The organism is Lentzea roselyniae (assembly GCF_039537795.1).
In the GTDB taxonomy this organism is placed as follows: Bacteria; Actinomycetota; Actinomycetes; order Mycobacteriales; family Pseudonocardiaceae; genus Lentzea; species Lentzea atacamensis.
Genome location: NZ_BAABBE010000012.1, coordinates 167103 through 222177 on the forward strand (window position 1 = coordinate 167103; position 55075 = coordinate 222177).

Here is a 55075-nt window from a genome sequence, read left to right on the forward strand (position 1 = left end):
CTCCTCAGGTCAACCCGCTCGAACGCCCTGCTCGCGACGATCCCGGGGTCGCCGCAGCCGGGACATTGCGGTCGCGCCCGGACGTCGTGGTGCGCGACCCGCATGGTCAGGCTGTCGTAGCTCCAGATCGCCCGCTGCGTGTTGTGCCGGAGACCGGCGAGCCACTTGGCCGCCTCGACCGACGCGATCTCCAGCGCGGTCGCGGTGAGCGACGGCAGCCCGATCGCGGCCCGAGGTGCCGGGCCGCGCTGTCCGCAACGCGCACGGACGTGGGCTTCCGCCGACCGGTTCGCCGACAGCCGGGTGGCGAGGCACCGCCAGCAAGGCCCGTCGCCCGGCGTGAAGAAGGGACCCACGCACACCTGTGCCCCGATCGGCTTGACCAGCAGCCACGGGGTGCCGGTCGAGCGGTGTGCGGCGTCGATGTCGCGGAGCTCGGGCGCCAGGTAGTCCGCACACGCCACGATCGTGAGGTCACCACTCCCCGAGGTGACCGTCAGTCCGTTGCGCCGCAAGGCTTCCGCGAGTGGGTCGCGATCGGTGCCGCCGATCGCGACGATGGAGACGGGCGACGCCGTTGTCGCCGCCACCGCTTCCGCTGGGTCGAGACCCGCCGCGTCCCAGTACGCGAGTGAGGCCTCGGTGCCGGCCGAACCGTCCTCCCCACCCCGCCTGCCGATCAGTCCCGCGGCGGTGAGCCGTGCCAGCATGCGGCCGACCTCGTCCGCGGTCAGCCCGGCGGGGGCGTCGCGCAGCAGCCCGGCGAGGTCGCGGGTGCCGTCGAGCAGCAACGCCAGCGATTCGACGTGGCTGCCCTGGATCGCCGTGACACCGGCTTCCGCGAAGAGGTAGACGGCCTCGCCCTGCACGACCTGCGGCCGGAGGTGACGTTTGAACCCGATGCGTTGCTCGCCAGGTTCAGCCAGCTCGCTTCTCATGCCGCGAGAACCTCGTCGAACGCCACGAACGGCCTGCCCGGCGCGGTGTGCGTCCAGGCGATGAAGAGGTCCATCGAGGCCTCACGGTCGAATTCGTAGATCTTCATGTCGTCAAAGGCGCCGTCGGCGTTGCTCATGGCGGTGACGGAAGCCAGGTGATCCAGAGGGAAGGTGGGGTGCATGGTTGCGACTCCGATGCATGGGACCAATGTGGTGCGTCAATCGTGCCTACCGGCCGTAATGGGCCGGTAGTTACGCGCTAATGCGCCCCGGTATGAAGTTTTCACACCCGCGCACAGGGAGAACTCATCCGAGATCGAGGACCGGTGCACTAACGCGACGCCGTTGGGCCGAGCAGACTAATCAGGTGCTCGGAGAAGGAGGAGGGGCGCGATGCAGATCCAGGTCCTGGGGCCGGTCGAGGCCAAGGTGAACGGTCGCTCGGTGACGCCCACGGCGGCCAAGCCGCGTCAGATACTGGCGCTGCTTGCACTGCACTCCGGATCGGTGGTGTCCGTACCGACGCTGATCGAGGAGCTGTGGGGCGACCGCCCGCCCCGGAGCGCGCGCACCACGTTGCAGACCTACATCTTGCAGCTGCGCAAACTGATCGGGGACGCGCTGGCGGTGTCCGGCGAGAGCGGCGCGAAGGAAGTGCTCGTCACCCGCTACGGCGGCTATTTGCTCGACGTGCCACCGGAGTCCGTCGACGTGCACGAGTTCGACCGGCTCGCCCGCGCAGGTCATCAGGCCCATGACGTCGAGGACCACGCGTCGGCCGCGCGGTTGCTGCGGCAGGCGCTGGAGATGTGGCGCGGTCCCGCCGTCGTCGACGTGCGGCCGGGAATGCCGCTGGGCATCGAGGTCGTGCGGCTGGAGGAGGCACGGCTCGGCGCGCTCGAAGCCCGCATCGACGCGGAGCTGCGGATGGGCAGGCACAAGGCGCTGCTCAGCGAGCTCTCCGTGCTGACGGTGCAGAACCCGTTGAACGAGAACCTGTGTGCACAGTACATGATCGCGCTGTTCCGCGCCGGCAGGCAGTGGCAGGCGCTGGACGCCTTCAAGGCGTTGCGCAACACACTGGTCGAGGAGCTCGGCGTGGAGCCGTCGGCGAGGTTGCAGGCGCTGCAGCACGCGATCCTCACCTCCGATCCGCGCCTCGACAGCGCCGAAACCCGGCAGCTGCAGAGGCTGCTCGCCTGAGTCCGGCTCCAGCGGCCCCCGTCACACTGTGGCGGGGGCCGTTTTCGTTGTCCTGCAACGCTTTCTTCCAGGACGTCTCCAGTGGCACCCCACCGCGCGCTGGCAACCTCACTGAAGGGCGCGCGGAAATCGCCCGGTGGAGGAAAGGAAAATAGCCGTGAGCGCACTGACCATCGAGGGCCTCAAGGAGATCCTCAACGAGGCCGCGGGCGAGGACGACTCGTTCAAGCCGGGCCAGGACATTCTCGACGTGCCGTTCCTCGAGCTGGGCTTCGACTCGCTCGCCCTGCTGGAGACGGTCGCGCTGATCAAGCGGAAGCACGGGGTCGCCATCGCCGACGACGAGATGGCGTACCTGGAGACGCCGCGTCAGTTGCTGGACAAGGTCAACGGACAGATCGCGGCCTGACGCCGGCGAATCGGAACGGAGACGAACATGACGCACACCACCACGCACACGGTCATGATCGGTGCTCCCGCCAAGGTGGTCTACGACCTGGTCGCGGACGTGACGACCTGGCCGTACACCTTCGGACCCACGGTGCACGCCGAGGTGTTCGAACGGGACGGATCCACCGAACGGCTGCGGCTGCACGCGTTCGCCAACGGTGACGTGCGCACGTGGACGTCCCGTCGCGAGCTCGATCCGGCGAACCTGCACGTCAAGTTCGAGCAGGAGCGTTCGGCCGCGCCCGTCAAGACGATGGGTGGGGAGTGGCGGATCGTCCCGATCGCCGACTCGGCGACTCGGGTCGATCTGCTGCACCACTTCACCGCCGCCCAGCCGGAGGCGGTCGACCTCATCCTCAACGCGGTCAACAACAACAGTGACGCCGAGCTCGCGGCGCTCAAGCGCGCCGCCGAGTACGGCGACGACTACGACAAGCTGGTGCTGTCGTTCTCCGACAGCATCACGATCCACGCGGGTCGCAAGGACGTCTTCGACTTCCTGTACCGGTCGGACCTGTGGCCGCAGCGGCTGCCGCACGTCGCCCGGCTGGACCTGAAGGAAGCTGTCACCGGCGTGCAGTCCATGGAGATGGACACGCGCAGCCCGGACGGGTCGATCCACACCACGCACTCGGTGCGGGTCTGCTTCCCGTACGACAGCATCGTCTACAAGCAGACGGCCACGCCGCCGATCATGGCGGCGCACGTCGGCCGGTGGACGCTCAGGGACATCGGCGACGGTATCGAGGCCGGCATCGAGGCGACCTCGCACCACACGGTCGTCATCCGGCCGGAGGTCGTGACCGAGGTGCTCGGGCCGGACGGCACGCTCGAGCGCGCTCGCGAGCTCATCCGTCACGCGCTGGGAACCAACAGCCTCACGACGCTCCGGCACGCGAAGGAATTCGCCGAGAACGGATGAGGTGACGCGCGATGGGGTTGGGTGGCGCGGAACTGCTCACCGCCGCGGCGCGTGCCGCGAGCCGCAACGGGCTCTACGTCGTGTCGATGTACCTGGAGAAGGCGGCGATCGAACATCAGCGCAAGGGATGTCCGTCCGAAGTGGCGCCCTGTGCTTACGAGATCGAGGCTTCCCGCGTACTGCTGTCGGGGTTCTAGATGGAGCACTACGACATCTCGCTGCGTCGCACCGGACTGTCCATCTCGGACAGACTGGTCGCGGCGCGGCGCCTCGACACGCCGGGACTCACGTTCGTCGACGGAGGCCGGCCGGGGCGGTTCTACCGCCGTGCCGCGGTCGAGCTCCGGTTGCGGGCCACCACCCTCGTCGTGTCCGGTGGTGCGGAAGACCTCACCGCACTGCTCGCCGCGGAAACCGCCGCGGTGGCAATGGTTGTGCAAGGGCACGGCTTCTTCCCGGATTCGGTTTCCGGGTTACGAGAGGCCGTGCGTCAACTCGTGCGCGCCCAACGGCGAGTGATCGTCGAGGCGCGGGACTTCTTCGACGGCTGGCTGGCCGATCCCGAGCACGCGCTCGAGGTCGTGCTGACGGCCGCGGAGGCTGGGGCGGAAACCGTGTTGCTGCACGACACAGCGGGCAGGCTGTGGCCGGACCAGATCGGCGAGATCGTCGAGACGGTCGCGGAAACCGGTGTGCCCCTAGGTTTTGGTTGCCACGGCGGCGACTTCGTGGCGAAGCAGCTGTTCGCCGCGGAGGCGGGGGCGGGCCTCTTGCAGCGGTCCTACGCCGTTGTTCGAGGTGGCCTCGATCGGGCCGTTTCACCATCGGTTCATTCGGCAGAAACAGGTATCGCTCCTGTGCCCTGTCCGAGATTGGAGCAGACCGTGTCCGCACAGAAGGCGATTGGAGGTGTCCGATGAGTCGTCGCGCCGTCATCACCGGGGTGGGCGTGGTAGCACCTGGTGGCATCGGAACGAAGGCGTATTGGAAACTGCTGTCCGAAGGGCGTACGGCGACTCGCATCATCACGCACTTCGACGCGTCTCCGTACCGCTCCCGCATGGCGGGTGAAGCAGATTTCGACCCCGTGCGCGAAGGCCTGTCGCCGCAGGAGATCCGCAGGCTCGACCGCGCCGCGCAGTTCGCGGTCGTCGCGGGCCGCGAGGCGATGGCCGACTCGGGCATCGAGTTCGACCAGCTCGACCCCGGCCGCATCGGTGTCTCGCTCGGCACCGCGGTCGGCTGCACGACCTCGCTGGAGCGCGAGTTCATCGTCGGCTCCGACCGGGGCAAGTACTGGGAGGTCGACCAGTCCTACGCCGTGCCGCACCTCTACGACTACTTCACGCCGTCCTCGATGGCGACGGAGCTGGCGTGGACGGTCGGCGCGGAGGGACCGGTCTCCGTGGTCTCCACGGGCTGCACGTCCGGTCTGGACTCGGTCGGCTACGCGGCTGAGCTGATCATGGAGGGCTCCGCGGACGTCGTCGTCACCGGCGGCACCGAGGCTCCGCTCTCCCCGATCACCGTGGTGTGCTTCGACGTCATCCGCGCGTCGAGCACCCGCAACGACGATCCCACCACGGCGTGCCGCCCGTTCGACAAGACACGTGACGGCCTGGTGCTGGGCGAGGGTTCCGCGATCATCGTGCTCGAGGAGCTGGAGCACGCCCGCGCTCGCGGTGCCCACATCTACGGAGAGGTCGCCGGGTTCGCCTCGCGGTGCAACGCCTACCACATGACGGGCCTGCACCCCGAGGGCATCGAGATGTCCGACGCCATCAACATCGCGTTGAAGCAGGCGCGTTCGGACGCCACCGACGTCGGCTACATCAACGCGCACGGCTCGGGCACCAAGCAGAACGACCTGCACGAGACGGCGGCGTTCAAGCGTTCGTTGGGCGCGCATGCGTACAAGACGCCGGTGTCGGGCTTCAAGTCGATGATCGGGCACTCGCTGGGCGCGATCGGTTCGCTGGAGATCGTCGGCTCGCTGCTGGCGTTCGAGGAGAACCTCATCCCGCCGACGGCGAACCTGCACGAGCCGGACCCCGAGTGCGACCTGGACTACGTGCCGCTGGTCGCGCGCGAGGCGAAGGTCAACACGGTCCTGACCGTGGGCAGTGGTTTCGGTGGATTCCAGAGCGCCATGGTGCTCAAGAAGGTGGAAGGGGCAGGCCGGTGACTCGGGCGGTGGTGACAGGAATCGGCATCGCGTCGCCGAACGGGCTGGGGCCGACCGCGTACTGGCGGGCGACCCTGCACGGGGAGGCGGCGATCAAGCCGATCACCCGGTTCGACAGTGCCAACTACTGGGCGAAGATCGCCGGCGAGGTGCCGGGCTTCGAGGCAGGCCGGCACCTGCAGGGCCGGTTGCTGCCGCAGACGGACCACATGACGCGGTTGACGCTGGTGGGCACTGACTGGGCGTTGCGCGGCGCGGGCGTGCAGCCCAACGACATCCCTGACACCGACATCGCGGTGATCACCGCGGCGACGGCGGGCGGGTACGAGTTCGGTCAGCGGGAGCTGCAGAAGCTGTGGCACCAGGGCCCGGAGTACGTCTCGGCGTACCAGTCGTTCGCGTGGTTCTACGCGGTCAACACGGGCCAGATCTCCATCCGCCACGGCACACGCGGTCCCGGCGCGGTGGTGGTGTCCGAGCAGGCCGGTGGCATCGACTCCATCGGGCACGCCCGTCGCCAGCTGCGCAAGGGAGTGAAGCTGGCGCTCACGGGTGGCATGGACTCGTCCCTGTGCCCGTGGGCGTGGGTGGCGCACCAGGCGTCGGGTTCCCTGTCGCGCAACAACAACCCTCGCCGCGCCTATCTGCCGTTCGACCGCGACGCCTCCGGGTACGTCGCCGGTGAGGGCGGCGCGATCATGGTGGTCGAGACGCCGGAGTCGGCGGCCGAGCGTCCCGGCACCCGGATCTACGGCGAGATCGTCGGGTATGCCGCGACGTTCGACTCGCGGATGCCGTCGCGGGAGCCGGGGCTGAAGCGGGCCGCCGAGCTGGCGTTGCGCGACGCCGGCATGGACGCCTCCGAGATCGACGTGGTGTTCGCCGACGCGGCGGGCATTCCCGAGCTCGACAAGGCCGAGGCCGAGGCGATCAAGGGGATCTTCGGGCCGTTCGGTGTGCCGGTGACGGCGCCGAAGACCATGACCGGCCGGCTGTTCGCCGGCGGCGGGTCGCTGGACGTGGCGTCGGCGATCCTCTCCATCTACTGGAGCGCGATCCCGCCGACCGTCAACGTCGAGAACCCCGTGCCGGAGTACGAGCTGGACCTCGTGATGAACGAGGCGCGGCACGGCAAGGTGAAGGCCGCGCTGGTGCTCGGTCGTGGCAAGGGCGGGTTCAACTCCGCCATGGTGGTTCGCGAGTACAGGTGATGTCACCCGTTGCTCAGGGGTCGCGAGATTTCCTTCGCGGCCCCTGAGCCGTTTCTGGAGGCTTTCGTGGATGTAGCACTGATGTTTCCCGGGCAGGGGTCGCAGTACCCGCGGATGGCGGCGTCCCTGTACGGCACGGATCCCGTGTTCACCTCGGTCATCGACGAGGTGTTCGAGCTCTTCGGCGAGGTTGGTGCGGTTGCTTGTGAGGACTGGCTTTCCGGTGCTGACATCGACCACGTGTCGCGTGCTCAGCCGTTGTTGTTCGCGGTCGACTACGCGTTGGGGCGCACCGTCTTGTCGTGGGGTGTTCAGCCTGTCGCGTTGATCGGGCACTCGGCGGGGGAGGTCGTCGCGGCGACTCTCGCCGGGGTCTTCTCGTTGGAGGAGGCCGTTTCCCTGGTGCGGGACCGGGTGTTGTCGGCCGTGCCGATTCCGTCCGGTGGCATGCTGGCCGTCGCGGGTTCCGAAGCCGACCTGGTGCCCTACCTGGAAGGCGATGTCGCGATCGCGGCGGTGAACTCGGCTCGGCAGACGATGCTGGCCGGGTCGGACGAGCCGCTCGCTCGGGTGCGGCTGCGGCTGGAGGCGGACGAGTACATCGTCGTGACGGTGCCGGCGTCGACACCGTTCCACAGCCCGGCCATGCAGCCCGCAGTGGATGAGGCCCTGGCTTCGTGGAGCGCGTCGCCCTCCGCGCCCTCCCTGCCGGTGTACTCCGGCTACACGGGCAAGCTGATGACCGCCGAGGACGCGTTGTCGGCGCGGTTCTGGACTCGGCAGCTGACCGATGCCGTCTACTTCGGACCAGCGTTGAACGAGCTGCTGGCGATGTACGACGTCCTGCTGGTGGAAGCCGGACCCGGCCAGACGCTGACGTCGTTCGCGCGCCGCACGAAAGCCGTGCGGACGGGTGTTTCCCAGGTGTTGCCGTTGCTGGACGCCTCGGATTCCGTCGAGGCTGCTCGTTCGCGTCTGGTGTGAGACGTATAAAAGGGCCGCCCTCTGCCGGAGGGCGGCCCTTTGGCTGGCAACTAGTCGATGCCGCGGATGATGTGGTCTTCGGTTTCAGGTGGCCGCATTTCGTTGTTCTCCATGCTTTTACGGTAATTGTGGTGATTCAGCTCTCACTCGAGAGATGGTCGTCGAGCAGTGCGACCGCACGCGTCCAGCCCGCGCCGGCGCCCTTGATCTTGACCGGGAACGCGACGACCGTGAACCCGAAGTCCGGCAACGCTTCCAGGTTCGAGAGGCGTTCGATCTGGCAGTACTCGCGGTCGCGGCCGGCGAAGTGCGCTGGCCACAGCACGCTCTCGTCCTTGGTCGCGAGGTAGCGCTTGACGATGTCCGGGAAAGGCGCGTCGAGACTGAACGCGTCGGTCGCGATCACCTTGACCCCCAGGTCCAGCAACAGGTTCGTGGCGGGACCGTCGAGCCCGGTGTAGTCGGTGAAGTAGGTCTGGGTGCCCGCGTGCTGGGCGGCGCCGGTGTCGAGGATGACGATGTCCATCGGCTTCGGCGTGTAGCCGATGCGGGCGAACTCCTTCTCCAGCACGTCTGGGCCGATGACGCCGGTGCCGTGGCCGCGGACGTCGAGCTTCACGCCGGGGTTGTGGAACCACTCCAGCGGCATCTCGTCGATGTGGCGGGGGATTCCGTTGCCGTACGTGGTCTTCGAGCCGTAGTGGGAGGGCGCGTCGACGTGCGTGCCGGTGTGGGAGGTGAGGCTGATCCGGTCCAGCGTCAGGAACTCCGAGTCCCGCAGCACGGACACGTCGAACTCGATGCCCAGCCGCGCCTTGAGCTGCTCGGCCATGTGCTGGGCACCCTGGGCGGCCGTGAGCACCTCGTGCGTCACCGGGTCCGCTTCGTACGCGGATGCGTCAATGTGGGAAGACAGATCGATGATGCGCATGCTCAGCAGCGTGGCGGGTGTTCCTTGAGCACGTCTCAAGACGCGGTGTGCATGGTTCTCCTGGAGCTGACACCGGTTTTGGGGAGAGTCATGATCACCTTCGTCAACCGTTTCACGCTGACCGGCGACCCCGAGGAGTTCGAGAAGGCCTTCGACGAGACGGCGGCGTTCCTGCGGGAGCAGCCGGGCCTGATCAAGTACACGCTGTCGCGCCAGCTGGACGACCCGGCGTCGTACGTGAACATCGCGTTGTGGGAGAGCGCTGACGCGCTGCGTGCCGCGCTGGGGCACCCGGACTTCGGCGGCCACGCCAAGGCGATGCGCGGCCTGGCCGAGTCGCAGGGGGCGATCTTCACCCCGCGCCTGTCCTTCGAAGCCTGATGGGACCTTTGCGGGGCTTGAAGGTCGTCGAGTTCGGCGGCATCGGTCCGGGCCCGCACGGCGCGATGCTGCTCGCGGACCTCGGCGCGGAGGTCGTGCGCGTCGAGCGTCCGTCCGGCGGCCTGTCCGTGGTGCCGGACGCCTCCCGCGACTTCCTGTTGCGCGGCAGGCGTTCGGTGTCCGCGGACCTGAAGTCCGCCGAGGGCCGTGCCTCGGTGCTGTCGCTGATCTCGGCCGCCGACGTGGTGATCGAGGGGTTCCGGCCCGGCGTGCTGGAACGGCTCGGGCTGGGCCCGTCCGACTGCCTGGCGGTCAATCCCGGTCTGGTCTACGCGCGGATGACCGGCTGGGGCCAGTCCGGCCCGCTGGCCGACCGGGCCGGCCACGACATCAACTACCTGTCGCTGACCGGTGTCCTGCACGCGATCGGCAAACCGCCGCTGAACCTCGTCGGTGACTTCGGCGGTGGGTCGCTGTACCTGGTGGTGGGCGTGCTGGCGGCGTTGTGGGAACGCCAGCGCACCGGCCGAGGCCAGGTCGTCGACGCGGCGATCGTCGACGGCGTGGCCTCGCTCGCCCAGATGATCTGGTCGATGAAGGCGCAGTCGGTGTGGGACGACGCGCCCGACTCGAACCTGCTGGACGGCGGCTGCCCGTTCTACGCGCTGTACGAGTGCGCTGACGGACGTTCCGTCGCCGTGGGTTCGCTGGAACCGCAGTTCTACGCGTTGCTGCTGACCGGCCTGGGCTTGTCCGCCGACGACCTTCCGCCGCAGCTGGACCGCGACGGCTGGCCGTTGCTGCGCAAGACGTTCGCCGAGGCGTTCCTGACCAGGACCCGAGACGAGTGGGCAGAGGTGTTCGGTGACACCGACGCCTGCGTGACCCCGGTGCTGACACTGGAAGAAGCCGCTGCGCACCCGCACCTGGTGGCGCGCGGAGTGTTCACTTCGGACGGTGCCGCCGCGCCCGCACCCAGGTTCGCCTGATCGTCGTCTCAACTGGCGTCGTGCGGGACATCGTTCGCACGACTGAGTTCTTTGTCGTGGAACTGCGCATCTTCACCGAGCCCCAGCAGGGGGCGAGCTACGACGACCTGCTCCGCGTGGCCAGGACGGCGGAGGACGCCGGCTACGGCGCCTTCTTCCGCTCCGACCACTACCTCAAGATGGGCTCGGTCGACGGGCTGCCGGGCCCGACGGACCCGTGGATCACCTTCGCTGGTCTGGCCCGCGACACCAGCACGATCCGCCTGGGCACTCTGATGACCGCCGCGACGTTCCGCTACCCCGGCCCGCTCGCCATCAGCGTCGCCCAGGTCGACCAGATGTCCGGCGGCCGCGTGGAGTTCGGCATCGGCGCCGGCTGGTACGAGGCGGAACACACCGCCTACGGCATCCCGTTCCCGACGCTCGGCGCCCGCTTCGAACGCTACGAGGAACAGCTCGCCATCATCACGGGCCTCTGGGAGACCCCGGTCGGCGGCACCTTCTCCTTCGAGGGCAAGCACTACAACCTCACCGACGCTCCGGCTCTCCCCAAGCCCGCGCAGGACCGCATCCCGGTCGTCATCGGCGGCATGGGCGCGCGCCGCACCCCGGCACTGGCCGCGAGCTACGCCACCGAGTTCAACCTCCCGTTCGTGGGCATCGACGCCGCCGTCGAGCAGTACGCCCGCGTCGACGCCGCGTGCGCCGAAATCGGCCGCGACCACCGCGAGATCATCCGCTCGGTGGCCCTCGTCGCCTGCGTCGGCCGCACCGATGCCGACGTGTCCCGCCGCGCCGCCGCGATCGGCCGCGAGGTGTCCGAGCTCAAGGAGAACGGTCTCTGCGGAACCCCGGCCGAGGTTGTCGACCGCATCGGCACGTGGCGCGAGCAGACCGGCATCCAGCGCGTCTACCTGCAGATGCTGGACCTGTCCGACCTCGACCACGTCACCGAGGTCGCTGCCGACGTGGCTCCGCAGTTGTCCTGATATCCCGTATATCAGCGAGGCTCATATCCCATATCCGATATATCGCACATCGGATATGGGATATCTCCCCGTGACCCTCGCTCAGGCGAGTGCGCGGCGAACCTCGTCCGGCATCGGCATGGCATACCGTCCGAACCGCCGCCGATATCCGATGTACCGCAGCTGCAGCGCGGGGTCGTCGAGATAGCGGCGTTCCAGCCCGTCCTTGCCTAGCACCAGCTTCAGCCCGCGACCGAGCATCGACGGCGAGTCCAGCCCGAAGCGGTCGCGCAGCACGTCGGCGGCAGCGTGGTCGCCGAACTCCAGCGCGGCCCGTCGCACGGACTCGACCGGCACCATCAGGTACGGCTCGTCGGCGCGAACGCCGTCGCGATGTGCGATGCCCAACGCACTGAGCGCCTTCTGATGCGCGCCGCCGTCGAGCCCGAGGTAGTACTGCTCCCAGTCGCCGACCTGGATCTCGCCGCTCCACGTGCGCGCCGGTGCGGCTACCGCCGCCGCACCGCCGAACGGGAGACCTGATGACGCGAGCGCCGTGACACCGGCAGCCGTGAACAACTGGCGTCGAGAAAGTCTCACGACGCACCCTCCTCCGGAAAACCCCCTGGGAAACCCGCGGTTCCCCGCCGCGGGGCTACGGAATGCTAGCGAAGGTGATCCCCGGCGCGACGGGGCCAGAGCGGGTCAAAGTGCGGTCCGTCAGGGGGAGGGTTCCGTCCAGTGCCGCGAGCACAGCGTCACGTGCCATCGGCAGCACCTCGGCCACGGTGACGTCCCGGTCCAGCTCGTGCGAGAGCGAAGCGACGCCCGCGTCCTTGATGCCGCACGGGATGATGTCGCCGAACGCGTCGAGGCTCGCGTTGCAGTTGATCTCGAAGCCGTGCATGGTCACGCCGCGCTGCACGCGGATGCCGATCGCGGCGACCTTGCGCTCCGGGCCGCGGTCGTCGGCCGGGATCCACACGCCGCTGCGGCCCTCGACCCGGCCGGTGTGCACGCCGAGCTGGTCGCACACGTCGATCAGGCCCTGCTCGATGCGCCGCACGTACTCCACGACGTCCATCGGTTCGATCAGCCTGACGATCGGATAGCCGACCAGCTGACCAGGACCGTGCCAGGTGATCTTGCCGCCACGGTCGACGTCGATGACCGGGGTGTCGCCGCCGCGCGGGCGCTCCTCGTCCAGAGTGCGTCGGCCGCACGTGTAGACGGGCGGGTGCTCGAGCAGGAGCAGCGTGTCCTCAGCGGTGCCGCCTGCGCGCTTCTCCGCGATCTCCTTCTGGAGGTCCCACGCCGCCATGTAGTCGATGAGGCCCAGCTCACGGACGACGACGGGGTCTGACGAGGTGCGGCACGAGTTCACGACCCGACGTTACCAACCCCAGAGCCAGCGCTGCCACGAGTCCAACACCCGTCACACCCAGCACCGCGCCGATGACATCGGTGACCCAGTGCATCTCCAGCACGACCCTGGCGAACCCGGCCACGAGCACCGCCAGAACGGCCCACAACACGCCACGGTGCAGCAGCACGATCATCGTGAACGCCACCGAGGCGACCGCCACGGTGTGCCCGCTCGGATAGCTCGGCAGGTGGTACTCCACAGGCCGCACCCGGTCGAACAGCCACCGCACCAACACCGTCGCGCAACACAGCCCGTGCAACGCCAACGCCTTCCACAACCGCAGATCACGCCGCCGCCACGCCAGCACGAACAACACCGCCGCGAACGACCACCCGATCGTCGGCCCGAGCACCAGGCTCACGACGTACGCCGTCGCCCGCAGCCAATCCGGGCGCGGCAGCGCGTCGTGCACCCACACGTCGAGCCCGGTGACCTCCGGCATGCCGAGCAGGATCCAGGAGATCACCAGGACGGCGGCGACCACACGAGTCATGCGACCGCCGCGTTCAAGGCGGACGGCAGCGCGGGATGCATGAAGCGGAACCCGCGGCTCTCCAGCACCTTCGGTGTGAGTCCCGGCCCGCTCAGCAGCAGTTCCTGCGCCATCTCCGCACCGAGCAACGTCTTCAACGCGAACGCCGGCACCACCCACGGCGTCGGCCGGTGCAACGCCGCCCCGACCGCCTTGGTGAACTCGGCGTTCGTCACCGGCGTCGGACCGGCGACGTTCACCGGCCCGCGAATCTCGTCGTGCTCGACGACGAACCGGTACGCGGACACCACGTCGTCCAGCGACACCCACGGGAAGAACTGCTCCCCGGTACCGAGCTTGCCGCCCAGGAAGAACTGGAACACAGGCTTCAGCCGGCCGAACACCCCGCCCGACGGCGAGATCACGACGGCGGTGCGCATCAGCACCACCCGCACGCCACCCTCCTGCGCCACGGACGTCGCCGCCTCCCAGTCCTGGGTCAGCCGCGACATGAACGTGTGCCCGCCCGGCGCGTTCTCGTCCGCCAGCCGCGAACCGGTGTCGCCGTAGAAGTGGGCGCCCGACGAGTTCACCAGCGCCGGCACCCCGTGCTCGACGACCGCGGCCGACAACACCTCGGCCGGCACGACGCGGCTGTCGTGCAACACCTGCTTGCGCGCGTCGTCCCACCGCTTGTCGCCGATGCCCGCACCGCACAGGTTCACGACGGCGTCGACGCCGTCGAACGTCCCTGAGTCGATGCGCCCGGCATACGGGTCCCACCCGCGTTCGTCAGGCGCGGCGGCCTTGCGGCGCACCAGCCGCAGCACCTCGTGCCCGGCGGCGCGCATCGACGCGACCAGACTCGTCCCGATCAAGCCCGACGATCCCGCGATGACAACTCGCATGAGTAGATCGTTCCGCACTGTGTCATTACCTGCACAGCAATACGTCGCATGCAGAAGCCCAGATGTGCCGAAGGCCACCCCTGGCAGAACCGGGGTGGCCTTCGACCAGTATCCGATATATCAGCGACTGATACCCAATATATTGGATATCAGCGCTGATCAGGCGCTCAGAGACCGAGGTCGGCCTCGAACGCGCCCTCCTCCAGACGGTTCTTGACCGTCGTGAGGAAGCGGCCCGCGTCGGCACCGTCGACCAGGCGGTGGTCGTAGGTGAGCGCGAGGTACATCATCGAGCGGATCGCGATGGTGTCGTCGCCGTTCTCGTCGGTGATGACGACCGGACGCTTCTTCACCACGCCGACGCCCAGGATGCCGACCTGCGGCTGCTGGATGATCGGGGTGTCGAAGAGCGCGCCGTTGCTGCCCAGGTTGGTCAGCGAGAACGTGCCACCGGTGAGCTCGTCCGGCGTGAGCTTGTTCGAACGGGCGCGCGCGGCCAGGTCACCGATCTTGTGGGCGATGCCCGACAGGTTCAGGTCACCGGCGTTGTGGATCACGGCGTTGAGCAGGCCGCGCTCCGTGTCGATCGCCAGACCGAGGTGCTCGGCACCGTGGTAGGTGACCTCCTTGCGCTCCTCGTCGATCGACGCGTTGAGCACCGGGTGGGCCTTGAGCGCCTCGATGGCGGCCTTCGCGAAGAACGGCAGGAACGTGAGCTTCGCGCCCTCACGCGCCTCGAACGCCTTCTTCGCCTGGTTGCGCAGGCGGGCGATCTTGGTGACGTCGACCTCGAACACCTGGGTGAGCTGGGCCGACATCTGCAGCGACTCGCGGGTGCGCTGCGCGACGATCTGACGCAGGCGCGGGAGCTTCTGCACGGTGCCGCGCTTGCCGGAGTTGTCGACCGCGACCGGAGCGGCGGTGCGAGTGGCGGGGGCAGCGGCCGGAGCAGCGGCGGCGGGTGCCGGAGCCGGGGCCTTCTTGGCCTCGACGGCGGCGAGCACGTCCTGCTTGCGGATGCGGCCACCGACACCGGTGCCCTTCAGCGAGCTCAGGTCGATGCCGTTCTCCGACGCGAGCTTGCGCACCAGCGGCGTGACGTACGGCGTGCCGTTCGCGTCGTCAGAAGAAGGCGCGGCGGGCGCGGCCTGCGGAGCCGGAGCGGCCGGAGCCGGGGCGGCCTGCGGGGCCGGAGCCGGAGCAGCGGCGGGAGCAGGAGCCGGAGCGGCCGGGGCGGGCGCGGGAGCCGGGGCGGGCGCGGCGGCCGGAGCCGGGCTGCCCGAACCGATGACGGCGAGCTTGCCGCCGACCTCGACGGTCTCGTCCTCACCCGCGGTGATCTCGAGCAGCGTGCCCGCGACCGGCGACGGGATCTCGGTGTCGACCTTGTCGGTCGAGACCTCGAGCAGCGGCTCGTCGACCTCGACGCTGTCGCCGACCTGCTTCAGCCAGCGGGTGACGGTGCCCTCGGTGACGGACTCGCCGAGCGCGGGCATCGTGACGTCGGTGCCCTGAGCCGAACCACCGGACTGGGCGGGCGCGGCCGGAGCCTCCTGCGCGGCCTCGGCGGGCTGCGCCGACGGCTGGGTCTGCTGCGGCTCGGGCTCGGGCGCGGACTCCTGGGCGGGAGCCGGTGCGGGAGCGGCGGAACCGCTGTCACCGTCACCGATGATCGCGAGCTCGCCGCCGACCTCGACGGTGTCGTCCTCCTGCGCGACGATCTTCTGCAGGACGCCGGCCGCCGGGGACGGGATCTCGGTGTCGACCTTGTCGGTGGACACCTCGAGCAACGGCTCGTCCACCTCCACCCGGTCGCCTTCCTGCTTCAACCACCGGGTGACCGTGCCCTCGGTGACGCTCTCACCGAGTGCGGGCATCTGGACGGAGAAGGCCATTGTTCGCTGACTCCTCGTGCTCTCGTGTGGCTGACTTGGATGGGGAACGGTCAGCCGTGCACGTGCAGCGGCTTGCCGGCCAGGGCGAGGAAGGCCTCGCCGAGGGCTTCAGTCTGGGTCGGGTGGGCGTGGATCAGCGGAGCCACGTCCTCCGGGTAAGCCTCCCAGCTGTAGATCAGCTGGGCCTCACCGATGAGCTCGCCGACGCGCTCGCCGACCATGGTGACGCCGACAACGGGACCGTCCGGAGCCTTGATCAGCTTCACGCCGCCGGCGGTCTTGAGGATCTGGCTCTTGCCGTTGCCCGCGAGGTCGTAGATGAACACCTCGGCGGAACCGTACTTCTCCTTGGCCGCGGCCTCGGAGAGACCGACGGAGGCGACCTCGGGCTTGCAGTAGGTGACGCGCGGGATGCCCGCCTCGTCGATCACCTTCGGGTTCTGGCCCGCGATCTCCTCGGCCACGAAGATGCCCTGCTGGAAACCGCGGTGCGCGAGCTGCAGGCCGGGCACGATGTCGCCGACGGCGTACACGTTCGGCAGGTTCGTGCGCAGGCGCTCGTCGGTGATGACGAACCCGCGGTCGATCTTGATGCCGGCGTCCTCGTAGCCGTGGCCCGCGGTGTTCGGGCCGCGGCCGACCGCGACGAGCAGCAGGTCGGCGTCGAGGACGTCGCCGTTCTCCAGCGTGATGGACACGCCGGAGTCGGTCTGGGTGGCGCCGGTGAACTTCACACCGGTCTTGAACTTGATGCCGCGCTTGCGGAAGGCGCGCTCGAGCTGCTTGGAGGCGTACTCGTCCTCGGCGGGCACCAGGCGGGGCAGCGCCTCGACGATGGTCACCTCGGCGCCGAACGACTGCCACACGCTCGCGAACTCCACGCCGATGACGCCGCCGCCCAGGACGACGACCTTCTCCGGGATGAAGTCCAGGTTGAGCGCCTGGTCGCTGGTGATGACGCGGCCGCCGATCTCCAGACCGGGCAGGCTCCTCGCGTACGAGCCGGTCGCGAGCACCACGTTCTTGCCGACGTAGCGCTGACCGTTCACGACAACGGTGTTCGGGCCGACGAACGTGCCAGCGCCCTCGATCAGGGTGACCTTGTTGGCCTTCGCGAGACCCTGCAGACCCTTGTAGAGCCGCGAGATCACGCCGTCCTTGTACGAGTTGACGCCGGCGATGTCGATGCCCTCGAGCGAGCTCTTGACGCCGAACTGGTCGCCTTCGCGCGCGTTGTCCGCGACCTCGGCCGCGTGCAGCAGCGCCTTGGTCGGGATGCAGCCGCGGTGCAGACACGTGCCACCCAGCTTGTCCTTCTCGACCAGGACGACGGACAGGCCGAGCTCGGCCGCGCGGAACGCGCAGGCGTAGCCGCCCGAACCGCCGCCGAGGATCACGAGGTCGGCGTTGGTGGCCGAATCCAGTTCCGGCGAAGTCACTTCGGATCTCCTCGGGATTACTTACTACGCGCGGGTGCGCGCGAGGTACGCGGCCATCTTGTCACTAGTTGCCAGGGCGTGGTGATCCGGCATAGGAGACCACGCCCTCTTCTGATCATTCACCTACTCATAACACCCGCACCTGGCACCATGGTGGAGGGAAGCGCAGGAGGTGCTCGATGGGGCTGTTCGATCGTTTTCGCAGGAAGCCGCGCCCTGGTGTGCTGCGAACCGCCTCGAGTCAGGACACGAGTCACCTCGAGCAGTGGGCCGCGAGCCGTCAGGGCGTGGAGGCCTATGTGGAGCCCAAGACCACGGTGACCGAAACCACTGTGGTCCTGGTCGCTCACGACGGCGAGTGGACCAGGCGCCGGGTCGCCTCTCCCGACGCCGCCCGCACCTTCGCCCGCAAGCTCGGCATGCCGATCTACGACGCCGGCATCGTCGGCTACCCGAAGCGCATGCGCGACTACACCGCGCGCAAGAAGGCCGCGGGCGAGTCCTAGACCTTCACCTGCGGCTCGTGCCGCACCGGGAAGTTGACGCTCGCCGCGATGAAGCACATCGAGTGCGCCTTCTCGTGCAACGCCTGCGCCTTCTCGCGGGTCTCGGGATCGGCGACGGTCACGACGGGGTTGAGGGTCACCTCGGTGAACCGCCCCGACCCGTCGGGGTGCTCGGCCATCGTGCCGGTGGCGTGGTCGCGGTAGTCGGTGACGACGACCCCGTTCGCCGACGCCAGGTGCAGGTACCAGAGCATGTGGCACTGCGACAGCGACGCGACGAGCAACTCCTCGGGGTTGTAGCGGCTGCGGTCACCCCGGAACGACGGATCCGACGACCCAAGAATCGTCTCTTTGCCTTCAGCGCGCACCTCGTGCGCCCGCTCATAGGCCTTGTACCCGGAAGTCCCGCTCCCGGTGTTTCCGGTCCACACGACATCGATCTCGTACTGATGCGTCCCCATGTGGAAATCCTTCTCTCACCGGCTCCGGCCGCCTAGCCCGGTGAGACGCGTGTCTCCGTTCAGCCGCACCCGTTCGCGCCCGACGAACGCCACCCCAACCGATATATCAGTTCCCTCCACCCCTCCAACCTGCTGCTTAGCAACGACTCTTTGGACATCGTCCGCAAAACACTCATTGCAAAGGTGTCGGGGCGACGGCGTGCAGGGGCGTCGACGGCGTACGGCCTGCCGCTCGGCGAACGTCCAACCCGGACGATTCGCCAGGCGCGCGACGACGAGTCGCATGTGGACGCCGCACAGATATCGGTTGCAGAAATGCGATTTCTCGTACGAAACAAAACGGGCGGAGTCCCGAAGGAACTCCGCCCGTTTGGAAACGAGTGAACTCAGCCATTCGCGGCGATGTCCGCCAGCACTGCCGCGATGGTCCGCACCGGAACGCCGGTGCCGCCCTTCGCGGTGTACCCGTACGGGCCACCCGTGTGGTACGCCGGGCCGGCGATGTCGATGTGCGCCCACTGCACGCCCTCGGCCACGAACTCGCGCAGGAACAGGCCGGCCGCGAGCATGCCGCCCCACCGGTGCCCGGTGACGTTGGCCAGGTCCGCCAGGCGCGAGTCGAGGTCCGACCGCAGCTCCTCCGGCAGCGGCATCGGCCACGCCGACTCGCCGACCGCGGTGCCGATGGCCGCCACGCGGTCGCGGAACTCGTCGGAGCCCATGACACCCGAGGTGCGCTTGCCCAGCGCCACGACCTGCGCGCCGGTCAGGGTCGCGGTCTCGATCAGGTAGTCAGGGCCGTCCTCGCACGCGCGCACGATGGCGTCGGACAGGATCAGGCGGCCCTCGGCGTCGGTGTTGAGCACCTCGACGGTCTTGCCGCCGTACATGGTGAGCACGTCGCCGGGGCGGTACGCGTCGCCGGACGGCATGTTCTCCGCCATCGGGATCGACGCGATGATCTCCAGCGGGTACTTGAGCTTCGCGGCGAGCACCATCGTGGCGACGATCGCGGCGGCACCGGCCATGTCGGACGTCATCTCGTCCATGCCCGCGGCGGGCTTGATCGAGATGCCGCCGGTGTCGAACGTGATGCCCTTGCCGACGAGCGCGACCTTCTTGGTGGCCTTGGTGCCCTTGTACGAGATGCGCACGAGCCGCGGCTGGCGCGACGAACCACCGCCGACGCCCAGGATGCCGCCGAAGCCCTGCTTCTTCAGCGCCTTCTCGTCGAGCACCTCGACGTCGAGGCCGGCGGCGGTGGCCAGCTTGGCGGCGCGGTCGGCGAACGAGCCGGGGTAGAGGTCGTTCGGCGGCGTGTTCACGAAGTCACGCGCGATGGCGACGGCCTCGGAGATCGCGACGGCGGCCTTCAGCGCGGCCTTGTTCTCTTTCGAACCGGCGGCGACCAGGTCGACCTTCGCGACCGCGGGCTCGCCCTTCTCCGACTTGTACTCGGTGAACGCGTAGGCGCCGAGCAGCGTGCCTTCGGCGGCCGCGGCCAGGTGCAGCGAAGCCAGCGTGTTGATCGCGCGCTTCTTGCCGGCCAGCGCGCGGGCGGCGACACCGGACGCACGGCGCACCTGCTCCTCACCGGTGGCCTTGCCGAGGCCGACGGCCAGCACGAGCGGAGCCGCGAGCTTGCCGAACGTCGGTACCTTCACGAGCTCGTCGGCCTTGCCCGACGCGCGCAGGGTGCCCAGCACGTCGAGCAGCGCGCCGTCGAACGCGGCGTTGACAGCTTCGGCACCGGGGGCGAGCTCCAGACCGTCCGCACCCTGCAGGGTGCCCACGACGACTGCGTCCGCGGCGGTGGTGCTCAGGTCACCTTCGGTGAGGGCCAGCTTCGGGGCTGTCACGTGCTGCTCCAGGGTTGTACGTGGTGGGGAAGGTCGGAATCGTGACCTATGCTAAAGGTCGGACTGTCCCACCAATGCCGAGCCCCGCCACGTTCGCCGCAATCCGTGACGTTGACAGTTGCTCACGGTGGCGATTCGCCCATTTCGTGCATCAGTCGACCGGGTGGTTACGGCCGGATGCCGCATCTGCGAATGTGTACCGGTGACCTACACGCCTCGCGAGATCGTCGCAACGGTCGCGCTCGGTCTTCCCGCGGTGCTCGGTGCGGGGGTCTTCGCCGGATTCGCCCCAGCCGCAGGACTTGCGGGCTGGTGGGTGCTCCCGGCGCTGGCCATCTCCGCGTTCGCCGCGCTGTGCTCGGCTTTCTCGACCGCTGACCAGTCGCACGCCTACCCGGACGTCGGCGGCGGTTACGGATACGTGCGCGCACAGCTCGGCGTGTGGCCCGCACGGTTGACGGCGAGCGCCCACCTGCTCGGCCGGTGCGCCATGGCGGCGGCGGTGGCGTTGATGTTCGGCGCGTACGTGGTGCCGGACCAGCCGTTGATCGGTGCACTCGCCCTCGTCGCGGGCACGGTGCTGCTCGGCGCGGTGGGCTTCCGCTTCACCGTCGGGGTCAGCGTGCTCGTGTCGCTGGTCGTCCTCGGTGTGCTCGCGCTCGTCGTCGCGTCGAGCTTCTCGATCGCACCGGTGCCGTCGGCGGGCGAAACGGGCACCGCCAACGAGCTCGTCGGCGTCGCGGGGCTGATGTTCATGGCGTTCGCGGGGTTCGAACGCATCACCGCGCCCCATCGCGGTGAGCGGCCGCACTCGGCGTCGGCGCTGAAGATCGCGATTCCAGTCCTGATCGGACTGTCCTTCGTGGTCTATCTGGTCGTGGGTGCCGGTGTGCTCCGCCAACTCGGCAGCGCGCGCCTCGCGTTGTCACCCGCACCGCTGCGAGACGCGCTCGTCGCAGCAGACGCGTCGGCGTTGGTGCCGCTCGTGCAGATCGCCGCGGCGGTGGCCGGCGTGGCCGCACTGCACTTCGTTCTGTTGTCGGCACACCGCACGCTCACCGGACTCGTCGAGGACGGCGACCTGCCGACGCGCCTCAAGCCGGGAGTGCTCACTTTCGCGGTGGTCGTCGGTTCCGCTCTCGCGATCACCCTCATGCCGATCGCGATCGCACTGGGCGTGGCCGCATGCTCGACGTTGTTCTACTACGCCTTCACGAACGCGTCGGCGCGCGTGTTGCTGCAGAACGACCGCACGTGGCCGATGCGCACGGCGTGCCTCGGACTCGGACTCTCGGTGCTGCTCGCGATGAGCACCCCGGTGCCCGCGCTGCTCATCTCCCTCGCGGGGCTGGGCGCGGGCACGGGCCTCATCGGCTTGACAGCGACACTGAGAGAAAAACGAGCAGCGTCACGCCAACACACACCGCAAGCCCGTACACCCGGCCGTTCGTAGCCGGTTTGTCCTTGCTGATGCTGTAGTAGCCGACGAGGAAGAAGACGGCGAGGAACACCGCGCCGATCACTCCTCCGACACCACCGAGCACCCAGCCGTCGAACAGCGTGACGCCGGTGCCCAGCACGAGCAGCGCGGCCTGCAGCACGGTGCGGGCGTCAGCGCCCACTGAAGATCGTTCCCCCTCGGTCATGGACGGGGACTCTAGCGAGCGCCAGTTAGTAGGACGTCCGAGTTTTGAGAAGACGATTTTCCGTATCCCCACCAGCGGGTTACCGTGCTCACATGACGAGCGAGTTGCCTTTCACCCGGACTCCCCACCCGCACCCGGCGACCCCGGAGCGCGTAGCGGAGGTACTTGCCAAGCCGGGCTTCGGGCAGCACTTCACCGACCACATGGTGACGATCCGCTGGAACCGCGAGAAGGGCTGGCACGACGCTGAAGTCGGCCCCTACAGCTCCCTCTCACTCGACCCCGCGGCAATGGTGCTGCACTACGGCCAAGCGATCTTCGAAGGGCTCAAGGCCTACCGCCAGCCCGACGGTTCGATCGCGTCCTTCCGCCCTGAGGCCAACGCCGAGCGCTTCCGCGCCTCGGCCCGCCGCATGGCGATGCCCGAACTTCCCGACGAGCTCTTCCTCGAGTCGGTGCGCCAGATCCTCGCGGTCGACAGCCGCTGGGTGCCCACGGCCGAGGAGGAGTCGCTCTACCTGCGGCCGTTCATGTTCTCCACGGAAGCCGGCCTCGGCGTGCGACCCGCGTCCGAGTACATCTACGTGTTGATCGCCTCGCCCGCCGGCTCCTACTTCTCGGGCGGGATCCGCCCGGTGAGCGTGTGGCTCTCGACCGAGTACGTCCGCGCGGCACCCGGTGGCACCGGCGCCGCCAAGTTCGCCGGCAACTACGCCGCGTCCCTCGTGGCGCAGGCGCAGGCCGCCGAAAAGGGCTGCGACCAGGTCGTCTGGCTCGACGCGGTGGAACGCCGCTGGGTCGAGGAGATGGGCGGCATGAACCTGTTCTTCGTCTTCGGAGACAAGGTCGTCACCCCCGAGCTGACCGGCACGCTGCTGCCCGGCATCACCCGCAGCTCGCTGCTCCAGCTGGCCTCCGACCTCGGACTGTCCGTCGAGGAGCGTCGCATCTCCACGGACGAGTGGGAGAAGGCCAACGCCTCCGGTGAGCTCACCGAGGTCTTCGCCTGTGGCACGGCCGCGGTGATCACGCCGGTCGGCCACGTCAAGCACGCGGGCGGCGAGTTCACCATCGGCGACGGTGGCTCCGGCTCGGTGACGATGAAGCTGCGCGAGCGCCTGACCGGTCTCCAGCACGGCCACGTCGCCGACGCCCACGGCTGGATGACGACCCTGCGTTAGGCGATCACCAGCACGGCCAGAAGCGCGATTTCGGCGGCAGCACCGAGCACATCACCGGTGATGCCGCCGAAGCGCTTTCCGGTGTGCTTCACGAGCAACCACACCAGCGAGGCCGCGACGACGACGGCGACGACCGCTCGCCACCCGAGCGGAACGGCCGCGGCGGCAAGCAGTACCCACGTGCCGATGACCAGCATTGGATGCTGGGTACCGGCGACAAGCGCGCCGAGCCCTTCGGGGCGTGCGGCGGGCACGCCCCGCATGCAGCAGATTCCGAACGCGGCCCGGCTCGCCGCGAACGCGAGCACGACGACGCCCCAGTCAGCGTGGGGGAGTGCGGCAGCCTGCGCCCCCAGCACGACGATCAGCGTGACGACTCCGAACGGTCCCGCGCCGCCGTCCTTCATGACCTGAAGCGCGCGCTCCGGCGGTCCGTAGCAACCAAGACCATCTGCGGTGTCCGCGAGCCCGTCGAGGTGCATACCGCGCGTTGCCAGGGCGACGACGCCGACGACCAGAAACCCGGCTACCAGCGGCGATATATCGGATATCGCCAGCAGCTGGAGCACGCCGACGACGAACGCGCCGAGCAGCACGCCGACGAGCGGCGTGCAGGCGATCGCCCGTCTTGCCGCTTTGACGTCGACGTCGTCGACCCGCAACGGCAAGACGGTCAGCCAGGACAGCGCTAGTTTCATTCCTTGTTCGTGACGCCGGCGCTCTCGAACGTCGCCATCTCCGCGAGCACCTTCACCGCCGAGATCAGCAACGGCAGCGCCGCCACCGCACCGGACCCCTCGCCGAGCCGCATCTCGAACTCCAGCAGCGGCTTCAGGTTCAGGTGCCCGAGCGCGATCGCGTGGGCGGGCTCAGCCGACTGGTGCCCGGCCACCCACCACTCACGCGCACCCGGCGCCAGCTCCTCGGCGACGACAGCGGCCGCACCGACGACGACGCCGTCGAGCACCACGGGGGTCCGCCGCACCGCGGCCTGCGCCAGGAACCCGGCCATCGCGGCCAGGTCGGCGCCACCGGCGGTGGCCAGCAAGGCGATCGGGTCGCTGATCACCAGACGGGCGCGGCGCAGCGCGTCCCGGATCGCCGCCGTCTTGCGCATCCACGCCTGGTCGTCGATGCCCGTGCCGCGGCCGACGACCGCGACCGGCTCCGACCCTGTCAGCGACGCGATCAGCACGGCGGCGGGCGTCGTGTTGCCGATGCCCATGTCACCGGCGATGAGCACGTCGGCGCCCGCGTCGACCTCCTCGTCGGCGACGGCGCGCCCGGCCGCGATCGCCAGCTCGCACTGCTCACGGGTCAGCGCGTCCTCGCGGTCGATCGACCCGGACGAGCGCCGCACCTTGTGCGAGCTGACCGCCGCCGGGGTGTCGGAATCGACGGCCATGTCGACCACGCGCACCGTGGCGCCCGCGACCTGGGCGAGCACGTTCACCGCGGCGCCGCCCGTGAGGAAGTTCGCGACCATCTGGCCGGTCACCTCGCTCGGGTACGCCGACACGCCCTGCGCGGTGATGCCGTGGTCGCCGGCGAAGACGACGACGCGCGGCCGCACGAACGGCTTCGGCGGCACTACTCCCTGGCACGCCGCGATCCAGTTGCCCAGCTCCTCGAGCCGTCCGAGCGAGCCGACCGGCTTGGTCAGCACCGCGTGCCGGGCCTCGGCCTCGCGCAGAACTGTCTCGTCCGGCGGTTCAACCGGCGGGAACTCGGTGCTCACCTGGTCGCTCCTTCATCCCTGTCGTCAGGTCAACGCAATCTCAACGGAATGCCCGCGACGAGCAACACGACCTCGTCGCACACCTCGGCCACGCGCGAGTTGAGCGCACCGAGGTGATCGCGGAAGAGTCTGCCTGAGCGTGTCGACGGGACGACGCCGAGGCCGACCTCCGCCGTCACCAGCACGAGTCGCGTCCGGCACATGGCTGCTGAATGCACCAGTTCGTCCACGTTGCGTTCGACGAAATCGGCGCCGTGCCCTTCCCACGCGTCGGCGTCGTCCAGAACGCCGACCAGCCACGTCGACAGGTCATCGACCAGGATCGGGGGGTCTTCGTACTGCGTCGCGGTGAGCAGTGCGGGCAGATCGGCGGGCGCGGGCGCCTCGACCGTGTGCCACGTGGACGGTCGACGGGCGACGTGCAACGCGATGCGCGCGTCCCAGTCCGGGTCGCCGGGGTATCTGCGCGCGGTTGCGACGTAAGTCACCGCCGCGTCGGTGAGCAGGCCTTCCGCGTGCGCTGACTTGCCTGAACGCGCTCCGCCGAGCACGAGCGTCCGAGATGACAAGAGTTAGCCTTCGTCTCATGGAGTTCCGCTGGCGCTACCAGGATGCACAAGGCCGCGACGTCGCGGGCCCCGATGTGGCGTTCGCCGACCAGACGGAGGCGGAGGAGTGGTTCAGCGCCGAGTGGCGTGACCTGCTCGACGCCGGGGTCGAGCAGGTCACGCTGCTGCGCTCGGAATCCGAGGTGTACGGCCCGATGAGCCTCCACCCGGCCCAGTAGCTCTAGCCCTGAGCGGTGAGCCTCGGGTCGTCGGTGATGACGCCTTCGAGGACGTTGTCGATCCGCTTGAGCACGTCGTCGTCCAGCGTGATGTCGATGGCCTTGACGTTCTCGTAGACCTGCTCCGGACGCGACGCGCCGATGATCGCGGACGCGACGTTCGGGTTCCGCAGCACCCACGCCACCGCGAGCTGCGCCATGGTGACGCCGGCTTCCTCGGCGATCGGCCTGAGCTGCTGCACGGCGTTCAGCACGTCGTCGCGCATCCAGCGGGAGATCATCTGCGAACCACGCGCGTCGGCCAGCCGCGAGCCCTCCGGCACCTCGGCGCCCGGCAGGTACTTGCCGGTCAGGATGCCCTGTGCGACGGGGGAGAAGACGATCTGGCTGAGGCCCTCGCGCTCGCACGTCGGGATGACCTGCGGCTCGATGACGCGCCACAGCATCGAGTACTGCGGCTGGTGCGACACGAACGGCACCTGCAGCTCACGGGCCAGCGCGGCACCGCGGGTGATCTGCTCGGCGGTCCACTCGGAGACACCGACGTAGAGGACCTTGCCCTGGCGGACGAGGTCGGCGAACGCCAGCATCGTCTCCTCGAGCGGCACGGTGTAGTCGAACCGGTGGGCCTGGTACAGGTCGACGTAGTCGGTCTGCAGGCGCTTCAGCGACGCGTTGGCCGACTCCATGATGTGCTTGCGGCCGAGCCCGCGGTCGTTGGGGCCACCGGGACCGGTCGGCCAGTAGACCTTGGTCAGGATCTCCAGCGACTCGCGCCGCTCGCCCTTGAGCGCCCGGCCGAGCACCGACTCCGCGGCCGTGTTGGCGTAGACGTCCGCGGTGTCGAAGGTCGTGATGCCCGACTCGAGTGCCGCCTTCACGCAGGCGTGGGCCTGCTCTTCCTCGACCTGGGAACCGTGGGTGAGCCAGTTCCCGTACGAGATCTCACTGATGTTCAGGCCGCTGCGGCCGAGTCGACGGAACTTCATACATCGGAGCTTAAACCGAAATCGTTCGTGCTGCTAATGAAATTCCGGTGCTCGCCAGACCAGTGAGTACCGCCAGAACACGTGCCTGCGGATGCGCGCGTCAGGCGTGATCTCCGCAGCCGCCGCGCGGATCTCCCGCAACGTCGGAGCTGTCATCACCACCTGCATCTCCGGGTCGTGCGGTTTGCCACCGGTGCCGTTGACTGCCTTCGCCAGTCCGACGATCGCGTTCGCGGGCAACGTCACGAGTTCCATGGCCCGGTCCGCCCGTGTCGCCGTCATGTACAGCCCGATGACGACGAGCAGCCCGCCCGGCTTCGTCAGCTCGGCGAGCCTGGTGAGGCCTTCGCGCAACGGGAGGTGGTGCAGGCTCGCCTCGGCCGTGACGACGTCGTAGCGCCCGAGGTCGTGGGTGAGCACGTCACCGTGGATCCACCGGACGCGTTCGCTGGTCGCGCTCGCCCGCTCGATCATGCGCGCGCTGGCGTCGATCGCGGTGACCTCGTCGGCTCTCAGCGACCGCGCCAGGTGGCCCAGCCCGCAGCCCACGTCGAGCGCCGAACCGGCCCGAGACGGCAACTGCCGGAGCAGCCAGCGGCGGTACCACGCGTTGTGGTCCCACCGCAGCCGCTCCGGCAGCTGAAGCGTGCGTTGCTTCTCGCGCACCTACTTGATGGCCTCGCCGGGCTTCACCCGCGGCTTCGGGACGCGCAGGCGACGCAGCTGGCTCGCGCGGATGAACGAGTACCAGCCGATGGAGATGCCCTTGATCGGCTCGTTCGGGTACTTCGCCCGCACCCGCCGCGTGACGATCCGGCCGAGGACGAGACCCTCGATGATCATCGCGATCAGCATGAACGTCGTGGCGAGCGTCGCGTACCGCTGCACGGCGAGCGACGGCGTCAGCAGCGCCACGAACACCAGGATCGCGAGCGGCATGAACAGGCCCATGAGGTTGCGGCGCGAGTCGACCAGGTCGCGGATGTACGCCTTCACCGGGCCGCGGTCGCGCGGCAGCAGGTACTTGTCCTCGCCCGCCAACATGCGCTGACGATTCTCGCGGGCCGCGGCACGACGCTCTTCCTTGCTGGCCTTGTTGCCGCGCATGCGCTTGAACGCCTCGCGCTGCGTGCGGGGAGGCGGCGGAACGGGACCGCTGCGCCGGCCCTGCGCCTCACGCCGCTTCGGCGTCGGCCTGCCCTTGCCCGAGCTGTGCGCCTTGTCGAGCGGCTCGGCGAGTTCAGCTCCCGACTCGGGAGCCTCGGCGGTGGTGTCGGCGGAGTTGCGGCGCAGGAACCTCACAGCACAAGGGTAGGACAATGGCTCTTCTGTACCTTTCGCGAGGTGCGCGTACTCATCGCTCCGGACTGCTTCGGCGGCACCCTGACCGCCCGCGAGGCCGCCGACGCCATCGCCACCGGCTGGCGCGAGGCCAAACCCGACGACGTCATCGTCGAACGCCCGCTGGCCGACGGAGGCCCCGGATTCGTCGACGTTCTCCATGCCGCGCTGGGCGGCGATATCCGATGTATCACCGTCACGGGCCCGCTCGGCAAGCCTGTCGAAGCACGCTGGCTCACCGTGTCCGCAGCCGGTGTGCGTACCGCGTACATCGAGTCCGCCGAGGCGTGCGGCCTGCACCTCATCCAGGCTGAGCTCCGCCCGGAATCCTGCGAGACGGCGACAACGCGAGGCGTCGGCGAGCTCATCGCGGCAGCCGTGGCCGACAACGATGTCATCACGGTCGGACTCGGCGGCTCCGGCACGACCGACGGCGGCGCCGGAATGCTGGCCGCTCTGTCCGACACCGGCATCGACCTGACTGATATATCGCTCGTCGCCGCGTCCGACGTCGAGAACGCGCTCCTCGGCCCACACGGCGCCGCCCGCACGTTCGGTCCGCAGAAGGGCGCCTCGCCGGAGGCCGTGGAACGCCTCGAAGCCAAGCTCGCCGCGATGGACGTCCTCAAACCCGTATCCGATGTACCGGGTGCCGGTGCGGCAGGCGGCCTCGGCGCCGCCCTGCTTTCCCTCGGCGCGACGGTGAAGTCCGGCGCGGGCCTGGTCCGCGAGCTCAGCGGCCTCGACGCCGCACTCGACGACGCCGACGTCGTCATCACCGGCGAAGGCAGCTTCGACTGGCAGTCGCTTCGCGGCAAGCTCATCACCGCCGTCGCCGGGGGCGCCGCCGAACGCGGTGTTCCGTGCATCGCCATCGCGGGCCAGGTGAGCGTCGGCCGCCGCGAGATGGGCGCCGCCGGCGTCCAGGAGGCCTACTCGGTGTCCGACCACGTCGGCTCTGTGCAAAAGTCGATTGCGGACGCCCGCAAAAGTGTCATTGCAACGGCCCAGCACGTGGCCCGGCAGTGGTCGCGTCAGGGGCGTTGAGAGGGTTTCGAGCGCGGATTCGGGGGCAACTGATATATCGGTTGGCCCGTCCGGGGGTGGCCCACGTGACGTTCGACAAGGGTGCGCGCTGTGGGACCATGGAAGTGGAACAAAGCGGGAGACGCCCGTGTTGTTGAGGGGCGAACCGCCCGCAAGGACCTCTTAGGAGTGCCATGACGACCGCTCAGGATGCCGCTTCGACCTCCGAGGCGCCCACCCACGGCGTGACGCTGACCGATGCCGCCTCCGTCAAGGCCAAGGCGCTGCTCGACCAGGAGGGCCGCGACGACATGCACCTGCGCATCGCCGTCCAGCCCGGTGGCTGCGCGGGTCTGCGGTACCAGCTGTTCTTCGACGAGCGCACGCTCGACGGTGACGCGTTCCGCGACTTCAACGGCATGAAGGTCGCCGTTGACCGCATGAGCGCCCCGTACGTCGAAGGCGCTGTCATCGACTTCGTGGACACGATCGAGAAGCAGGGCTTCACGATCGACAACCCGAACGCCGGCGGGTCGTGCGCCTGCGGCGACTCGTTCCACTAAGGCGAACAACGCGCGAGGCCGCGTTCCCGCACCGACGGGAACGCGGCCTCGCGTTGTGCTGAACGGAAGTTTTCGGCAGGAATCCGACCGGCCCTGGACGTCAGGCGCCGTACTCGGTCAGGCCTTCGACCTGGCGGGTGCACTGGTCGTCGACCTGCCAGGGCGCGGCCGCGCGCGGGGCGGGCAGGGGGTGCTCGGGGTGGGTCAGAGCGAAGGGGAGCTGCGCGCAGTCGTCGATCAGCTCACTCATCGTGGTCGCCTCGGGGATCGTCACGCTCCGACCGTATGTCGGCGGTCTGACCTGCGATAGCCCTACCAAACGGTAGTCTTCACAGCTGCACTCGTCCGGGTGAGTTGTCACCTAGCGCAACAAGGGAATGGGAGAGCCGACGTGCCGGTAGCCGTGTGCGGCAGCATCGCGACCGACCATCTGATGCACTTTCCGGGTCGATTCGCGGACCAGCTGGTCGCGGAGCGTCTCGACCGTGTGTCACTGAGCTTCCTGGTCGACGACCTCGTAGTCCGCCGCGGTGGCATCGGCGCGAACATCGCGTTCGGCCTCGGTGTCCTCGGGGTTCGCCCCGTGCTCGTCGGTGCCGTCGGCAAGGACTTCGAGGACTACCGCTCGTGGCTCGAGCGGCACGGCGTCGACACGTCCGGGGTGTACGTGTCCGAGGTCGCGCACACCGCGCGGTTCGTCTGCACGACGGACGACGACATGTGCCAGATCGCCTCCTTCTACGCCGGCGCGATGGCCGAGGCGCGCAACATCGAGCTGGCGCCGATCGCCAACCGCGTCGAGGACCTCCAGCTCGTCGTCATCAGCCCCGACGACCCCGCCGCCATGCTCCGGCACGCCGAGGAGTGCCGTCAGCGCGGCTTCCGGTTCGCCGTCGACCCGTCGCAGCAGCTCGCCCGCATGGACGGCGACCAGGCGCGCGCGTTCATCGAGGGTGCCGAGTACCTGTTCAGCAACGACTACGAGTGGGAACTGCTGCTGCAGAAGACCGGCTGGACGGAGGCCGACGTCCTCGCCCGTGTCGGCAAGCGCATCACCACGCTCGGTGCCAAGGGTGTCGAGATCGTCGACGCCCAGGGTTTCTCGCTGCACGTCCCCGCGGTTCCCGAGGTCGCGAAGACCGACCCGACCGGTGTCGGCGACGGCTTCCGCGCGGGCTTCCTGGCCGGTATGACCTCTGGCCTGAGCATCGAGCGCGCGGCTCAGCTCGGTTCGCTGATCGCCGTCGAGGTGCTCGAAACCGTGGGCACGCAGGAGTGGGTGCTGGAGCGCGAGGCCGCGCTCGCCCGCATTCGTGGCGCATTTGGTGACGAAGCTGCTGAGGAGATCGCTCCGGTCCTGCCATGATCGGACAATGGGGACGTACCTGTTCGGCAACTCCGGTGAGTTGCTCGATCCGCAGTTCGACGCGCTGAGCTCCCTGCTCGACGCGGGCACGTTCGCCCGCGTCGAGCGGCTCGGCATCACAGACGGCTGGCGCTGCCTGGAGGTCGGTGGCGGCGGGGGATCGGTGGCGAACTGGCTCGCCGACGTCGTCGCTCCGTCCGGGCACGTGACGGTCACCGACCTCGACGTCTCACGGCTCGAGGAACGCGACAACGTCACGGTCCTGGAGCACGACGTAGTATCCAACATATTGCCTGGCAACGCGTTCGACCTGGTCCACGCCCGTCTGGTGCTCTTCCACCTCCCCGCCCGCGACGCCGTCCTGCGCAAGCTGCGCGACTCGCTGCGTCCCGGCGGCTGGCTCGTGCTCGACGAGTTCGACTGCCTCCCGCTCGAAGTGCTGAAGGCCGCCCCCGACGACGCGAAGCTGATCATGCGGGTGAAGAACGCCCTGCTGACGCTGCTCGAACAGGCAGGCGCGGAACTGGCGTGGGGTGCGCGCATCGAACGGGCGTTGCTCGACACCGGACTGCACGACGTCAGCGGCTCCCGCGAGGTGCAGGAGTGGGAAGGCGGCTCACCGGGCTGCCGCCTGCTCGCCACCTCCGCGCGTCAGGTGCGCGCGAAGCTGCCGCTGTCCGACGACGAGTTCGATCGCTACCTGGAGCTGATGGCGTCGCCCGAGACGGTGGTCAGCTCGTACGCGATCTGCAGTGCGCAAGGCCGCAGGTGAACGAAAGGGCCCCTCAGGAGAGGGGCCCCAACGTCAGAGCTTGACCGGGTAGTGCGGTTCCGGCACCTCGGGCTTGATGCGGCCCTCGACGAAGATGCCGTGCCAGATCATGAACACCAGCAGCGCCCAGATGCGGCGGCTGTGGTCGATGATCCCCGAGCGGTGCTCCTCGATCAGGCGCAGCACCGCGTGCTTGTCGAGGTACTGGTCGGTCTGCGACGAGCGCACGATGTCGACCGCCCAGTCGTGCATCTCGTCCTTGAGCCAGTGCCGGATCGGCACCGGGAAGCCGAGCTTGCGGCGGTTCAGCACGTGCGCCGGCACGATGTCGCGGATCGCCTTGCGCAGCGCGAACTTCGTGGTGTCCTTCGTGATCTTCAGCTCGCTCGGGATCTGCGAGGCGATCTTGAAGACCTCGGGGTCCAGGAACGGGACCCGCAGCTCCAGCGAGTTGGCCATGGTCATCTTGTCGGCCTTGACCAGGATGTCGCCGCGCAGCCACGTGAACAGGTCGACGTGCTGCATGCGCGTGACCGGGTCCCAGTTGCGCGACTCGCGGTACGGCTGGGCCGTGACGTTCATGTGCGAGACGTTCGGGTCGTACGTGCGCAGCACCTCGCGCAGCTGCGGGTCGAGGAAGATGCGCGCGTTGCCGTAGTAGCGCTCCTCCAGCGAGAGCGCGCCACGACGCAGCAGGTCCTTGCCGCGCACACCATGCGGGATCTTCGTCGAGACCTTGCCCATCGCCTTGCGCAGCGCGCCCGGCACCTTCTCGAACGCCGCCAGCGACAGCGGCTCGCGGTAGATCGTGTACCCGCCGAAGAGCTCGTCCGCGCCCTCACCGGACAGGACGACCTTCACGTGCTGGCGCGCCTCGCGGGCGATGAACCACAGCGGCACGAGCGCCGGGTCGGCCACCGGGTCGTCCAGGTACCAGGTGATCAGCGGCAGGGAGTCCATCATCTCCTGCGGGCTGACCGTGCGGACGACGTGCTTCACGCCGATCAGCGCCGCCGACTCCGCGGCCACGTCGACCTCGGAGAAGCCCTGGCGCTCGAAGCCCGTGGTGAACGTGATCAGGTCCGGGTTGTGCTCCTTGGCCAGCGCCGCGACCACCGTCGAGTCGATGCCGCCGGACAAGAACGAGCCGACCGTCACGTCCGCGCGCATGTGCTTGGCGACCGAGTCGCGCAGCGCCGCCGTGATCTCGTCGTACAGCGCGTCCGCCTCCGCCTCGCTGCGGACCGTGCGCACCCGGAAGTTCGCGGGGAAGTAGCGCTCGAACACGGGCGCCTCGCCCGGCACCAGCGTGAACGAGTGGCCGGACTCGACGCGGAAGATCTGGTCGTGCAGCGAGGAGGGCTCGGGCACGTACTGCAGCGTGAGGTAGTGCTGCAGGCCCTTGACGTTCATCTTCGGCTCGATGCCGAGCGTGGGGGCGATCTCCAGCAGGATCTTCTTCTCGCTGGAGAACGCGACGCCGGTGCTGCCCTGCGCGTAGTACAGCGGCTTGATGCCGAACGGGTCGCGGCCGCCGAACACGATCTTGCGCTCGGCGTCCCAGATCATGAAGGCGAACATGCCGCGCAGCTTCGTGATCGCCGCAGGGCCGAAGTAGTGGTACGCGGCGACGATCGTCTCGGTGTCGCCGTCGGTGTGGAAGACCGCGCCGTACTTCTCGGTGAGCTCGGCGCGCAGTTCCAGGTAGTTGTAGATCTCGCCGTTGAAGTTGATCGTGTACCGGCTCGGCGCCTCCGGAGGGCCCCAGGTCAGGGGCTGGTGGGAGTGCTCGATGTCGATGATGGCGAGGCGGTTGAAGCCGAACACGACCTCGTCGACCCGCCGGGTGCCGCTCTCGTCCGGCCCGCGGTGGCGCATGCAGCGCAGCGCGGCCTCCACAGCCGGGCGGGCGGATTCGGCCTCGTTCTCGCTAGGGCATACCAGTCCTGCCAGGCCGCACAAGGCTCTCGCACCTCTCAGAAATACGACGGGGAAGGCTTCAGTATGCCGAAGCTGCTCTGTGTGACAGAAACTGCACCGCAAGGGCGGTGCCCCCAAGGGGTGAGCGCGGTTGCGCTGGGCTACGCTCCCGCTTGATCCGTTGGCATGGAACGAGGAGGCGGGCGAGCAGTGGGCCTGAAGGAGGGCACCAGGGCATCCCGGCTGGCGAAGACCGCCGGGCTGGTCGGCCTGGTCGGTATCGGGGCCACCGGTTGCTCCACGGACGAGGTGCTGCGCTTCGGCTGGCCAGTGGCCGTCACGCCGCAGGCCGAGAAGATGCGCGAGCTCTGGACCTGGTCCGTGATCGCCGCGCTCGTCGTCGGCGTCATCGTGTGGGGCCTGATCCTGTGGTCGGTGGTGTTCCACCGCAAGAAGTCGGAGGAACTGCCGCGTCAGACGGCGTACAACCTTCCGCTGGAGATCGTGCTCATCGTCGTGCCGACGGTGATCGTGGCGGTGTTGTTCTACTTCACCGCCGTCACGCAGAACTACGTCACGGACAAGTCGGGCAAGCCCGACGTGAACGTCGACGTGATCGCGTTCCAGTGGAACTGGGAGTTCCAGTACCCGGACCACAAGACCGAAGCGGGCAACGTCGTCAGCACGGTCGGCACGTCGGGTGAGATCCCGATCATGGTGCTGCCGGCTCACAAGCGCATCCAGTTCACGCTGCGCTCGACCGACGTCATCCACTCGTTCTTCGTACCGGAGTTCCACTTCAAGCGGGACGTCTTCCCGAAGCCGGAGAAGAACAACCAGGACAACGTCTTCCAGATCGACCAGATCGACCGTCCCGGTGCGTTCGTCGGCCGTTGCGCCGAGCTGTGCGGCTCCTACCACGCGGTGATGAACTTCGAGGTCCGTGCCCTGAACGAGGCCGACTTCGACAAGTACATCGAGCTCCGCAAGGAGATCAACACCAAGACGGGCAAGCCGTACACCACGGCCGAGGCGCTCGCTCAGGTGAACTGCGGTGAGCTGTGCGCGCCGCTGGCCACCACGACCACCCCGTTCAACACCGACCGGACGGCCCGTGAGGCCTCCGGCGCGGGTCAGAAGTAGGGACACGCCCCCGCGATGAAGATCGAAGCTCGCGTATTCGACCTGGTGATGGCCTTCTCGTTCCTGATGGCCGTCGTCTACGGCTACTGGACGCACGCGGCGACCGGCCACGTCGAGCCCACCGGCACGGTGGCGCTCGCGCTGACCGGTGGCCTGGCCCTCATCACCGGCACCTACTTCCGGTTCGTGGCCCGTCGCATCGAGGTGCGGCCGGAGGACAACCCCGACGCCGAGGTTTCCGACGGTGCCGGTGAGCTGGGCTTCTTCAGCCCCGGCTCGTACTGGCCGGTCGGTCTCGCGGCCGCGGCGGCGACCGCCGGTGTCGCGGTGGCGTTCTGGCACGTGTGGCTGCTGGTGATCGCCATCGTCATGGTGCTGATCATGGTCGGCGGCCTGGTGTTCGAGTACCACACCGGTCCCGACCACGACTGATATCCGATATATCGGATATAGCTCGCGCTGAGGCCCTCTCCGTCACGGAGGGGGCCTCAGTCGTTTGCACCGGAATTTCGCAGGCCCATATCCGTCATGTGATACATCGCATACTGGATATCGGCCGCGCCGAGCGACGGCTCCGATATCCGATATGCGGTATATCGGACCTGTAGCCGATACCGAGCCGGTATCCGATATATCGCATGATGCGCAAAGGGCCCTCCCCGCCGTTGGTGGCAGGAAGGGCCCTTCTCGGGTCCTGAGGCGCTCCAGAACGAGCGCGGCGCCTACGCGGCGGCGGTGACCTTCTCCGGGGTCTTCTGGTACGCGTCGACGTACTCCTGGCCGCTCAGGTCCAGGATGCGGTAGATGATCTCGTCGGTGACGCTGCGCAGCACCGGCAGCGACTCCTGCATGCCGTCGTAGCGGCTGAAGTCGAGCGGCTCACCGAAGCGAACCGTCACGGGGACGATCTTCGGGAACTTGCTGCCCACCGGCTGCACCTTGTCCGTGCCGATGATGCCGACCGGCACGACCGGGGCACCGGACTCGAGCGCCATGCGGGCCACCCCCGTGCGGCCGCGGTGCAGCTTGCCGTCGAGCGAGCGGGTGCCCTCCGGGTAGATCGCGAAGGCCTCGCCGCGCCCGAGGATCTCGGCGGCGGTGTCGAGCGCGGCGCGCGCGTCACGGCCCTTGCCGCGGTGCACCGGCACGTGCCCGAGCGACGAGAAGAACCAGCGGGACAGCGAACCCTTCACCCCGGTGCCGGTGAAGTACTCCGCCTTCGCGAGGAACGACACGCGCCGCGGCACCACCATGGGGATCACGACGCTGTCGATGAAGCTGAGGTGGTTCGCCGCCAGGATGACGGGGCCGTCGGTGGGGATGTTCTCCAGACCGTCCACCACCGGGCGGTAGACAAGACGGGCTGCGCGCGCGACGACATGCTTCATCACCGGGTAGAGGACCATGCCTCCAGCATTCCAGGTGGCGGTTGCCGCGGCGTTACCACGTGGTGCGCATCTCCGGGTCATCACTCGCTCGGACTACGCCTGTACAGCGGTCGTGCGAGCACGGTCACGCGCCGGCGACGACGCGTGACCGAGCTACCCCTTGAGGGACGTTGAAAGCTCCACCCAGCGGCTCAGGAGCGTTGCCGCCGCACCCGAGTCGATGGCGTCGGCCGCGCGGCCCAGCGAGGCCGTCAGGTCGGCGTGCAGGTCGTCGGAGAACCCGCCGTGCGCCGCGATGGCACCGGCGGCGTTCACGAGCACCGCGTCCCGCACCGAGCCGGTCTTGCCGGCCACCAGGTCGCGGACCACCTGGGCGTTGACGGACGCGTCGCCGCCCTTCAGGTCCTCCTCGCGCGCGGGCTTCACCCCGAGCACGGCCGGGTCGATCGTCTCCGTGCGCACTACCCCGTCCTGGGCGAGCCAGGCCGACGTCGTCGTGGTCGTCGTGATCTCGTCGAGGCCGTCGTCGCCCCGCACCACCAGCGCGGTGTTGCGGCGGCGGGCGAAGACCCCGGCGATCAGCGGCGCCGCGGCGGCCCGCGCGCAGCCGATGAGGCCGACGGTGGGCTGGGCCGGGTTCGTCAGCGGGCCGAGCAGGTTGAACGACGTCGGGATGCCGATCTCACGGCGCACCGGGCCCGCGTGCCGGAAGCCGGGGTGGAACACCGGCGCGAAGCAGAAACCGATGCCCAGCTCCCGCACCGTCGCCTGCACGCCCTCCGGAGGCAGGTCGATCGCGACGCCCAGTGCCTCCAGCACGTCCGCCGTTCCGCACTGGGACGACGCCGCCCGGTTGCCGTGCTTCACCACGGGCACGCCCGCGGCGGCCGTGACGATCGCGGCCATCGTCGAAATGTTCACCGAACCGGAATGATCGCCACCGGTGCCGACGATGTCCGCCGCCCGCACGTCCACGGTGAAGCGGCGCGCGTGGTTCAGCATCATGGTCGCGAGGCCGTCGATCTCCTCCGGCGTCTCGCCCTTGGCGCGCAACGCGACGACGAACGCCGCGATCTGCGCCGCGGTCGCCTCGCCGGACATCACCTGGTCCATTCCCCAGGCGGTGTCGTCGGCGGTCAGGTCGACGCCGTCGAGCAGTCTGTTGAGCAGCGAGGGCCAGGTGCGCTGGCTCATGGCCGGATCAGCCCTTGACGACGGGAACAGCCGAACCCCGCAGCACCTCGGCCACGGTCTCGGCGGCGGCCAGCGGGTCCAGCGGGTGCACGAGCACCGCGTCCGCCTCCGACCAGGTCGCGAGCCAGCGGTCGTCCTTGCGGCGCACCGCGACGACGATCGGCGGGCAGTTCGTGATCTCGTTCTTGAGCTGGCGCGACAGGCCCATGCCGCCGGTCGGCTGCGCCTCGCCGTCGAGGATCAGCAGGTCCACGGAGCCGTTGTCGACCTCGTAGAGGACGTCGGAGATCGCACTGGCCTCGATGTAGTCGACGCGCGACAGGTCGGGCGCGGGACGGCGGCCGACGGCAGTGATGATCGTCTCACGCACCTCGGGCCGGTGGCTGAACACCAGGATCTTCGTGGTCTGCGTGCTCATCTCACGATCCTCCGCTGCGACTGCTGACTGCGGTCCCCAGAAGTATCCGCAGAAACGTGACCAAGGTCGCCGCGATGCTATCGGGCGGGCTGCAGCGCGTCCCACCCCAGGGCTTCACCGCCGAGCCGTTGCGCCAGCGACGCCATCCGCGATCGCTCCTGAGCGCAGTGCAGAGCGTCGAGCTTCTGCACCCGGCTGATATGCGATATATCACCTGCGACCAGCACCCAGCCGTCCGGCGTGAGCAGCTCGCGCGCACGTTCGACCTGGTCAGCGGGGATGCGGACGTGATGTCGCAGCACGGCGAGCTCGTCCGCGCGCCACTGCGGGGAACGGGCCAGAGCGGCCGAGCCGGCCTCCGCGATGTCGAACGCCTCGACGACCACGACGAGCGCCGGGTCGTCGATCGACAACGCCGGTTCGTCCTGTCGTCGCAGCCAGTCGCGCAATCGGCCCAGCAAGCCCATCCGTTGATCTCCTCGCGATCACCGGCTGTGTGACCCAGCCGACCCATGATCCGCCCAGGACCCGATGGGCGGACGGAAATAGCGCAAGCAATAATGCTGCCCGTGACCACGGCAGCGCCTTCAATCGGCCAGCGCGTGCACTCGCTGAACCGCCCGAACATGGTCAGCGTCGGCACGATCGTCTGGCTGTCCAGCGAGCTCATGTTCTTCGCTGGCCTCTTCGCCATGTTCTTCACGGTGAAGGCCCAGAACGAGGGACCTTGGCCTCCGCCCCCCACGCACCTCAACATCCCCTACGCGTCGGTCTTCACGATCATCCTGGTCGCGTCGTCCTTCACGTGCCAGTGGGGAGTGTTCGCGGCTGAGCGCGGTGACGTCTTCGGTCTGCGTCGCTGGTACATCGTGACGCTCATCATGGGCGCGATCTTCGTGGGCGGTCAGGCAGGTGAGTACGTCCAGCTGATCCACGAGGGCACGACCATCCCGTCGTCGGCCTACGGAACGGTCTTCTACCTGACGACCGGCTTCCACGGCCTGCACGTCATCGGTGGTCTGATCGCCTTCGTCTACCTGTTGATCCGGACGAAGCTCAGCAAGTTCACTCCGGCACAGGCCACCTCCGCGATCGTCGTGTCGTACTACTGGCACTTCGTCGACGTCGTGTGGATCGGGCTGTTCGCCATCATCTACATCGTGCCCTGACCTGATCCCCAGCCACGAGCTCCCGAACTGACAGCAAGGGTTGCCGCACACCATGACCACCACGACGAAACGCCCCCGCGGCGCCCGCACGAAGCTGCGTCGCCGGGTCGCCGGACTGCTCGCACTGGGCTTCGGCCTGCTGAGCGCCGGCATGCTGTTCGCCGCCTTCGCGCCCACGGCGCAGACCGCCCAGGCACAGCAGCAGGACGCCCTGGTCCGCCAGGGCGAGCAGATCTACCTGAACACCTGTCTGAGCTGCCACGGCCCGTCTCTCGAGGGTGTCAAGGACCGCGGGCCGAGCCTGATCGGCGTCGGCGACGCCGCGGTGTACTTCCAGACTTCCTCCGGCCGCATGCCCATGGCGCGGCAGGAGGCGCAGGCCATCCGCAAGCCCGCGAAGCTCTCTCCCGAGGAGATCAACGCGCTGATGGCCTACATCACCGCGAACGGCGGCGAGGGTCCGAAGAAGCCCTCCGAGTCCGGTGAGGCCCTGCGCGGCGACAACCCAGCGCGCGGCGGCGAGCTCTTCCGCCTCAACTGCGCCAGCTGCCACAACTTCACGGGTCGTGGTGGCGCGCTGTCGTCCGGCAAGTTCGCGCCGGCGCTCGACGGCGTCACCGAGGAGCAGATCTACACGGCGATGCTGAGCGGCCCGCAGAACATGCCGAAGTTCGGCGAGCGCCAGCTCACGCCGGAAGAGAAGAAAGACATCATCGCGTACGTCAAGTCGGTCACCGACGGAAACAACAACTCCGGCGGTAACCCCCTGGGCGGGTTCGGGCCCGTGTCCGAGGGATTGATCGCGTTCATCGTGGGTATCGCCGCGCTCATCGGCGTGACCCTCTGGATCGGAGCCAAGGCATGAGCGGCGACAAGCCGACCGAGCTGCCCAGCGAGGCAGAGCTCGCGGAGATGAGCCGGGACGACCTCGTCAAGCTCGGCACCAAGATGGACGGCGTCGAGCTCGTCCACTACGAGGAGAAGTGGCCGGTCTCCGGCACCCGCGCCGAGCGCCGCGCTCAGCGTCAGGTCGCCCTGTGGTTCATGATCTCCGCGCTGTCGGGTCTCGCCTTCCTCGGCGTGTTCCTGTTCTGGCCGTGGGAGTACGAGGCCCCGCACACCGACGGCCACCTGCTGCACATGCTCTACAACCCGCTGATCGGCCTGTTCCTGGGCCTGTCGGTGGTGGGCCTGGGCGTCGGTGCGCTGCTCTACACCAAGAAGTTCATCCCCGATGAGCTCGCGGTGCAGCAGCGGCACGACGGCCCGTCGGCCGAGGTCGACCGCGCCACCCTGGTCGCCGAGCTCGCCGACGCCGGTGAGCGCAGCGGCATCGCCCGCCGCAGCCTGATCAAGCGCACGGCCGGCCTCGGCGCCGGCGTGCTGGGTCTCGGCATCACGGTCGTCCCGCTCGGTGCGCTGGTGAAGAACCCGCACTCGGACAGCGAGACCAAGAACTCGCTGTGGCACACCAGCTGGAAGCCGGAGAAGCCGGGCGAGAAGGTCTACCTCCGCCGCCACACCGGCAACTTCCACGAGGTCTCCCTCGTGCGTCCCGAGGACGTCGAGCCGGGCGGCTTCGAGACGGTGTTCCCGTTCCGCGAGTCGGAGCGCAACGACGAGCACGCGCTGGTCGCGGCCCTCAAGCGGGCCGACGCGCCGGTCATGCTCATCCGCATGCGCCCGAACCAGGCGATCACGAAGCGCGCGGGCCAGGAAGACTTCAACTACGGCGACCTGTACGCGTACTCGAAGATCTGCACGCACCTGGGTTGCCCGACGTCGCTGTTCGAGCAGCAGACCGGTCTGCTGCTCTGCCCGTGCCACCAGTCGCAGTTCGACGTGTTCGAGTACGCCAAGCCGCGGTTCGGTCCGGCGACCCGTCCTCTGCCGCAGCTTCCGATCACTGTGGACGAAGACGGATACTTGGTTGCCCGCAGCGACTTCATCGAGGCTGTGGGTCCGGCGTTCTGGGAGCGGAAGTCATGAGTGCCATCACCACGCCGACGAAGCCGGCCAACGCGGCCGCGCGCGTCGCCGGAGCGGCGGCCAACGCTGCCGACGAGCGCTACCACGCAGCTGCTGGCCTGCGCAAACAGCTGAACAAGGTCTTCCCGACGCACTGGTCGTTCCTGCTCGGCGAGATCGCGCTGTACAGCTTCATCGTGCTGCTGCTGTCGGGTACGTACCTGGCGTTGTTCTTCGACCCGTCGATGACCGAGGTCACCTACAACGGCGCGTTCGAGAACCTGCGCGGCATCGAGATGTCGCGCGCGTTCGCCTCGACGCTCGACATCTCGTTCGAGACGCGCGGTGGCCTGTTCGTCCGCCAGGTGCACCACTGGGCGGCGCTGCTGTTCATGGCCGCGATCGTCGTGCACATGTTCCGGATCTTCTTCACCGGCGCGTTCCGCAAGCCGCGTGAGATCAACTGGGTCATCGGCATCGTGCTGTTCATGCTCGGCGCGATCGAGGGCTTCCTCGGCTACTCGCTGCCGGACGACCTGCTCTCGGGCACCGGCCTCCGCGTCATGGCGGCGCTGCTGATCTCGTTCCCGGTCATCGGCACGTGGCTGAACTGGCTGATGTTCGGCGGGGAGTTCCCCGGCACGGACATCATCCCGATGCTCTACACCGCGCACATCCTGATCATCCCGGCGATCATCCTGGGTCTGATCGCGGCGCACCTCGCGCTGGTCTGGTACCAGAAGCACACGCAGTTCCCCGGCGTGGGCCGCAAGGAGACCAACGTCGTCGGCGTCCGCATCATGCCGGTGTTCGCGGCCAAGGGCGGCGGCTTCTTCGCCATCGTCGTCGGTGTCATCGCGATCATGGGTGGCGTCTTCCAGATCAACCCGATCTGGAACTTCGGCCCGTACAACCCCGCGCAGGTCTCTGCCGGCTCGCAGCCGGACTGGTACATGGGCTGGACCGACGGCCTGGTCCGCATCTGGCCCGCGTGGGAGTTCTACCTGGGCAACTACACGATCCCGGCGCCGTTCCTGCCGTTCATCCTCGGTCTGCCGCTGCTGACCGGCATCGCGGCGGTCTACCCGTGGATCGAGCGCAAGATGACCAAGGACTACGCGCACCACAACCTGCTGCAGCGCCCGCGTGACGTGCCCGTCCGCACCGCGCTCGGCTGGATGGCGATCACGTACTTCATGGTCCTGCTGCTCATGGGCGGCAACGACATCTTCGCGTACAAGTTCGACATCTCGTTGAACCTGACGACGTGGATGGGCCGCATCGGCATGCTGGTCCTGCCGCCGATCGCCTACTTCGTGGCCTACCGCATCTGCATCGGCCTGCAGCGCGGTGACCGCGAGGTGCTCGAGCACGGTGTCGAGACCGGCATCATCAAGCGCCTGCCGCACGGCGAGTTCATCGAGATCCACCAGCCGCTCGGCCCGGTGGACGACCACGGCCACCCGATCCCGCTCGCCTACCAGGGCGCGTCGGTGCCGAAGAAGATGAACAAGCTCGGCTCGGCCGGTCACCCGGTCGTCGGCAGCACCTGGTCGCCGGACCCGGTCGAGGAGACCGTGGCCCTGGAGAACGCGCGCAAGAAGGCGCACGTCTCCGAGGAGATCAGCGCCGAGGACAAGGCCGGCGAGCTCGCGGGCAAGCCGTCCGACTCGAAGGACTGATCGTCCCGCCAGAAACCGCGAAAGCCCCCGTGATGGTTCACGGGGGCTTTTCGTTGTTCTCAGGTGCTGGCGGCGACTACTGGGCGTCGTCCAAGCCGATGGCGAAGGCCGCCTCGTCGTCGCGCTTCGAGTAGCTGCGGAACGCGATGTGCGTGTCGGTGTTCAGCACGCCGGCGACCTTGCTGATCTTGCCGGGCACCAGCGCGGCCAGGTCCTCGTGCTTGCTCACCCGCACGAGCGCGATCAGGTCGACGTCACCGGCGCAGGAGTACACCTCCGTGACTCCGTCGATGTCGGCGATCTCCTGCGCCGCCTCGGGAATGCGTTCGGCGGCGGCCTGGATCAGCACGATGGCGGTGACCACGGCGTCCTCCTCTGGTCTCAGCACGGTGACTAAAGCACTCGTAGTCTGCCCTACCAGCGTTCACGTCACGCAGGGGTCATGAACTCCAGCCGGTTGCCCACGTTGTCGAACGCGTGGAACCGGCGGTAGGCCGGGAAGTTCTCGTCCCAGGCGACCTCGGTGCCCGCGGCGGCAAGCCGTTCGGCGAGTGCGTCCAGGTCGCCGACGAGGATGCCCGGATGCGCTTTGCGGGCCGGCCGGAACTCGGCCTCCACGCCGAGGTGGATCTCCAACGACCCCGATCGCACCCACAGCCCACCGCGGGCGGCGAGCGCCGGAGGCTTCGGCACCTCCTCCATACCGAGCACTCCGACGTAGAAGGCGCGGCAGTCGTTCTCAGCGCCCGCCGGGATCGCCAACTGGACGTGGTGCAGCGCGTAACCGAGATCGCTCATGATCGCGATTCTGCGCCCTGGACACCTCGCAACGCGCTGAAATCCGATATATAAGCTGCCTGATGTGCTGTTTACCTGGGTCTTAGCAACAGGTCTTTTGACGACGTCGTCAAAAGACCTGTTGCAAAGGTGCGGTGCGGGTCAGGCCCAGCGGTCGTGCAGGGGGCGGGCGCCTGCGGCTTGTTCGGCCCACGGCACCCATGCCGCCGCGGCACCGGCGGGGGAGGACCAGGGCTCGTCCGCGTACACCAGGCGGGTGCCCGGCTGGTCGAGCCAGCGCAGCACGACGCCGGTCTCCTCCGGTGGCGCACCCCGGAGTGGACCGGCTGCCGGTATGACGGTCTCGGCCGAGGCGACGAGCGCGTCGACCACCGGCATCGGGCGGGTGCCGCGGCGGGCGACTCCGGCTGAGGCGAGCCGGCCGTAGCGGACGACCGAGAACTCCCAGCCGCCCTCGCGGTCCGGCCGTGCCGCCACGAGTTGCGGCAGCGCGGCGAGAGCGGCCAGGCGCTGGGCGCGGTCGAGTGACCGGACCAGGCCGGCCAGCCGGTCGCGGCGGGTCGCCGCTTCCTCGAAGCGCTCGGCCGAGGCCAGGTTGCCCAGTTGGTCGATGAGCGTGCGTAACGGGTCTGCGCTCCGGCCGACGACCAGGTCGCGGACCGCCGTGACCGCGGGGGAGTACTCCTCCACGCTCTGACGGCCCGCGCACGGGGCCTGGCAGCGGCCCAGTTCGGCCAGCGCGCACGGGGAGGCCCGCTGGTTCGACGCCGGGATCTTGATCGTGCACGAGCGCAGCGGCACGGCGTCGAGGAGCGCGCTCGCCACCGACTCGGCTGCCTGACGCGTGCGGAACGGGCCCAGCGCGCCGTCACGCGGGTTTCTGACCATCGACAGTCTCGGGAACGGCTCGTCGGTCAGCACCAGCCACCACGCGTGGTGCGGGTTCTTCGATCTGCGGTTGTAGGCGGGGCGGTGAGCCCGCAGCAGCCGCAGCTCGCGCACCTCTGCCTCCAAGGGATGCGCGCACTCGACGGCGTCGACGCGCACCGCGAGCGCGACCATCTCGCGGAGCCTGCGTCTGCCCTCGCTGGCGGTGAAGTACTGCCGGACGCGGCGGCGCAGATCCGACGCTGTGCCGACGTAGAGCACCTCTTCCTTCGGGCCGCGGAAGAGGTACACGCCCGGCTTGGACGGCAGGTGCGCGGCCAGCGAGCGCTTGCGGCGCTGTTCCGGCGTCACCTCCGGCAGGTACGCCAGCAGTTCTTCCAGGGAGTGCACGCCCACGTTGCCGACGCGTTCCAGCAACGCGTGCAGCACCTCGACCGTGGCGCGGGCGTCGGCCAGCGCCCGGTGCGTCGGCCTGGTCGACGTGCGGAACAGGTCGGCCAGGGCGGACAGGCGGCACGACGGTGCCTCGTCGCGGCTCAGCACGCGCCGCGCCAGTTTCACCGTGCAGACCACCGGCGGTTTCGGCCACCGGTAGCCGTACCGCTCGCAGGCCGCCTTGAGGAAGCTGATGTCGAAGCCGGAGTTGTGCGCCACCAGCACCGCTCCCGCCGCGAACTCCAGGAACGCGGGCAGCACCGTCTGCAGCCTCGGCGCGCCCGTGACCATCAGCTGCGTGATGCCGGTCAGCTGCGCCACCTGGACGGGGATGCCGCGCTCCGGGTCGACCAGCGTGGCGAACTCGCCGAGCACCTCGCCGGCGCGCACCTTCACCGCACCGATCTCGGTGACGGCGTCCTCCTCGGCGCTTCCGCCCGTCGTCTCCAGGTCGAAGACGACGAACGTCGTGTCGCGCAGAGGCGTCCCCAGCTCGTCGAAGGACAGTTGACCGGTCACGATGTGGACGTTAGCGGCGGGGTCTGACAATTTTCGGCGGTGATCATTCGCAGGGGCGTTGACCTGCGGTTGTCAGGTCCACCGGAGGTCGCCGGTCAGCCTTTTCCAGATCGTTGTCCTGAAGGCGGGAGATGTCCGTGCGCTGCTCAGGCACCGGGGCTCTAGCCTGTTGGGGTGCCAGACCCGATGCCCGAGCCAGAGTTCGACCAGCCTGCCGAGGAGGTAGGCGAGTCCGCAGACGAATCCACTGTGGACTGGTCGGCCCTGCCGGAGCCGTTGCGGGTGAGGCTGGCGGAGCTGGGCGCCGACGCTCTGGGTGAGATGGCGAAGGTCGACGTGCCCCAGCACCTGCGGCCGGTGGCCAAGTTCGCGCCGACGAAACGCGCCCGGCTGGGCGGGCCGCAGGTCGTCGCCGCCCTGAGGAACTCGGCGAACTTCCGCACCGCCGTCGTGGAGTGGCTGCGGAAGAACCGGCCGTCGACGCTGGAGGTGACCTCGCCCGACCCGGTGACGGCTGCCGCGGCGGCGGTGCTGACCGGTGACGAGGTCGCACTGCACTACGTGGAGCTGGTGTCGCGACGGGTCGGCGACGCGACGTTGCGTGCCGAGCGGGATGCCGCTGTGACGCGGGCGGAACGGCTGGAGAGCGAGCTGGAGCGGCTGAATGCCGAACGCAGCCAGCTCGACGGCGCCGCCGAACGTGTCCGCGCGGACGCCGAGATCGAGCTGGAACGCCTGCGCAAGCGGTTGCGCGAGCAGGGCGTGAAGCTGCGTGAGGCCAAGGACGCCGCGGAGGCGGCGGCCGCAGAGGTGGACAAGATCCGGGCGCGCACGGCGGACGAGGTCAAGCGTCTCACCGCCGAACGCGACCGCGAACGCGAACGGGCGGAGACCGAGCGGGGCAAGGCGCAACGGGCGATCGCCGACGCCGAGGTCGCGCGGCAGTCAGCGCGGGAAGCCCGCCAGGCGGACGAGGTACGGCTCGCGCTGCTCGTCGACACGCTCGACGGTGCCGTGACGGGTTTGCGCCGCGAGCTGGCGCTGGGTGGCACCGGGCCGCGTCCCGCCGATCTCGTGCGCGGCGCCAGCGCGTCGCAGGGAGCCGTTGGACGCGTGGAAGACCCTGCCGCCCTCGACCGGCTGCTGGCGTTGCCCGCCGTGCACCTGGTTGTGGACGGCTACAACGTCACGAAGACCGGTTATCCGGAGCTGTCGCTGTCGGACCAACGCGATCGGTTGGTGCACCAACTGGCCGTGCTGGCCGCGCGCACGGGTGCCGAGGTCACGTTGGTGTTCGACGGCGCGGGGGTGGTGGCCGTGCCCGCGGCGGCGCCTCGTGGCGTGCGCGTGCTCTTCAGCGACCCCGGTGTTCTGGCTGATGACGTGATTCGCGCGCTGGTCACCGCGGAGCCCGAGGGACGTCCCGTGGTGGTGGTGACGTCGGATCGCGCGGTCGCCGACTCGGTGCGCCGGCGTGGTGCGCATCCGGTGCCGTCCGCCGTGTTGCTGGCCCGTCTCGGGCGCGTTTGATCACCCGGTAGCCTGACGCCGTCGATCTTGACGGTCTTGTTCTCGCGAAGGGGATCGGCGACGTGATGTCGCGCAAGCTCACCCGCGGTGTTCTGGTCACCGCCCTGCTCTTCTCCGCTCTCCCGGCCGTGTCGTTCGCCGCACAGCCGGCTGATCCGGCGCGCGTGTACGCCGATCTGACGGCGCAGGCGACGAAGCTCAACGAGGAAGTGCTGCGCGCACAGGAGGATCTGGTTCTGCGGCGGGCCGAGCTCGAACGCGCGACCGCGGACGTCGCGGCGGCGCAGCAGATCGAGCGGCAGGCGAAGTCGGACGAGAACGCCTTCCGCGACCAGGTGGACCTCATCACCCAGGCGTCGTTCGAGGGCGCGCGGTTCAACCAGCTGTCGGCGCTGCTCGTCGCGGACTCGCAGCAGGACTTCCTGAACCGCCTGGAGATGATGCGGGTGCTGGCCGCGGACAAGGCCGAGTCGCTGGCGCTGTTGTCCGGTGCGGTGGAGAAGGCGCGGCTGGCGCACCAGGTGGCGGAGAACGCGCGGACCCGTGCCGCTGAGGCGATGTCGGCGGCCGAGCGGCTGAAGAGCGATCTGGACGCACGGAGCCGCGCGTTGCAGGCGCAGACCGGTGAGGTGCGCGCGGCGTTGGCGCGGCTGCCCGCGCCGGTCGTGAACCAGCTGCGCGATCCGGGGGACCGGTCACCGGTCAGCGTGCCCCAGGGGGCGGCCGGGCTCGCACTGGCGTTCGCGCTGGAGCAACGCGGCGACGAGTACCGGTACGGCGCGACCGGGCTCCACGAGTGGGACTGCGCCGGTCTGACGATGAAGGCTTACGCGGCTGCCGGGTACGCGATTCCGCGCACGTCCGGTGGACAGGCCGGGGTCGGGCGCGTCGTGACGCGCGCTGACGTCCGTGCGGGCGACCTCATCATCTACTACTCGAGCCGGTCGCACGTCGCGATGGCCGTCGACAACACGAGGGCCGTGCACGCCTCCACCGAGGGGCAGCCGGTGAAGATCGCGCCCATCGACGCCATCGGGCCCATCGCGGTGATTCGGCGCATCGAGGGCTAGCGTTTCGCGGGTGAAGCACCTCAGGACGTTGCTGGCGATCACGGTCGCCATGACGTTCCTGCTGGGCCTCAGCGTTGCAATGCGGCCCGTTGAGTTGCAGCCGACTGCAACAATTCATTGCAAAGAAGTGGTGCTGACGGTGTCGTCGGGCACTGTAACCAGCACTTCTTGTGACGGCGAGCTCGCGGCTCGGGTGTCCGGTCTCGTGGACGAGTCGGTGGCCGGTGTCGCCGATATATTGGATATCACCTGGGCGCGGCGGGCCGATGTCGTCATTCCGGCGACCGATGCCGAACTCGTTTCACTCGTCGGGCCGGCCTTCGCGGACATGGCCGGCGTCGCGATTCGCGACGGTGCGACGCAACGTGTGGTGCTCAATCGGGTGCGTGCGGCGCCACTGACGACGTTGGAACTGCGTGTGCTGCTGCGGCACGAGATCACGCACGTGGCGACGCGCGACCTGACGTCGGACTCGGCACCGCTGTGGCTGGTGGAGGGCTTCGCGGACTGGGTGGCGTTCCACGGCCTCGGGGTACCGCTGCGCCAGGCCGCGCCGTTGCTCACCTCCGACGTCTCCGCCCTGCCCACCGACTTCGGTGGTCCCAGGCGTGATCTGGCTTACCAGCAGGCGTACTCGATCATGGTCTACCTGGAGTCGAAGCTGGGGGAGCGGGGCGTCGTCGACTTCTTCCTGCAGTACGCGTCGCTTTCCGCTGTGGACCCGCGGGCCGTGGACGTGGCGGGCTGGCGCGAGTTCCTGCGATCGAACATCGGCTAGCGTGGGTTCCGTGCGCCGAACCTTGCTGGTGACCAACGACTTCCCGCCCCGCCCCGGTGGCATCCAGTCCTACCTGCACGCTCTGGCGACACGGCTGCCCGCGGAGTCCCTCGTCGTCTACGCGCCGAAGTGGAAGGGCGCGGCCGAGTTCGACGCCGAGCAGCCGTTCCCCGTCGTGCGGCATCCGACGTCGCTGATGCTGCCGACCCCCGACGTGCTCAGGCGCGCCCGCGACATCGCCCGCGCCGAGTCCTGCGACGCCGCGTGGTTCGGCGCGGCGGCTCCACTGGCGTTGCTGGCACCGTCACTCGGCCTGAGCCGTGCGGTGGCCTGCACCCACGGCCACGAGGTCGGCTGGTCGATGCTGCCGGTGGCACGGCAGGCGTTGCGTGCCATCGGGTCCGGTGTGGACGTTGTGACCTACGTCAGCCGCTACACCCGCTCAAGGTTCGCCGCGGCGTTCGGTCCGATGGCGGCACTGGAACACCTTCCGTCCGGTGTGGACACCGAGCTGTACCGCCCGGATCCGGCCGCCCGCACCGAGATCCGCCGCCGCCACGGGCTCGGCGACCGTCCGGTGATCGTGTGTGTCTCGCGGTTGGTGCCGCGCAAGGGCCAGGACATCCTGATCCGCGCGCTGCCGCTGATCCAGCGCACGGTGCCGGACGCGGCTCTGCTGATCGTCGGCGGCGGTCCGTACCGGGGAACGCTGGAGAAGATGGCCGCCGGCAACCGTGACGTCGTGCTGACCGGCTCGGTGCCGTGGGAGGAACTGCCCGCGCACTACAACGCCGGCGACGTCTTCGCGATGCCGTGCCGCACCCGCGGTCGCGGCCTCGACGTGGAAGGACTCGGGATCGTCTACCTGGAGGCCTCGGCGACAGGGCTGCCCGTGATCGCCGGACGGTCCGGCGGCGCGCCGGAGACCGTGCGCGACGGCATCACCGGCAACGTCGTCGACGGCCGTGACGTCGAGAACGTCGCCGAGAGGATCGCCAACCTGCTCGCCGACCCAGAGATGGCGGCCAAGATGGGCCGCGCGGGGCGGGAGTGGGTGAGCGACCACTGGCGGTGGGACCAGCTCGCACACCGCCTCGAAGGCCTCATCGGCTGAGTTCGCGGGCCCGGCTCTCCAGCGCGCGCAAACCCAGTTCGGCACTGCGTCGTACGGCCCGGTCGGCGGCTGACCGGGAGTCGGCGTGGCGTTCGAGATCCCGCCACACCACGGCCAGGTTGATCAACGCGCGGACCTCGCCGGAGGCGTAGCCGATCCGCCTGGCCGTGGCGAGAGCCTGCTCGAACAGCTCGGCCGCGACGTCGAAGTCGGACACCGTGCGGCGGATCTCGCCGAGCATGATCCGCACCGAGGTCGCCACCTGCGGATCACCGCCGTCCGAGACCAGTGTCAGCGCGCGTGAGGCCAGCGACAGCGCGACCTCCGCGTTGCCCTCGGCGAGCTCCAGGGCGGCGAGGTTCTCCAGGGCCTCGGCCTCGCCGGCGGGGACGTTGCCGATCTCCAGGGCGTGTTCGAGGTGGGCGCGCGCCTCGCCGAAGCGGCCCTGCAGGCGCAGGGCCATGCCGAGGTAGGTGTGGCTGTCGGCGTTCGGTGCGAGGGCCAGTGCCTGCGAGAAGTGCTCGACGGCGCCGTCGATCTCGCCGAGCTCCACGGAGAGCTGGCCGAGGTTGTACAGGCCGGTGCTGACGCTGTCGGCGGAGTGCAGCATCTCCAGGCAGCGGACGAGGGCCTGCTTCGCCTCGGTCAGCTGGCCGGAGCGGCGGTGGACGAGGCTCAGGTTGTTCAGCACGCTCGCCTCGGCGTCCTTGTCGCCCAGCGCCCGGTACAGCCCGACAGCCTGGTTGTGGTGCTCCACCGACAGCGCGTACTCGCCGAGCCGCAGGTAGAGGGTGCCGAGGTTCGCGTGCATCGCGGCCTCGGCCGGGCGGTGCGCGGACGCCTGGGCGGCCTGCAGGCCGTGGTGGGCGGTCGCGAGCCACTCGCCGACGTGCTGGCCGATCCACAGGTAGCCGCGCAAGGCGTCGGCGAGCTGCCACGCCATCTCAGCAGGGCCGTGCTCGGCGGCCTGCCGGATGGCCGCGGTCAGGTTCGGGCGTTCCGCGTCGAGCCACGCCAGCGCCTCCGCCGAACTGGAGATCCGCGGCGCCGGGCCGGAAGCGGACGTCGGCAGCCGCACGATGCCGGGGTAGAGCAGCTCGGCGCAGCGCTCCACCCCGCGCAGGTAGTGGTTCAGCAGCGCCGTCCACGCGACTTCCTGCTCGGCAGGGCTGTCCGACTGCTCGCGCAGCGTGGCCGCGTACCGCACGAGCTCGTCGTGGAACCGGTAGCGGCCGGGCACCGGGGACACCACGAGGTTCGCGATCGCCAGCACCGTCAGCAGGCCGTCGGCGTCCACATCGGCCAGTGCGGAGGCGCCCTCCGCGGTGAAGTCAGGGCCCGGCACGAGCGACAGCAGCCGGAACAACCGCTGCGGCGCGGGCGGGAGAGCCGCGTAGGCCAGCTCGATCGGAGAGCCCGAAATCGTCACGTCGTCGCGCCCCGCGAGGTAGGCCGCCGCGACCCGCAACGCGAGCGGCAGATGCCCGCACCGCTCAGCCAGCTCCGCGTGGTCACCCGGCCCCAGCAGCGTCGACAGCAACGACGCGGACTCCACGGGCGTGAACACGTCGACCGGCACGGTCCGCGCCCCGTTCATCGCGATCAGCCCGCGCAGGTCGTCCCGCGACGTCACGATCACCCGGCACGACGCCGTCCCCGGCAGCAACGGCCGCACCTGGTCGGGCGCGGAGGCGTTGTCCAGGACCAGCAGCATCCGCCGGCCCGACAGCAACGAGCGCAGCATCGTGCTCTGCTCGTCGGCGTCCGGCGGGATCTCGTCCGGCGGCACCCCGAGCGCCCGCAGGAACCGCGACAGCACGTCCATCCCGTCCGCCGGCGGCCCCAGCGCGTACCCACGCAGGTCGACGTAGAGCTGCCCGTCCGGGAAGTGGTCCCGCAGCAGGTGCGCCACGTGCACCGCCAGCGTCGTCTTGCCCACGCCCGGCTGGCCCGCCAGCGTCACGATCGGCACCGCACCGCGCGTGATCAGCCCGGAGACCCGCTCCACGTGCCACGCGCGCCCCGTGAAGTCGGAGATGTCGTCCGGCAGCCGCATCGGCGACGCGGGCGCGCGCTCCGGCTCACGCGGGGCCACGGGCGCGGCGAGTTCCGGCGCGCCCACGAGGATCGACTGGTGCAGCTCGCGCAGCTCTTCCGCCGGGTCGATGCCGAGCTGCTCGTCCAGCGTCCGGTCGAGCTGCCGGAACGCCTCCAGCGCCTCCGCCTGCCTGCTGCTGCGGTACAGCGCCAGCATCAGCTGCCCCCAGAACCGCTCCCGCAGCGGGTGGTCCCGCGTCAGCGCGAACAGCTCCGGCACCAGGTCGGCGTGGTTGCCCAGCGCGAGCTCCACGTCGATCCGCTGCTCGTGGACAGTCATCAGCAGCTCGGTCAGCCGTGGTGCGTGCTCGGAGTACAGCGTCTCGGAAGGCACATCCGACAGCACCGGGCCGCGCCACAGCTCCAACGCCTCGGCAAACGCTTTCCGCGCCGCCGCCAGATCGTTCGAAGCAGCCGCCGCACGTCCGCGGGCAGCCGCGTCGGCGAACCGGTGCACGTCCACCGCCAACGGGTCGACGCGCATCCGATAGCCGTCGGGCGCGGTCTGGATCAGCGACGGGTCGCCCAGCGCCGCCCGCAGTCGCATCACGTACGTCTGCAACGTTCCACGCGTGCGCGCAGGCGGTGTGTCACCCCACACGTGCTCGACGAGTTCCGTCACGGGCACGACGCGGTTCGGCCGCAGCAGCAACGCCGCCAGCAACGCCCGGTGCTTGCCCGCGCGCAGGACGACAGCGGAGTCGTTCAGGCGCACTTCCAGCGGGCCGAGCAGCCGGAACTGCGGACCCGAAGCCATTGCCTACCCCTCGTACGCGCCGAATGATCCCCGTCTACCGGACAGCCTATTAGCGCGCTGTCGCCGAGTGACATCGGCGCGTCAGCGATACGTCAGCGTCGTACGGCAATCTTCTACACGTCCCGGTCGGGGGGCCGGGGCAACAAACTTCTCGGGTTCCGCGGAGATCCGCGGATCACGATCGCTGGGGGTCGAAAGGCCCAGGAGCTCTGGAGCTCCTGGGCCTTTCGCGCATTTCACCTGCTACTTCGCGTAGATGGCGTCGATGTCCGACGCGTAGGTCGTCGCCACGACAGAGCGCTTGAGCTTCAGCGACGGCGTCATCTCACCACCGGCCTCGGTGAAGTCGATAGGCAGCACCCGGAACTTGCGGATCGCCTCGGCCTTCGACACCGACTTGTTCGCCTCGTCCACCACGGCCTGGATCTCGGCCAGCAGGTCGGAGTCCTCGATCAGGTCCGCGACCTCGGCCGACGCCGGCTTGCCGTGCGACTCCTTCCACGCAGGGAAGAACTCCGGGTCGATCGTGATCAGCGCGCCGATGAACGGCTGCTTGTCGCCGACGACCATGCACTGCGACACCAGGGGGTGCGCCCGGATGCGGTCCTCGAGCTGCGCGGGGGAGACGTTCTTGCCACCGGCGGTGACGATGATCTCCTTCTTGCGGCCCGTGATCTTCAGGAAACCGTCGCTGTCGAGCTCACCGATGTCACCGGTGTGGAACCAGCCGTCCTCGAGGGCCTCCTTGGTGGCGGCCTCGTTGTTCCAGTAGCCGGTGAAGACGATGTCGCCCTTGATGAGGATCTCGCCGTCCTCGCCGATCCGCACCGACGTGCCGGGCACCGGCAGGCCGACCGTGCCGACCTTCTCCTGGCCCTTGAACGTCACGCACGCCGCCGCCGACGTCTCGGTGAGGCCGTAGCCCTCGTACACCGGGATGCCCGCGCCGCGGAAGAAGTGCGACAGCCGGTCACCCAGCGGCGCGCCACCGGACACCGCCGCGATCGCCCGGCCGCCCAGAGCGGCCCGCAGCTTCGAGAACACCAGCTTGTCGAACACCGCGTGCTTGAGCCGCAGCACCAGGCCGGGGCCGCCGTTGTCCAGCACGCGCGAGTACTCGACGGCGGTCGCCTCGGCCGCGTCGAAGATCTTGCCCTTGCCGCCGGCGTGCGCCTTCTGCTTCGCGCCGTTGTAGACCTTCTCGAACACGCGCGGCACCGCGACCACGAACGTCGGCCGGAACTGGCCCAGGTCCGCGACGAGGTTCTTCACGTCGGCGGTGTGACCCACCGTCGCCCGCGAGTACACGCACGCCAGCGCCAGAGCACGCGCCAGGATGTGTGCGAGCGGCAGGAACAGCAGCAGCGAGTTGCCCGCGGTGAGGATCTCCGGGAACCGCGACAGCGCCGACCGCACCTCGGACAGCAGGTTGCGGTGCGTCAGCGTGCAGCCCTTGGGCCTGCCCGTGGTGCCGGACGTGTAGACCAGCGTCGCCGTGTGGTCCGCCTGGACCTGTCCGCGACGCTCGTGCACCTGCTCGTCGGTGATCTCGGCGCCCAGCGCCGTCAGCTCGTCGACGGCGGCGGCCGAGCCCTCGATCTGCCACACGTGGCGCAGCTCGGGCAGCTTGCCGACGACCTCGTCGACCAGCGCGCGGTGCGACGACGCCTCGACGAACACCGCCGTCGCGCCCGAGTCGGACAGGATCCACTCGATCTGGTCCGCCGACGATGTCTCGTAGATCGGCACCACGACGCCGCCCGCCGCCCAGATGGCGAAGTCGAGCAGCGACCACTCGTAGCGCGTCTTGGAGACCAGTCCGATCCGGTCGCCGAGCTCGATGCCGGCGGCGATCAGACCCTTGGCAACCGCCATGACCTGCGCGGCGAAGTCACGGGCAGTGATGTCAACCCAGGTGCCGTCCACCTGCCTGCGGAAGCTGACGGCGTTGCCGAAGCGTTCCGCGTTGGCCCACACCATGTCGGTGAGGTTCTCCTCCGGAGCCACTGCGGCGGTGGCGGGGACGCTGAACTCGCGCACGTCAACCTCCGTACGGTGATTTGTTACTGGTGGGGAAACTTAGCGTGTGATTCCGGCGATACAAAGGTTGGTACGCCCTTCCGTTACCTTTTCACTCCATGGCCAGTGTGGACGTCGTCGACGAGACTTTCCTGGCGGTGCCGCCCAGCGTGGTCGCCGCAGCCTTCGCCTCGCCATCGTCGTGGCGGTCGTTCTGGCCGGATCTCGAGCTGGACGTCTACGCCAACCGCGGCGACGAGGGACTGCGCTGGACCGTCGGCGGCGCGCTCGTCGGCACGATGGAGGTCTGGCTCGAGCCGATGCTCGACGGCACCCTGCTGCACTACTTCCTCCGTGCCGATCCGCCCGCGGGCTCGCTCACCCCGCGCAACGCGCTCCGTGAGGTGCTACGCCGGCAGCTCGACGCGAAGTCCGTTGCTCTGGGTCTGAAGCTGACTCTGGAGGACGGTCGTCCGCCTGGCTGCCCGCCAGGCGAGTGATCTTGGTTGACGCGCGTCTCAAGAACTAGGTTGGGGACTGTGCGGGTTCACGTGGTTTCGGACGTCCACGGCAACGCGGAGGCGCTGGCGCGCGCCGGTGACGGTGCCGACGCGCTCGTCGTGCTCGGCGACCTGATCGACTTCGTCGACT

60 protein-coding genes (2 of these 60 only partly in view) are annotated in these 55075 nt (G+C 69.0%); 31 read left to right on the forward strand and 29 right to left on the reverse strand.

Features of this window, described 5'->3' with window-relative positions; all coding sequences use genetic code 11:
- Together ABFX45_RS22770 and ABFX45_RS22775 are read right to left on the reverse strand one after the other, a co-directional pair.
- A protein-coding gene (locus ABFX45_RS22770; protein ID WP_109640600.1) for a TOMM precursor leader peptide-binding protein crosses the window boundary here: on the reverse strand, window positions 1-938 show its 5' portion. 1324 nt of this gene lie to the left of the window's left edge; 938 of the gene's 2262 nt are visible here — the first part of the coding sequence; it begins with the start codon at window positions 936-938; the stop codon falls past the left edge of the window.
- A complete protein-coding gene (locus tag ABFX45_RS22775; protein ID WP_346131885.1) occupies window positions 935-1075 on the reverse strand; it encodes a hypothetical protein in 141 nt (46 codons plus the stop codon). The genes ABFX45_RS22770 and ABFX45_RS22775 overlap by 4 nt, the downstream gene beginning before the upstream one ends.
- Window positions 1076-1331: 256 nt before the next feature.
- Between ABFX45_RS22775 and ABFX45_RS22780 the strand changes: the two genes are divergently transcribed.
- The 8 genes from ABFX45_RS22780 to ABFX45_RS22815 all read left to right on the forward strand — a co-directional run bounded on the left by ABFX45_RS22780 (window position 1332) and on the right by ABFX45_RS22815 (window position 7893).
- Window positions 1332-2141, forward strand: a complete 810-nt coding sequence (locus ABFX45_RS22780; protein WP_112229174.1) for an AfsR/SARP family transcriptional regulator — start codon at window positions 1332-1334, stop codon at window positions 2139-2141.
- 157 nt (window positions 2142-2298) lie between these two features.
- The gene (locus ABFX45_RS22785) at window positions 2299-2550 is read left to right on the forward strand and encodes an acyl carrier protein (protein WP_109640597.1); all 252 of its coding nucleotides are present in this window, start codon (window positions 2299-2301) and stop codon (window positions 2548-2550) included.
- 27 nt (window positions 2551-2577) lie between these two features.
- Window positions 2578-3513: an aromatase/cyclase gene (locus ABFX45_RS22790; RefSeq protein ID WP_109640596.1), complete on the forward strand. Its 936-nt coding sequence runs from the start codon at window positions 2578-2580 to the stop codon at window positions 3511-3513.
- A gap of 11 nt (window positions 3514-3524) precedes the next feature.
- Entirely contained in the window at window positions 3525-3710 is a 186-nt protein-coding gene (locus tag ABFX45_RS22795; protein ID WP_109640595.1) for a hypothetical protein, read from the forward strand.
- Window positions 3711-4433, forward strand: coding sequence for a beta/alpha barrel domain-containing protein (locus ABFX45_RS22800; RefSeq protein WP_109640594.1), 723 nt, complete (start codon window positions 3711-3713; stop codon window positions 4431-4433).
- Window positions 4430-5698 (forward strand): beta-ketoacyl-[acyl-carrier-protein] synthase family protein, encoded by a 1269-nt coding sequence (locus ABFX45_RS22805; RefSeq protein ID WP_109640593.1) that lies wholly within the window; start codon window positions 4430-4432, stop codon window positions 5696-5698. The genes ABFX45_RS22800 and ABFX45_RS22805 overlap by 4 nt, the downstream gene beginning before the upstream one ends.
- Window positions 5695-6909, forward strand: coding sequence for a ketosynthase chain-length factor (locus ABFX45_RS22810; RefSeq protein WP_109640592.1), 1215 nt, complete (start codon window positions 5695-5697; stop codon window positions 6907-6909). The genes ABFX45_RS22805 and ABFX45_RS22810 overlap by 4 nt, the downstream gene beginning before the upstream one ends.
- Before the next feature lie 66 nt (window positions 6910-6975).
- Window positions 6976-7893, forward strand: a complete 918-nt coding sequence (locus ABFX45_RS22815; RefSeq protein WP_211337641.1) for an acyltransferase domain-containing protein — start codon at window positions 6976-6978, stop codon at window positions 7891-7893.
- Window positions 7894-8029: 136 nt separating this feature from the next.
- On the opposite strand, the gene ABFX45_RS22820 is transcribed toward ABFX45_RS22815, so the two are convergent.
- A complete protein-coding gene (locus ABFX45_RS22820) occupies window positions 8030-8824 on the reverse strand; it encodes a cyclase family protein (RefSeq protein ID WP_112229179.1) in 795 nt (264 codons plus the stop codon).
- 90 nt (window positions 8825-8914) lie between these two features.
- Between ABFX45_RS22820 and ABFX45_RS22825 the strand changes: the two genes are divergently transcribed.
- From ABFX45_RS22825 to ABFX45_RS22835, 3 genes are read left to right on the forward strand one after another with little or no spacing between them, the layout of a single operon-like run.
- Entirely contained in the window at window positions 8915-9205 is a 291-nt protein-coding gene (locus ABFX45_RS22825; protein WP_109640589.1) for an antibiotic biosynthesis monooxygenase family protein, read from the forward strand.
- Window positions 9202-10194, forward strand: a complete 993-nt coding sequence (locus ABFX45_RS22830; RefSeq protein WP_346131921.1) for a CaiB/BaiF CoA transferase family protein — start codon at window positions 9202-9204, stop codon at window positions 10192-10194. The genes ABFX45_RS22825 and ABFX45_RS22830 overlap by 4 nt, the downstream gene beginning before the upstream one ends.
- A 56-nt stretch (window positions 10195-10250) precedes the next feature.
- Entirely contained in the window at window positions 10251-11183 is a 933-nt protein-coding gene (locus ABFX45_RS22835) for an LLM class F420-dependent oxidoreductase (protein ID WP_346131922.1), read from the forward strand.
- Between the two features lie 81 nt (window positions 11184-11264).
- Here ABFX45_RS22835 and ABFX45_RS22840 read toward each other — a convergent pair whose 3' ends face one another.
- The 6 genes from ABFX45_RS22840 to lpdA form a co-directional block, all read right to left on the reverse strand.
- Window positions 11265-11762, reverse strand: coding sequence for a hypothetical protein (locus ABFX45_RS22840; RefSeq protein WP_346131886.1), 498 nt, complete (start codon window positions 11760-11762; stop codon window positions 11265-11267).
- Window positions 11763-11817: 55 nt separating this feature from the next.
- The gene (lipB, locus tag ABFX45_RS22845) at window positions 11818-12546 is read right to left on the reverse strand and encodes a lipoyl(octanoyl) transferase LipB (RefSeq protein ID WP_109640585.1); all 729 of its coding nucleotides are present in this window, start codon (window positions 12544-12546) and stop codon (window positions 11818-11820) included.
- Entirely contained in the window at window positions 12503-13081 is a 579-nt protein-coding gene (locus ABFX45_RS22850; RefSeq protein WP_109640584.1) for a phosphatase PAP2 family protein, read from the reverse strand. Before ABFX45_RS22850 ends, lipB begins: the two co-directional genes overlap by 44 nt.
- Window positions 13078-13968 carry a TIGR01777 family oxidoreductase gene (locus ABFX45_RS22855; protein WP_346131887.1) on the reverse strand — a complete coding sequence of 297 codons (891 nt, stop codon included), beginning with the start codon at window positions 13966-13968 and terminating at the stop codon, window positions 13078-13080. The genes ABFX45_RS22850 and ABFX45_RS22855 overlap by 4 nt, the downstream gene beginning before the upstream one ends.
- Before the next feature lie 167 nt (window positions 13969-14135).
- On the reverse strand, window positions 14136-15863 hold the full coding sequence (gene sucB / locus ABFX45_RS22860; protein WP_112229185.1) for a 2-oxoglutarate dehydrogenase, E2 component, dihydrolipoamide succinyltransferase: 1728 nt from the start codon (window positions 15861-15863) through the stop codon (window positions 14136-14138).
- A gap of 50 nt (window positions 15864-15913) precedes the next feature.
- The gene (lpdA, locus tag ABFX45_RS22865) at window positions 15914-17302 is read right to left on the reverse strand and encodes a dihydrolipoyl dehydrogenase (RefSeq protein WP_346131888.1); all 1389 of its coding nucleotides are present in this window, start codon (window positions 17300-17302) and stop codon (window positions 15914-15916) included.
- A gap of 179 nt (window positions 17303-17481) precedes the next feature.
- Here lpdA and ABFX45_RS22870 point away from each other — a divergent pair, with 179 nt between their 5' ends.
- Window positions 17482-17808, forward strand: a complete 327-nt coding sequence (locus tag ABFX45_RS22870; RefSeq protein WP_109640581.1) for an oxidoreductase — start codon at window positions 17482-17484, stop codon at window positions 17806-17808.
- On the opposite strand, the gene ABFX45_RS22875 is transcribed toward ABFX45_RS22870, so the two are convergent.
- Together ABFX45_RS22875 and ABFX45_RS22880 are read right to left on the reverse strand one after the other, a co-directional pair.
- On the reverse strand, window positions 17805-18269 hold the full coding sequence (locus ABFX45_RS22875; RefSeq protein ID WP_109640580.1) for an OsmC family protein: 465 nt from the start codon (window positions 18267-18269) through the stop codon (window positions 17805-17807). The two genes, ABFX45_RS22870 and ABFX45_RS22875, sit on opposite strands and share 4 nt — an antisense overlap.
- Before the next feature lie 386 nt (window positions 18270-18655).
- On the reverse strand, window positions 18656-20128 hold the full coding sequence (locus ABFX45_RS22880; protein WP_346131889.1) for a leucyl aminopeptidase: 1473 nt from the start codon (window positions 20126-20128) through the stop codon (window positions 18656-18658).
- A gap of 202 nt (window positions 20129-20330) precedes the next feature.
- On the opposite strand from ABFX45_RS22880, the gene ABFX45_RS22885 reads away from it, so the two are divergent.
- Window positions 20331-21581 (forward strand): APC family permease, encoded by a 1251-nt coding sequence (locus ABFX45_RS22885; RefSeq protein ID WP_346131890.1) that lies wholly within the window; start codon window positions 20331-20333, stop codon window positions 21579-21581.
- Here ABFX45_RS22885 and ABFX45_RS22890 read toward each other — a convergent pair.
- Complete coding sequence (locus tag ABFX45_RS22890; protein WP_346131891.1) at window positions 21496-21774, reverse strand: hypothetical protein; 279 nt, start codon at window positions 21772-21774, stop codon at window positions 21496-21498. The genes ABFX45_RS22885 and ABFX45_RS22890 overlap by 86 nt on opposite strands.
- Window positions 21775-21866: 92 nt before the next feature.
- On the opposite strand from ABFX45_RS22890, the gene ABFX45_RS22895 reads away from it, so the two are divergent.
- The gene (locus tag ABFX45_RS22895) at window positions 21867-22955 is read left to right on the forward strand and encodes a branched-chain amino acid aminotransferase (RefSeq protein WP_346131892.1); all 1089 of its coding nucleotides are present in this window, start codon (window positions 21867-21869) and stop codon (window positions 22953-22955) included.
- Here ABFX45_RS22895 and cobS read toward each other — a convergent pair.
- The 3 genes from cobS to cobU are packed head-to-tail and all read right to left on the reverse strand — an operon-like array spanning window position 22952 to window position 25262.
- Window positions 22952-23653 (reverse strand): adenosylcobinamide-GDP ribazoletransferase, encoded by a 702-nt coding sequence (gene cobS / locus ABFX45_RS22900; protein WP_346131893.1) that lies wholly within the window; start codon window positions 23651-23653, stop codon window positions 22952-22954. The two genes, ABFX45_RS22895 and cobS, sit on opposite strands and share 4 nt — an antisense overlap.
- Entirely contained in the window at window positions 23650-24693 is a 1044-nt protein-coding gene (cobT, locus tag ABFX45_RS22905) for a nicotinate-nucleotide--dimethylbenzimidazole phosphoribosyltransferase (protein WP_112229188.1), read from the reverse strand. The genes cobS and cobT overlap by 4 nt, the downstream gene beginning before the upstream one ends.
- Before the next feature lie 29 nt (window positions 24694-24722).
- A complete protein-coding gene (gene cobU / locus ABFX45_RS22910) occupies window positions 24723-25262 on the reverse strand; it encodes a bifunctional adenosylcobinamide kinase/adenosylcobinamide-phosphate guanylyltransferase (protein ID WP_109640574.1) in 540 nt (179 codons plus the stop codon).
- 17 nt (window positions 25263-25279) lie between these two features.
- Between cobU and ABFX45_RS22915 the strand changes: the two genes are divergently transcribed.
- Window positions 25280-25480, forward strand: coding sequence for a hypothetical protein (locus ABFX45_RS22915; protein WP_109640573.1), 201 nt, complete (start codon window positions 25280-25282; stop codon window positions 25478-25480).
- A 2-nt stretch (window positions 25481-25482) separates the two neighbouring features.
- Here ABFX45_RS22915 and ABFX45_RS22920 read toward each other — a convergent pair whose 3' ends face one another.
- The 3 genes from ABFX45_RS22920 to ABFX45_RS22930 are packed head-to-tail and all read right to left on the reverse strand — an operon-like array spanning window position 25483 to window position 27771.
- Window positions 25483-26469: an aldo/keto reductase family protein gene (locus ABFX45_RS22920; protein WP_109640572.1), complete on the reverse strand. Its 987-nt coding sequence runs from the start codon at window positions 26467-26469 to the stop codon at window positions 25483-25485.
- Between the two features lie 33 nt (window positions 26470-26502).
- The gene (locus ABFX45_RS22925) at window positions 26503-27135 is read right to left on the reverse strand and encodes a class I SAM-dependent methyltransferase (protein WP_346131894.1); all 633 of its coding nucleotides are present in this window, start codon (window positions 27133-27135) and stop codon (window positions 26503-26505) included.
- Window positions 27136-27771 carry a DUF3043 domain-containing protein gene (locus ABFX45_RS22930; RefSeq protein WP_109640570.1) on the reverse strand — a complete coding sequence of 212 codons (636 nt, stop codon included), beginning with the start codon at window positions 27769-27771 and terminating at the stop codon, window positions 27136-27138.
- A 42-nt stretch (window positions 27772-27813) separates the two neighbouring features.
- On the opposite strand from ABFX45_RS22930, the gene ABFX45_RS22935 reads away from it, so the two are divergent.
- Window positions 27814-28857, forward strand: a complete 1044-nt coding sequence (locus ABFX45_RS22935; RefSeq protein WP_346131895.1) for a glycerate kinase family protein — start codon at window positions 27814-27816, stop codon at window positions 28855-28857.
- A gap of 173 nt (window positions 28858-29030) precedes the next feature.
- A complete protein-coding gene (locus tag ABFX45_RS22940) occupies window positions 29031-29399 on the forward strand; it encodes a HesB/IscA family protein (RefSeq protein WP_109640568.1) in 369 nt (122 codons plus the stop codon).
- Window positions 29400-29499: 100 nt separating this feature from the next.
- Here ABFX45_RS22940 and ABFX45_RS22945 read toward each other — a convergent pair whose 3' ends face one another.
- Window positions 29500-29673: a hypothetical protein gene (locus tag ABFX45_RS22945; RefSeq protein WP_170155222.1), complete on the reverse strand. Its 174-nt coding sequence runs from the start codon at window positions 29671-29673 to the stop codon at window positions 29500-29502.
- Window positions 29674-29832: 159 nt separating this feature from the next.
- On the opposite strand from ABFX45_RS22945, the gene ABFX45_RS22950 reads away from it, so the two are divergent.
- Together ABFX45_RS22950 and ABFX45_RS22955 are read left to right on the forward strand one after the other, a co-directional pair.
- On the forward strand, window positions 29833-30765 hold the full coding sequence (locus tag ABFX45_RS22950) for a carbohydrate kinase family protein (protein ID WP_109640670.1): 933 nt from the start codon (window positions 29833-29835) through the stop codon (window positions 30763-30765).
- Between the two features lie 7 nt (window positions 30766-30772).
- Window positions 30773-31537 (forward strand): class I SAM-dependent methyltransferase, encoded by a 765-nt coding sequence (locus tag ABFX45_RS22955; protein WP_346131896.1) that lies wholly within the window; start codon window positions 30773-30775, stop codon window positions 31535-31537.
- A 33-nt stretch (window positions 31538-31570) separates the two neighbouring features.
- Here ABFX45_RS22955 and asnB read toward each other — a convergent pair whose 3' ends face one another.
- Window positions 31571-33499: an asparagine synthase (glutamine-hydrolyzing) gene (gene asnB, locus ABFX45_RS22960; RefSeq protein WP_109640566.1), complete on the reverse strand. Its 1929-nt coding sequence runs from the start codon at window positions 33497-33499 to the stop codon at window positions 31571-31573.
- 168 nt (window positions 33500-33667) lie between these two features.
- Between asnB and ctaC the strand changes: the two genes are divergently transcribed.
- A complete protein-coding gene (gene ctaC, locus ABFX45_RS22965; RefSeq protein ID WP_233440114.1) occupies window positions 33668-34600 on the forward strand; it encodes an aa3-type cytochrome oxidase subunit II in 933 nt (310 codons plus the stop codon).
- Window positions 34601-34615: 15 nt separating this feature from the next.
- Window positions 34616-35032 (forward strand): cytochrome c oxidase subunit 4, encoded by a 417-nt coding sequence (locus ABFX45_RS22970; protein ID WP_346131897.1) that lies wholly within the window; start codon window positions 34616-34618, stop codon window positions 35030-35032.
- A gap of 290 nt (window positions 35033-35322) precedes the next feature.
- Here the strand turns inward: ABFX45_RS22970 and ABFX45_RS22975 are convergent, their stop codons facing one another.
- From ABFX45_RS22975 to ABFX45_RS22990, 4 genes are all read right to left on the reverse strand, one after another.
- Entirely contained in the window at window positions 35323-36006 is a 684-nt protein-coding gene (locus ABFX45_RS22975; protein WP_109640564.1) for a lysophospholipid acyltransferase family protein, read from the reverse strand.
- 135 nt (window positions 36007-36141) lie between these two features.
- Window positions 36142-37182 (reverse strand): anthranilate phosphoribosyltransferase, encoded by a 1041-nt coding sequence (gene trpD, locus ABFX45_RS22980; RefSeq protein WP_112229198.1) that lies wholly within the window; start codon window positions 37180-37182, stop codon window positions 36142-36144.
- Window positions 37183-37189: 7 nt separating this feature from the next.
- Complete coding sequence (locus tag ABFX45_RS22985) at window positions 37190-37600, reverse strand: hypothetical protein (RefSeq protein WP_346131898.1); 411 nt, start codon at window positions 37598-37600, stop codon at window positions 37190-37192.
- Window positions 37601-37677: 77 nt separating this feature from the next.
- A complete protein-coding gene (locus ABFX45_RS22990; RefSeq protein WP_346131899.1) occupies window positions 37678-38067 on the reverse strand; it encodes a hypothetical protein in 390 nt (129 codons plus the stop codon).
- A 93-nt stretch (window positions 38068-38160) separates the two neighbouring features.
- Here ABFX45_RS22990 and ctaE point away from each other — a divergent pair, with 93 nt between their 5' ends.
- The 4 genes from ctaE to qcrB are packed head-to-tail and all read left to right on the forward strand — an operon-like array spanning window position 38161 to window position 42419.
- Window positions 38161-38769, forward strand: a complete 609-nt coding sequence (gene ctaE, locus ABFX45_RS22995; protein ID WP_109640560.1) for an aa3-type cytochrome oxidase subunit III — start codon at window positions 38161-38163, stop codon at window positions 38767-38769.
- 52 nt (window positions 38770-38821) lie between these two features.
- On the forward strand, window positions 38822-39634 hold the full coding sequence (gene qcrC / locus ABFX45_RS23000; protein ID WP_112229200.1) for a cytochrome bc1 complex diheme cytochrome c subunit: 813 nt from the start codon (window positions 38822-38824) through the stop codon (window positions 39632-39634).
- Window positions 39631-40758, forward strand: coding sequence for a cytochrome bc1 complex Rieske iron-sulfur subunit (qcrA, locus tag ABFX45_RS23005; protein ID WP_109640558.1), 1128 nt, complete (start codon window positions 39631-39633; stop codon window positions 40756-40758). Before qcrC ends, qcrA begins: the two co-directional genes overlap by 4 nt.
- Entirely contained in the window at window positions 40755-42419 is a 1665-nt protein-coding gene (qcrB, locus tag ABFX45_RS23010) for a cytochrome bc1 complex cytochrome b subunit (RefSeq protein ID WP_109640557.1), read from the forward strand. Before qcrA ends, qcrB begins: the two co-directional genes overlap by 4 nt.
- A gap of 76 nt (window positions 42420-42495) precedes the next feature.
- On the opposite strand, the gene ABFX45_RS23015 is transcribed toward qcrB, so the two are convergent.
- The 3 genes from ABFX45_RS23015 to ABFX45_RS23025 all read right to left on the reverse strand — a co-directional run bounded on the left by ABFX45_RS23015 (window position 42496) and on the right by ABFX45_RS23025 (window position 45059).
- A complete protein-coding gene (locus ABFX45_RS23015; RefSeq protein WP_045309335.1) occupies window positions 42496-42783 on the reverse strand; it encodes an Lrp/AsnC family transcriptional regulator in 288 nt (95 codons plus the stop codon).
- A gap of 65 nt (window positions 42784-42848) precedes the next feature.
- Window positions 42849-43217, reverse strand: a complete 369-nt coding sequence (locus tag ABFX45_RS23020) for a VOC family protein (protein WP_346131900.1) — start codon at window positions 43215-43217, stop codon at window positions 42849-42851.
- Window positions 43218-43358: 141 nt separating this feature from the next.
- Window positions 43359-45059 carry a DEDD exonuclease domain-containing protein gene (locus tag ABFX45_RS23025; RefSeq protein ID WP_346131901.1) on the reverse strand — a complete coding sequence of 567 codons (1701 nt, stop codon included), beginning with the start codon at window positions 45057-45059 and terminating at the stop codon, window positions 43359-43361.
- Window positions 45060-45245: 186 nt separating this feature from the next.
- Between ABFX45_RS23025 and ABFX45_RS23030 the strand changes: the two genes are divergently transcribed.
- The 4 genes from ABFX45_RS23030 (at window position 45246) to ABFX45_RS23045 (ending at window position 49551) form a co-directional block, all read left to right on the forward strand.
- Window positions 45246-46589, forward strand: a complete 1344-nt coding sequence (locus ABFX45_RS23030) for an NYN domain-containing protein (RefSeq protein WP_346131902.1) — start codon at window positions 45246-45248, stop codon at window positions 46587-46589.
- A 65-nt stretch (window positions 46590-46654) separates the two neighbouring features.
- On the forward strand, window positions 46655-47659 hold the full coding sequence (locus ABFX45_RS23035; RefSeq protein ID WP_109640554.1) for a C40 family peptidase: 1005 nt from the start codon (window positions 46655-46657) through the stop codon (window positions 47657-47659).
- Window positions 47660-47669: 10 nt separating this feature from the next.
- Window positions 47670-48437 carry a hypothetical protein gene (locus ABFX45_RS23040; RefSeq protein ID WP_346131903.1) on the forward strand — a complete coding sequence of 256 codons (768 nt, stop codon included), beginning with the start codon at window positions 47670-47672 and terminating at the stop codon, window positions 48435-48437.
- Window positions 48438-48447: 10 nt separating this feature from the next.
- Window positions 48448-49551 carry a glycosyltransferase family 4 protein gene (locus ABFX45_RS23045; protein WP_109640668.1) on the forward strand — a complete coding sequence of 368 codons (1104 nt, stop codon included), beginning with the start codon at window positions 48448-48450 and terminating at the stop codon, window positions 49549-49551.
- On the opposite strand, the gene ABFX45_RS23050 is transcribed toward ABFX45_RS23045, so the two are convergent.
- A complete protein-coding gene (locus ABFX45_RS23050; RefSeq protein WP_346131904.1) occupies window positions 49541-52405 on the reverse strand; it encodes an AfsR/SARP family transcriptional regulator in 2865 nt (954 codons plus the stop codon). The two genes, ABFX45_RS23045 and ABFX45_RS23050, sit on opposite strands and share 11 nt — an antisense overlap.
- A gap of 243 nt (window positions 52406-52648) precedes the next feature.
- Window positions 52649-54445 (reverse strand): AMP-dependent synthetase/ligase, encoded by a 1797-nt coding sequence (locus ABFX45_RS23055; protein ID WP_109640551.1) that lies wholly within the window; start codon window positions 54443-54445, stop codon window positions 52649-52651.
- A gap of 98 nt (window positions 54446-54543) precedes the next feature.
- On the opposite strand from ABFX45_RS23055, the gene ABFX45_RS23060 reads away from it, so the two are divergent.
- Together ABFX45_RS23060 and ABFX45_RS23065 are read left to right on the forward strand one after the other, a co-directional pair.
- Window positions 54544-54924 carry a polyketide cyclase / dehydrase and lipid transport gene (locus tag ABFX45_RS23060; protein ID WP_346131905.1) on the forward strand — a complete coding sequence of 127 codons (381 nt, stop codon included), beginning with the start codon at window positions 54544-54546 and terminating at the stop codon, window positions 54922-54924.
- Window positions 54925-54963: 39 nt separating this feature from the next.
- Window positions 54964-55075 carry the 5' portion of a metallophosphoesterase family protein gene (locus ABFX45_RS23065; RefSeq protein WP_211337639.1) on the forward strand. The gene runs 677 nt beyond the window's last position, so only the first 112 of its 789 coding nucleotides appear in the window; its start codon is at window positions 54964-54966; the stop codon falls past the right edge of the window.

Excerpts from the sequence above, each read along its gene's own strand:
- qcrC (WP_112229200.1), top strand. The coding sequence starts at position 38,822 with ATGACCACCACGACGAAACGCCCCCGCGGCGCCCGCACGAAGCTGCGT.
- sucB (WP_112229185.1), bottom strand. The coding sequence starts at position 15,863 with ATGGCCTTCTCCGTCCAGATGCCCGCACTCGGTGAGAGCGTCACCGAG.
- ABFX45_RS22955 (WP_346131896.1), top strand. The coding sequence starts at position 30,773 with ATGGGGACGTACCTGTTCGGCAACTCCGGTGAGTTGCTCGATCCGCAG.
- ABFX45_RS22970 (WP_346131897.1), top strand. The coding sequence starts at position 34,616 with ATGAAGATCGAAGCTCGCGTATTCGACCTGGTGATGGCCTTCTCGTTC.
- ABFX45_RS22820 (WP_112229179.1), bottom strand. The coding sequence starts at position 8,824 with ATGCGCATCATCGATCTGTCTTCCCACATTGACGCATCCGCGTACGAA.
- ABFX45_RS23035 (WP_109640554.1), top strand. The coding sequence starts at position 46,655 with ATGTCGCGCAAGCTCACCCGCGGTGTTCTGGTCACCGCCCTGCTCTTC.
- ABFX45_RS22780 (WP_112229174.1), top strand. The coding sequence starts at position 1,332 with ATGCAGATCCAGGTCCTGGGGCCGGTCGAGGCCAAGGTGAACGGTCGC.
- ABFX45_RS22985 (WP_346131898.1), bottom strand. The coding sequence starts at position 37,600 with ATGAGCACGCAGACCACGAAGATCCTGGTGTTCAGCCACCGGCCCGAG.
- ABFX45_RS22975 (WP_109640564.1), bottom strand. The coding sequence starts at position 36,006 with ATGGTCCTCTACCCGGTGATGAAGCATGTCGTCGCGCGCGCAGCCCGT.
- ABFX45_RS22855 (WP_346131887.1), bottom strand. The coding sequence starts at position 13,968 with ATGCGAGTTGTCATCGCGGGATCGTCGGGCTTGATCGGGACGAGTCTG.
- ABFX45_RS22890 (WP_346131891.1), bottom strand. The coding sequence starts at position 21,774 with ATGACCGAGGGGGAACGATCTTCAGTGGGCGCTGACGCCCGCACCGTG.
- trpD (WP_112229198.1), bottom strand. The coding sequence starts at position 37,182 with ATGAGCCAGCGCACCTGGCCCTCGCTGCTCAACAGACTGCTCGACGGC.
- ABFX45_RS22870 (WP_109640581.1), top strand. The coding sequence starts at position 17,482 with ATGGGGCTGTTCGATCGTTTTCGCAGGAAGCCGCGCCCTGGTGTGCTG.
- ctaE (WP_109640560.1), top strand. The coding sequence starts at position 38,161 with ATGCTGCCCGTGACCACGGCAGCGCCTTCAATCGGCCAGCGCGTGCAC.
- ABFX45_RS22790 (WP_109640596.1), top strand. The coding sequence starts at position 2,578 with ATGACGCACACCACCACGCACACGGTCATGATCGGTGCTCCCGCCAAG.
- ABFX45_RS22990 (WP_346131899.1), bottom strand. The coding sequence starts at position 38,067 with ATGGGCTTGCTGGGCCGATTGCGCGACTGGCTGCGACGACAGGACGAA.
- ABFX45_RS22795 (WP_109640595.1), top strand. The coding sequence starts at position 3,525 with ATGGGGTTGGGTGGCGCGGAACTGCTCACCGCCGCGGCGCGTGCCGCG.
- ABFX45_RS22805 (WP_109640593.1), top strand. The coding sequence starts at position 4,430 with ATGAGTCGTCGCGCCGTCATCACCGGGGTGGGCGTGGTAGCACCTGGT.
- ABFX45_RS22950 (WP_109640670.1), top strand. The coding sequence starts at position 29,833 with ATGCACTTTCCGGGTCGATTCGCGGACCAGCTGGTCGCGGAGCGTCTC.
- cobS (WP_346131893.1), bottom strand. The coding sequence starts at position 23,653 with ATGAAACTAGCGCTGTCCTGGCTGACCGTCTTGCCGTTGCGGGTCGAC.
- ABFX45_RS22895 (WP_346131892.1), top strand. The coding sequence starts at position 21,867 with ATGACGAGCGAGTTGCCTTTCACCCGGACTCCCCACCCGCACCCGGCG.
- ABFX45_RS22850 (WP_109640584.1), bottom strand. The coding sequence starts at position 13,081 with ATGACTCGTGTGGTCGCCGCCGTCCTGGTGATCTCCTGGATCCTGCTC.
- ABFX45_RS22920 (WP_109640572.1), bottom strand. The coding sequence starts at position 26,469 with ATGAAGTTCCGTCGACTCGGCCGCAGCGGCCTGAACATCAGTGAGATC.
- ABFX45_RS22775 (WP_346131885.1), bottom strand. The coding sequence starts at position 1,075 with ATGAGCAACGCCGACGGCGCCTTTGACGACATGAAGATCTACGAATTC.
- qcrB (WP_109640557.1), top strand. The coding sequence starts at position 40,755 with ATGAGTGCCATCACCACGCCGACGAAGCCGGCCAACGCGGCCGCGCGC.
- ABFX45_RS22825 (WP_109640589.1), top strand. The coding sequence starts at position 8,915 with ATGATCACCTTCGTCAACCGTTTCACGCTGACCGGCGACCCCGAGGAG.
- ABFX45_RS23020 (WP_346131900.1), bottom strand. The coding sequence starts at position 43,217 with ATGAGCGATCTCGGTTACGCGCTGCACCACGTCCAGTTGGCGATCCCG.
- ABFX45_RS23050 (WP_346131904.1), bottom strand. The coding sequence starts at position 52,405 with ATGGCTTCGGGTCCGCAGTTCCGGCTGCTCGGCCCGCTGGAAGTGCGC.
- ABFX45_RS23060 (WP_346131905.1), top strand. The coding sequence starts at position 54,544 with ATGGCCAGTGTGGACGTCGTCGACGAGACTTTCCTGGCGGTGCCGCCC.
- ABFX45_RS22875 (WP_109640580.1), bottom strand. The coding sequence starts at position 18,269 with ATGGGGACGCATCAGTACGAGATCGATGTCGTGTGGACCGGAAACACC.
- ABFX45_RS23030 (WP_346131902.1), top strand. The coding sequence starts at position 45,246 with ATGCCCGAGCCAGAGTTCGACCAGCCTGCCGAGGAGGTAGGCGAGTCC.
- ABFX45_RS22915 (WP_109640573.1), top strand. The coding sequence starts at position 25,280 with ATGGAGTTCCGCTGGCGCTACCAGGATGCACAAGGCCGCGACGTCGCG.
- ABFX45_RS22800 (WP_109640594.1), top strand. The coding sequence starts at position 3,711 with ATGGAGCACTACGACATCTCGCTGCGTCGCACCGGACTGTCCATCTCG.
- qcrA (WP_109640558.1), top strand. The coding sequence starts at position 39,631 with ATGAGCGGCGACAAGCCGACCGAGCTGCCCAGCGAGGCAGAGCTCGCG.
- ABFX45_RS22940 (WP_109640568.1), top strand. The coding sequence starts at position 29,031 with ATGACGACCGCTCAGGATGCCGCTTCGACCTCCGAGGCGCCCACCCAC.